Here is a 48012-nt window from a genome sequence, read left to right as displayed (position 1 = left end):
GCGCTGTTCTGCTTTTTGAAAAAGCGGTCGAAGGAATCGCTGAGATTCCGCAAAGAGGACTGCAATGCGATGCTATCCACTTCCTGCAGCCAGAGGGTATCCGCTTCCTTCTTCAGCGCTGTCAGATTGGCCGAGCATGTGCCATAGCTCAGTCCAGTTCCTGTATCCTCATAGGTTTGGTTCCATTCGGACAGAAAGTGATTGAACACGAAACGGGAGCAGCCAATGGTCTTCCCAATCAAAATTTGTTGATCCTTCGAGGGATAGAGTCGAAACTTGTACGCTTTGTGGATGATCATGGCTACTCACCTCCTTATATCATACATTATACACGAACTTATGTTCGTTATCAAAGGCGAAGTTGTAGGAAGGGCAAAGATTTTTCGACAAACAAATAGGCTGACGCCTACCGACATTCATCTCCCGCCTACTCATTGGGCTATGGCCCTATCATTTCCTTGAGGTGGGAGTCTTCTGTCGGATTGAAGATAAAAAGCTGTTAAATAAGCAAATGTTCGATAGTTCTTTACAAAAAGGGCCGTGGCATGAATCAGAGCAATTCTGATTCTGCCACGGCCCTTTTTTGCTTAGCCTACATTATTTTTTATCAATGCAACGATTTCTTCTGGTTTTGCGACTTTTCCGTAAGAGACGACTTTTTCATCGATGACAAGGCCGGGTGTTCTCATGATGCCGTAAGCTGCGATTGCCTGCATATCGGTCACCTTCGTGATGGTAGCTTCCATGCCCAAGATCTTCAAGGCTTCTTCTGCGTTTTTCGCCAAGTTCACGCAGTTTTTGCAGCCTGAACCCAAAATTTTGATTTCCATAATAAAATTCCTCCTGAATGATTTTTATATTTTTTACATAAAGAACGGTGTGAAAAAATTAAATAGGTAGCCGATCAAGATGATCCCGACGACGACGACCGTGAAGAAGAGTGCCAGCAATTTAGGCTTTACGACCTTCTGCAGCATGATAAGTGACGGTAAAGACAAGGCTGTTACGCTCATCATGAAGGCTAGAACTGTCCCTAAGCCGACGCCTTTTGCGACCAAAGCTTCCGCAATCGGTAAGGTTCCGAAGATGTCTGCGTACATTGGCACACCGACAAAGGCTGCAACCAATACGGAGTACCATTTATCTTGACCTAGGACGGCAGTGATGACCGATTCCGGTATCCAATTATGGATGGCCGCGCCGATTCCGACACCGATCAAAATATAGGGCCATACTTTCTTGACGATATCTTTTACTTGTTCCACACCAAAAGCCATTCTGTCCTTTGCGGTCAATTCGGCTTCAGGGAGGTCAACGCTGCGGGTACCGTAAACAAAAGATGCCACTTGATCTTCCAGATGTGCTTTTCCGATGATGGTTCCGCCGACTACCGCCAGAATCAATCCGACCACAACATAGGCAAAGGCAATGCGCCAATTAAAGATGCTAGCCAGCAAAATGACGGATGCCAAATCGACCAATGGGGAAGAGATCAGGAAGGAAAAAGTGACCGCAAGCGGCAACCCGGAACCGGTGAATCCGATGAACAACGGAATCGAAGAACAGGAGCAAAAAGGCGTCACCGTACCGAGCAAGGCAGCCAGTATGCTGGCCGTCACGCCGTTGAAACGACTCAAAATCTTTTTCGTCCGTTCCGGCGGGAAATAACTTTGGATGTAAGAAATAAGAAAAATCAATACCGATAAGAGAATGAAGATTTTTACGGTGTCGAAAAGGAAAAATTGCAGGCTTGCACCGACGCGGCTGGTGATGTCCAACCCAAAAACATTTTGAACCATTCTGCCCATCAAATCGTTCAACCATAGCATTTTGAATAGCTGATCATTCAGAAAATTGAATAAGTTCATTGTTTCCATCTCCTACTTTTTTAAACAAGCATTCCGCTGGCCATGTGCTTGAAAAACGCCTTCAAGTCATCCAAGGAGTCATGATTGAGGGTATATTTCACCATGCTGCCGTCTTTTCTGCTGACAACCAAGCCGCTGTCGCACAGCATTTTCATATGATAGGAAAGGGTGGGCTGCGTAATCGAAAATTCTTCCAACAACTCGCAGGCGCACAATTCCCCTTCCCCCAACAAATCCATGATTTTTAACCTTGTTTCATCCGATAAAACTTTTAAAGATTTCGCATATGCTTTGTAATTTTGTTCCATACAAAAACCTCCTCGGGGCATTGTCGTCATGATGCGCCGTGTTTACCTGCGTAAAGCAGGATTCATTCATGGTTATCGATATCGATAACTGTCTATATCAATAGTATACTCCGATATAGATGGATATCAATGTCTTTTTCGTTTTTTTTATTATTATTATTTTCCATTGGCGGTAATGCAAAAAACTCCGGATGCTGTTTCCTGATTCGCAAAAGTATCCAGAGCCATTGTAGGACGATTCATCCTTCGCAGTAAGGAAGGATGAATAAATAGAGAAAGGGTGGGCATAAACCATTTCTCATGGTTTATGCCCACCCTCTCACGCACATTTTTATTTTTTGGATGCTAGCATCTTCAGGTAGCTTTGGTAGTTTTTGTTTCCGCCGGACAGATTGTATACTTCCTTGAAGCCGTGGTTCAACAGGACATTCTGGGCCGCATTCCCGGTGACGCCTTTGTTGCAATAGGTGATAGTAGGGATGCTCTTATCCAGTTCAGCCTGACGGGTCCTCAATTCGCCGAGCGGGATATGGACGGCCCCTTTGACGTTTGATTTGTCAAAATCCTTTTTGGAGCGCGTATCGATGATCTGCAGCTTTTCGCCGTTGTTTTGTCGCTCGATCAGAGCGGCCGGCGTCAACAGAGGGTTGCCGTGCAGGGCATTGTCCAACGCCATCCCGGTGTAGAGGACAGGGTCTTTGGTCGTCGCAAACGGAGGCGCATAAGCCAGATCAAGGTGGAACAGATCCTCCGCTTTGGCCTTGAAGGTGATGGCTGTTGCAATCACATCGATGCGTTTATCGACGCCGCCGGATCCGATGATCTGGGCACCCAAAATCCGGCCGGTTTTTTTATCGGCCAGCGCTTTGATGGTTAGCTCCTTGCCGCCTAGGTACTCCGCATGATCCGGTTTGATGTTGTAAAGGATTTCCACATCGAATCCTTCCTTGCGGGCTTCCTTTTCGGTCAAGCCGGTTTGCCCGACATTCAGATCGAAAATCCGGAAAATGCCGGTGCCGAGAACGCCGCGGTGCTCCAGATCGCCGCCAGTGATGACATCGCCGGCGATACGGCCCATTTTATTGGCGGTCGAACCCAACGGACGATAAATCGGCTTGCCTGTGATGACGGAGAAGCTTTCAGCGACATCGCCGACTGCATACACATCCGGCAAGTTGGTTTGCATCTTGCTGTTGACGGCTATGGCCCGGGAATCGCCGATTGCTACGCCGATTTCTTTCGCCAACTCCGTATTGGGACGCACACCCGCCGCCAGAATGACCATATCCGTTTCGATTGTGATCCCACCGGTGGTGGTCACGCGCGCTACGGAAGAATCGCCTTCGATCGTCTTCACGGTATCGCTCAGGATCAGGTTAACCCCTTTGGCGCGCAACTGTTCCTCGACCCGGAAGGTCATATCCGCATCCATCGGCGGCATCACTTGATCCTCCATTTGGATGATGGTCACTTCCAGCCCTTTGTGGACCAGCTGCTCCGTCATTTCCAGTCCGATGAAGCCGGCCCCGATGATCAGCACTCTCTTAGGTTGTTTCTCGGCGGAAAACGCGTTGATGTCACGGGCATCCTGGATGTTGCGCACCTGGAAAACATTGTCGTATTCCTTTTGGTCGAATGGGGGCGGTGTGAAGGGAGTGGCTCCGGTCGCAAAAACCAAGATATCATAGTGATCCGTTTTGGTATCACCGATAACCAAATCCAATACTTCCAGCTGTTTCTTTTCGTTGTCGATGCTTGTCACCTTATGTTCCGTGAAAATGGAAACCTCGTATCTTTTTTTGAACCAAGCGGCATTGCGGGGCGTCAGTTGGTCGATGCTTTCCACTTCGCCGCCGATTTGATAGGGGATGCCGCAGACGGAATAGGAAATGTCCTTTCCTTGATCGTAGACGACTATTTCAGCTTCTTCGTCGTTTCTTCTTGCTTTGGCGGCGACGGATGTTCCCGCTGCGACCGACCCGATGACGATAATTTTCATTTTATGTCCTCCATAGCATTTATTTTAATTATACTTTGCCATTGTTGAAATTATGTAATGTTTTGATTAGCCGGCACAGTAGCCCGAGCTCATTTTTCAGGCTTTGTTGCCATTCCGCTGAGAGCCACACCCGTATAGCGGGTTATTTCTTCATTGGTCGGATAGCTTCCGGATTTCACGATGGCATCGTCCCATACCGTAATGGGCAGGCAAGCGGCCCCTTTTTCCTGCAGCAAGGCATTAACGGCAGTGTTTCTCACGAATGCATTCGGATTTTGGGCGAGGTTATAACGGACCATCATGATGTCAGGGTTCGTTTTCAGCTCTTGCCGGATGGCGGTGATGCGGATCAGGTTTTCATCTACGGAAGGTCCGCAAACACCCGTACTGCAGCACATCGCCGGTTCATAAAGCTCCAGTTTTTTCATTGCAATTTGCTCCTTCCTTCTGTTCTTTGGTCACACAGATGCAGTCATCCTTTGCGGATAATAAGGTAATGGTGTCCTTTATCAGTTGATTCGCAGCTGTGTCATTGATGGAATAGTAGTGCCAGGTGCCCTCTTTCTTCGTCGTCACCAAACCCGCGTTCACCAATACTTTGATGTGGTGGGAAAGGGTAGGCTGGGTGAAGTCGAAATGCTCCAGGATATCGCATGCGCACATATCGCCGCAGGAAAGCATATCCAAAATTTTGATGCGCTTCGGATCGGACAAGGCCTTCATTATTTGCGCATAAGCTTCATAGTTCATGATTGTATCTCCTTTTCCCATTACTGCAACAGTGTTTCGATCGCTTTGCCTTTCAGTTCGACGGGTGACCATTCCACGACGGCGAAGTGGTTGTCGGATAACGAGGCGACCTTTTCGATCCATTGGACCTCGCTCTGGGCGCGTGCCAGCAGAACGTCGTTTGTCGTTCCGGTCGTCAGCATGCTGTTGTTGATCACCCACCAGGTGTGGGCGATGCTGGCCCGGTCCAGATCCTCCTGCAGGCGGATGGATTCATAGATCGGCGTGTTTTCCGGCAAGGTAACCATGACAACCTCCGTCTGGGCGGGGTCCTGCAATACGGGAAGCAAATGCCGGACTGCATCCGGAACTTCTCCGGAAGTACGCGCCACTTCCTTTGCATAGCTTTGCGAAGAATCCAGCAGCAACAACGTATGTCCCGTCGGTGCCGTGTCGATGACGACAACATCGCAGTCAGCTGTATCCACGATTTCGGCGAATCTTCGGAACACCGCAATCTCTTGCGTGCAAGGGGAACGCAGATCTTCTTCGATGTAAGCCAGATCTTCCTCGGACATCGTCTCGCGGGCTTTATCCAGGACCTCTTTCTGGTAGTCAGCCAGTTCCTTCTTTTCGTCGATGTGGCTCATTTTGATGAGGGTCGTTTCCTGGATGATGAAACCTAGATGTGCAGCCGGATCGGTTGTCGCAAGATGGACTTTCTTCCCTCTTGCGGCCAAGCCGGTCGCGATGGCGGCAGCGATGGTCGTTTTGCCGACGCCGCCTTTGCCCATGGTGAAGATCACTTTCTTGCCCGTCCTATCCAAATCGGCGATGATGTCATTCAGTTTAGGGTAACGGACTGGTTCAGAACGTGTCACGGTCAATTCTTCTTGCTGCTCTTTGAAGAGGATCCGCAAATTGGCCACCCCGGTTACGTTGTAGGAACGCAGAGGAACCAGATATTCAGGGAACTGCTTCAGATTTTCGGGCATGTTGCGGAGCGTCTGCTGTTGTTCCTCATAGATTTTCTGCGAGATGACATCGGTTGGATGCTCCAAGAGTCCGTTGATGATCAATTTTTGATTCAGGATGCCCAGCTCCTTCAATTCTTCCGAGGCGCGGCTTGCCTCCGCCAAGGGGCCGTTTTGCGGACGTGTCACCAGCAGCAAGGTCGTCTTAGCGGCGTCGGCCAATGTTTCTACCGCTTGCTTGTACATTTCCTTCTTGTCGCCCAGCCCGGCCAGCTGCCCCATGCAGGAAACGCCCGTCGTATTCTCGTCGAGGAAGGAATTCCAGGCGGACGGCAGCTGCAGCATCCTTAACGTGTGCCCGGTCGGGGCGGTGTCGAAGATGATAGAATCGTAGCTTGCTTCCGCTTCCGGATTGGTCAGGAAGCCTGCGAATTCATTGAAGGACGCGATTTCCACCGTGCAGGAGCCCATCAATTGCTCCTCCATGTTGGCGATGGCGGAATCCGGCAACAGGCCGCGATAGGGACCGACCACGCTTTCCATGTATTCCTTGGCGGCCGAAATCGGGTCAAAATTCGCTACCGTCAACCCTGGCACTTCAGGGATTGGCGTACCTTTATTCGTCAAGGGCATCGCGAACACATCCTGCAGGTTGCTGGCGGGATCCGTGCTCACCAGCATGACCTTTTTTCCGCTGTCAGCCAAAGAAACCGCGGTGGCGCAGGCGGTCGACGTTTTGCCGACGCCGCCTTTCCCTGTGAAAAAAAGATACTTGGTTATATTCATGTTTTCGGGTATATATTTTTCCATTTTTTTTCTCCTGACGACAGCCTACATTTCTGATTGCGATGGAACGTACGCCGGTTATTGAATGCAGAGAGCCATTCCTGTTTATATAGACGGAATCCTATCTATTGTATAATATAGATGTTTGTCTATCTATTGTCAAGTCATAAACAAAACGATAATTGTTCCTTTTAGTTGACGAAAAGAACGCACATCCGTATCGTTTGATAAAGAAGAATGTGAATGATATGGAAAAGGGGATTTGCTTAAGCGGATTGATGGAAAAAAGGTAGTGAAGCTGGCCGAAAATCCTTTGCTTCGCTTTATTTTGGACAGCGATGAGGGAACATTTTAAAGAAGCGCGCCGATTCGACCAAAATGGAGGTGGAGTGTGCGTCTTTGTTGTATAATGGTGGTGTATGAAAGAAAGCGCTTTAATGACGGTGGGTTTTCAGCTGAAAAGATAAGGGGCGAGCAACGATGGGCATCGAAGATAAATACAGATTACCGATCGAAAAATTGAGGAATAGTTATCTGCAGGACAAAGAGTTGGAATTTTGCGAGACGTCTTTGGATGTGCCGCCGCTGCACGGCATCATCGGGCAAAACCGGGCTGTTCGCTCGATGGAATTTGGGTTGGGGATGAAGGTGCCTGGCTACAATATATTTGTTGTAGGGCCTCCCGGAACTGGGAAGAGTACCTATGTGCAGACCATGGTTTCGCAGTTGGCAGAGAAGGGTGAAAAACCGGATGATTGGTGTTACATCTATAATTTCAGCGATCGGGATAAACCGATAGCGGTATCTTTGCCGGCGGGACAAGGCCGTGTTTTCCGGGACGATATGGACGAACTGATTGATGATCTGCGCATCATCATTCCGAAAGCCTTTGAAGGGCCTGATTATGAGCAACAAAAAGAGGACATTCTTAATTCCGTTCAGGAAAAAGTAGATGGTTTTTTCCACAAAATCGAAAAGGAAGCCTTCGAAGCGGGTTTCGGGGTACTGCAATCACCGGGCAGGGTCGTCTTTGTCCCCTTGCGGAATGGGAAACAGATGATGCCGGAGGACTACGAGAAACTTTCGGATGCGGCGCGGGCAGACATCGATGAGAAGATGCACGGCCTCGAAAAAAGTTTGGCCGAAACAATCCGCGGGACGCGTAATCTGGAAAAAGAAGCGAGCAAGCAGATGCGTGATCTGGAACAACAAATCGCCCGCTTCACCACGGAACCGCTGATCATGAAACTGAAAGGGAAGTATGCGGATTCCCCCAAGATTTTGGACTATCTCGAAAAAACGGTGGCAGACATCGCTGAAAACCACCTGATATTCAAAATAGTCGAGGCTCAGCAACCAAAGAATCCTATGCAGGAATTGGAGGATGACGGCGATCCCTTCATCAAATACAAGGTGAACCTTTTCGTCAACAACGAAGCCGGCAAAGGGGCGCCCGCCATCATCGATCCGGTCGCTAACTATTATGACATATTCGGAAAAATTGAATACAAGAGCCAATTCATGTTTACGACAACAAACTTCACGATGGTGAAGCCTGGCGCCATCCACCAAGCGAACGGCGGCTATCTGGTGCTGCAGGCAAAAGATATCCTTTTCAGCCCTTTCGCGTGGGAAACATTAAAGAAAGTGCTGAAACACCAACAGGCGCTGATCGAGAACATCGGGGAACAATACCGCTATGTGCCGACGTTGACGCTCAAGCCGGAACCCATCCCGTTGGACGTGAAAATCATTTTGATCGGCAGTCCGATATTCTACCAAATACTGACGACCGACGAGGATTTCCGGAAACTGTTCAAAGTGAAGGTGGATTTCGACATCGAAATGGACAGGAATGAGGAGAACGTGCGCAAATATGCTTCTTTCATCAGCTCCGTTTGCCAAGAGGCAGGCATCCTGCAGTTTGATCGCAGCGGCTTGGGCAAGGTGGTCGAATACGGATCGCGGTTGGCCGGGAATCAACACAAGCTGTCGACGCAGTTCAATGAAATAACCGAAATCGTCTATGAAGCCATGGTCATCGCAAAAAGTGAAGGGGCGGCGCTCGTTTCCGGGGAGCATGTCATCAAAACATTGGCCGAACGCAAATACCGCGCGAACCGGATTGAAGAGAAATTTCAGGAAATGATCCTCAAGGATAAAATCATGATCGATACGCAGGATGCCGTCGTGGGGCAAGTCAATGGTTTGGCGGTCGTCCAAATGGAGGAATATGCCTTTGGATACCCTACGCGGATCACGGCCCGGACTTATATCGGATCCAATGGCGTGACCAATATCGAACGGGAGACCAAAATGAGCGGCAGCAGCCATTCGAAAGGTGTTCTCACATTGGGCGGGTATCTGGGTGGGAAATTTGCGCAGGCAAAACCGTTGCCACTGAGTGCGCAGATCACCTTTGAACAAAATTATGGCGGCATCGATGGCGACAGCGCTTCGAGTACGGAACTATATGCGCTGCTCTCCAGTTTGGCTGATGTGCCGTTGAAGCAGAATTTGTCTGTGACCGGATCCATCAATCAACTGGGCGAAATACAACCCATCGGAGGCGCGACGGAGAAAATCGAAGGGTTCTTCGACCTTTGCCAAGCGAAAGGCCTGACGGGGGAACAGGGTGTCATCATCCCTGCACAAAACGTGGATGATTTGATGCTGAAGGAAGAGATCGTTGCGGCTGTACAGGAAAATAAATTCCATATCTACAGCGTCCGCACCGTCGAGGAAGGGATAGAGTTGCTCAGCGGCATGCCTGCCGGAACGCTGAACGCAGACGGTACATTTACCGAAGGCAGCGTCTTCCGAAAGGTCCAACAAAAACTCGAAAAATACAACAAGAGCATCGCGGAGATGGCCGCCGAAGGGAAAGCAGCCGAACCGGGCAACGGTGAAAACGACGAAGATTGAATCTTTGGGATTGCAACATTTTTCATGCACCTTATGCTGGTTTCCTACCAGCGTAAGGTGCATGTTTGGTTTTAAGTGTTCATTCCACCAGAGACATTTCAGAAAATCCCAGCCTTGGTATTGATTCATCCTATGAAAATTGTTATACTTGTTATATAACAAGCAGGGTGGTCGAGCCTATTTATCGAACTATAGCCCAATAGACACGTGAAGCTATCCGCAATGGATGTATCAGATAACAAAGGGATCGACTTCGGGGAGTCCTGCTGCAGATGGCATTGGAAAATCCGGCTTTTGCAGTCTGGATGGACGAACCGGAGTACAGAAAATTGATAAAGAAAGTTGGCTGATTGATATGTCGGAGGAATTAAGGGAATATTTACCCATTCTGTTGCCTTTGGTCACATTGCAGGTGGTATTGTTGATCACCGCCTTGAACCATTTGTTCAGGCATCCGAACGTGAGGGTGGGGAGCAAAGGACTTTGGATATTCATCATTATATTCTTGAACATCGTGGGGCCTGTTTTGTATTTTCTGCTCGGGAAGGGTGAGGAATGATGGATATTCTGACCATTTCCGGTTTGAGCAAAACATTTGGTGACCAACACGTCCTGGAGCATCTTTCCTTGAGTGTCCCCCAAGGTTCCATTTTCGGTTTCATCGGTAAAAATGGGGCGGGCAAGACGACGACGATGAAAATCGTTCTGGGGTTGCTGAAGGCGGATGCCGGAACCGTAGAAGTCTGCGGAGAACCGGTAACATATGGCGACTCGAAAACGAATCGCTTCATCGGGTACTTGCCAGATGTCCCGGAATTCTATCCCTTCATGACCGCCAGGGAATATTTGAAGCTATGCGGAGAAATCACCCATGTCCCGAATAGCCTCATAAAAAAGAAGAGCGATGAGCTGCTGGCTTTGGTAGGCCTCGCCGAAACGAATAAACGGATCGGGACTTATTCCCGCGGCATGAAGCAACGGCTGGGCATCGCGCAGGCACTGTTGAATGAGCCGCAGCTGCTGATTTGCGACGAACCGACTTCCGCGTTGGATCCGATCGGCAGAAGAGAGATTTTGAATATCCTCTTGAAGGTGAAGGAAAAAACGACGGTCATTTTTTCGACCCATGTCCTATCCGATGTGGAGGCGATCTGCGACAAAATCGGCATCCTGGATCAGGGGGGAATCGTCTTGACCGGCGATGTAGAAGAAATAAGGCGAACGCATCAGCAGCACGCCTGCATCGTGGTGTTGGCAAAAGCTGAAGACGTGGAGACTTTCCTTGCCGCAGCTCCGTTAAGGAATTTGGCGGGAAGCAGCTCGGTCCAAGGGAAAACGATAAGGGTGCAGACAGCCGACCCGAAAGGAACGATGGCCTTGATTCTCAGTACCTTGGTTTCCCTGGCGATTGTGCCGGTCAAGCTGGAGATCTCAGAACCGAAAATGGAAGATATTTTCAGGGAGGCGGTGAAATGAGAGCCTATTTAGCCTTCACAAAGAAAGAAATCTTGGAATACACACGGAACTATAAGCTTTTCGTCTTGATCATCCTGTTCGCCATTCTGGGGATCATGAGTCCCCTGACGGCAAAATTCATGCCGGATATCATCGGGAATTTTATGCCGGAAGGGATAACGATAGAAATCCAGGAGCCGACCAATCTGGATTCCTGGATGCAATTCTTCAAAAACGGGACGCAAACGGGCCTCATCATCGTGGTGATCCTTTTCAGCGGCATGATGTCGAAGGAATATGAGAAGGGGACGCTCGTCAATATGGTCACCAAGGGATTGCCGCGTAAAACGATCATCCTGTCGAAATTCACCGTCGCAGTCGTGCTATGGTCGTTGAGCTATTGGCTCTGTTTCCTGATAACGTGGGCCTATACGGGCTATTACTTTCCGGACGGCAAAATGCTGAATCTGGGCTTGGCCGTCTCCAGCCTGTACTTTTTCGGCATCGTGCTGATTTCCGTGCTGTTGCTTGGTTCCGTGATCTTCAAAAATGCCTACGGGCCGCTTTTGTTCGTGGGGGGCTTCATCCTTCTGCTGTTCCTTGTGGGCCTCTTTCCCGATGCGGCGGAATGGAATCCGCTGCAATTGGCAAGCCGGAATATGGAAATGCTCCAGGGAACGACGGCGTTTGCGGACCTGGCGCGCTCCTTCTTGCTGAGCGGCGTCGGCATCCTCCTCCCTTTATTGCTGTCGATGCGGGTATTGGATAAGAAGGCCCTTTAGACAAGAGAAGGGTCATGATAAAAGGGAATAAGCGATTTTTTTCTGAAATCGCATTTGAAGGAAAGGGGGACGTGCAATGAGCGATCGAGACAGACAAAGGAAGCACGAACAGGAAAACAATATTTCCGGTTCCCTGTACGCGCGGGTGAACGTCGGTCAGGATGCGAGCCAGGATATTTTGGATGGCTCCTCCGTCACACCCATCGCGGGCAGCATGAACAATGGCGATGAACGTGTGCCCTACGACAGCCATTGCCCGTATCCTTTTTGGTACTATGTGCTGGGGGTTGGGTTTTCTGTTCTGATCGGATCTGCTATTTTCTGGCTGTTTCGCGGGTACTTCTACGGCGAAGGGATGAACCAGGTTTTGCCTTCCGCTATGTTGCTGGTTGGGGCGCTTGGCGCCGGCTTCCTGTCCGCCAAGTTCATCCTCAGAAAGAAAAAAATCCGATGAAACACAGTCCGGTCTTTACATCGGACAATAAATCGAAAAAACCTGAAGCAATCAACGGTGATTGCTTCAGGTTTTTTTATTGTTGAGGCAGTATGCGGCTGTAGCTAGGCCTTTTTCCAAACGCCCCGATATTTCCTTTGATATGTCTCATTTTCTTCGGTTTCGATCAAGGCCAACGCCTTTTGCTTGCTGTCCTCGTCTTCCTCGCCGGCTTAGCTCACTCCGCATCCAATTTCTTTAATGGATGCACGGCAGGGCCGTCCAGCACGTCTCCGTTATAGGAAAAGCGGGAGCCATGGCAAGGGCAGTCCCAGGATCGTTCCGCATCATTCCACTTTACCGTACAACCCAAGTGCGAACAGGTTGTGCTGACCAGATGGAGTTGGCCGTTCTCATCGCGGTAGGCACCCGTTTTTTCGCCGTCGATCTTAACGATCCCGCCTTCATCTGCTTCCAGCTCATCGGCCGTTTCGACTGTCCTTTTTAATTTTCCGACAATGAATGCCTTCGCGACTGCTGCGTTATCCTTGATGAAATCCTCCACATCCGCTTTTTCCATTTTTGTGCGGGTTGGGTCAAATACTTCTGCATAAGGGTTGGGCTTGCCGAGGATGCGATCCGCCAGCATCATGCCGGCTGCGGCTCCGTTTGACATCCCCCATTTGTTGAATCCGGTCGCAACCAGGATATGGTCATAGGATGCGGTCATGGTTCCCACGTAAGGCACTTTATCCAGCGTGGCCAAATCCTGGGTGGACCAGCGATAGGGGATTTCCTTGATGCCGAAGTGTTCTTCGCCGAAGTGCGCCAAGTTTTGATAATGCTCCAGTATGTTGGTTTTGCTCCGGCCGGCCGGATGCCCATCGCCGCCGATCATCAACAATGTTTCACCCTCATCGGTGGGGATGGCACGCATGGAACGCGTCGGTGAATCCGCGCTGAGGTACACGCCTGTCGGGATTTTCGCCTCCGTCCTGACGGCAATCACGTAGGAGCGATTGACGGAAAGCTTTGAAAAGTAGAGGCCATCGGAGCTGTTGATGGGATAATGGCTTGCGACGATCACTTTATTGCAGGAAATACGCATCCCGTTTTCCGTTTGGATGACCGGCCTGTCTTCCTTTTCGATCTTCATGGCGCGCGTCTGTTCATAAACGATGCCGCCAAGCCGCTCGATTTCCCGCAACAGCCCCGCAAGGAATTTTACGGGATGGAATTGGGCCTGATTGCGCATGACGATGGCCGCCGTAACGTCGAACGGCAAATCCACTTCGCTTGTCGCCAAACCGCCGTCGATGCCGAGTGTCTTGTATGCTTCTGCTTCTTTTTCTATTTTCTGCTTGCCCAGCTCGGTTTCCGAATAGACGAAAGCATTCTGGACGGTCAAATCACAAGCGATCCCCAATTCGGAAGCCGTCTCTTGAATGAACTTCAGTCCGCCGCTATTCGCTTCATAATAGAGTTTTGCCTGCTCTGCGCCGATCGTTTCGATGAATTCGCTGTAGAGCAGATTGTGCTGGGCCGTTATTTTTGCAGTGGTGTAGCCGGTGGCGCCGTCGATCAGTTTTCCGGCGTCCAGCAAGATGATTTTTTTGCCCGCCTTTGCCAGCAGATAGGCGCTGACAATGCCGGCGATGCCACCGCCGACGATAGCGATATCCGTCGTTAGGCTTTCCTGCAAACCCGTGAAGCTGGGGATTTCTTCAAATTCTCTCCAATAGGAATGCGCGAACTTCGGAATGCGACTTCCGGTTTCTTCTTGTGACATGTTGTCCCTCCTATAAGTCATTTTGGCGAATGATTTCCGCAGGGGAAATCAATCAGCTGTTGAGTCGGGAGCCGTTCCTGTTTCCAATGGGTCCCATTTCAGAAAGATCCCCGCCTACGATGAGTGTAGCACTGCGGATAGAAAGTTCAAAAAGAAAACGCTTGCAATGCGATACTTAGTAGAGGTGGTTCTTTTTTATCCTGTATTTTTCGAACCCAAAAGGCATCCCATCAGCAAATCATCGACAAAATGGCCCGAAATCAAGAATTCATCCCTCAGCCTGCCTTCGATTGCAAAGCCGTTTTTTTGATAAAAACGGACAGCGGACGGATTGGTCGCAAGAACTCGCAGTGACAGTTTATGGATGCCTTGTTCCTGCGCCGATGCTTTGAGCGCCTGCAGCAGGCGAGAACCCACACCCAGTCCTTGCGCTTCCGGCAACACGCCGATATCCAATAGCCATGTTTTTTGATGGGCGGTCAATGCTGTCGGGTTATCGAAATGCAACAGCCCCAAAACGCTCCCTTTTTCCGGTTCAATAGCAACCAAAGTGGAACCGATAGGATTAGCCGACAGAAAATCTGCCACGGTCTTGTGGATGGTGACTTGCGGCGTGTTCTTGTCATTCCAGATGCGATTTTCGATGGCCATCATTTCCGGATAATCCTCTGACCGGCTGAAACGTATCGTTATATTCATGTTTTTTGCTCTCCTTTACGGGGGGATTGTTAAAATTTGTGCTGCAAACAATCATACCACTTGTTCAAAACGCTCCAAAGCCAATTTGAAACAAAAAATACTCCCGGGCAGGGAGTATTTCTTGTTTCAAGGAAAGCCTATAGATTGTGTAAAGGCCTTCCGGTTCTTACTGCTATTTTTTTTCGCGGAGCGGTTTCAATACAGTGGACCAGGCGATCACTTGATCCAACATGGCATGGGCCGTATCGCGGTGGATGTCAGCCGGCGTGAAGACGCTCATGTTTTCGAAGTCGGTGAATAAGGACATGGCAGGGTGCGTGCGCACATCTGCAATCTGCAATTCCGCCAAGATTACGCGCAATGCTTCAGCGGCACGGACACCACCGGTCGAGCCATAGCTGACGATTCCGGCAGCTTTATTGTTCCATTCCGGATAGAGATAATCGATTGCGTTTTTCAAAGCCGATGTGACCCCGTGGTTGTATTCAGGTGTAATGAAGACATAGCCATCCATTTCCGCTATCTTTTTGGACCAGGGAATGGCTTCGGGTGTTACATAATTTTGGCTGTAGGCTGCGGAAATGGGCTCCGCATACATAGGTAAATTATATGTGGCGATGTCGATTACTTCATACTCAGCGTCTCCTCTGGGGTCCGCAAGTCTTTTTAACCCTTCGGCCACTTGCAAACTGTTCCGGTTTGGACGCGTGCTGCCCGTAATGATACCAATCTTTAACATAATTTTTCCCCCTATATCGTTCGCTGGATTTTTATGGACATCTTCTTCGATAATCCATATTTTTAGTTTAGCTTTTTTTGGTAGCGCTTTACAAATGGTAGCTACTGACAGTCAGGATTTTCACAGGGCAATAATTTTTTCTTGCAGGGCCCTCCGTAAGCGCCAAAAAAAAAGTGTTTTGCTATAATGGGAGTAAAAAGGGGGGCTTCGCATGATGTCAGAAAAAGAAAGAATGTTGTCCGGGGAATTATATCTAGCCAGCGATGGGGAATTGGCCAAAGACAATAAAAAGGCGCGAGTGTTGACCAGATTGTTCAACACCACCACCGAAGAACAGATGGGATACCGCAGCCAACTGTTGAAGGAACTTTTTGCGTCAAGCGGTGAGAACATCCATGTCGAGCCGCCTTTTCGTTGCGACTATGGCTGCCATATCACTATCGGGGATGATTTTTATGCGAACTATGACTGCATCATCATCGATGTCTGCGAAGTGAAGATCGGGAATAATGTATTTTTTGGTCCGCGGGTAAGCATCTACACGGCTGGCCATCCGCTCGACGCGGAAGTGCGCAACACGCTGCTGGAATACGGCAAGCCGGTAACCATCGGCAATGACGTCTGGATCGGAGGCAATACCGTTATCAATCCTGGCATTTCCATCGGTGACAATGTTGTCATCGGATCTGGATCGGTCGTCACGAAAGATATTCCGAGCGGTGTGATTGCAGTCGGGAATCCTTGCCGCGTGTTACGGACCATCACTGTGGAAGACAAAGAGTATTGGCAGATGAAGCATGACGCCTATATTTGGGACAAGAAAAACGATTAACCATCCGAATAAGAAAAAAGGGAGTCTGATTATGAAAGATAAATCACATCTAGACAGCGAGCAACGCTTAGCTGTTTTGCAACCCGAGCAGACATTGAGAAGAATCGGCTTAAAAGAAGGAGATGTGCTTTGCGATATCGGTGCAGGTACGGGTGTCTTTACTGTTCCGGCGGCCAAAATGACGACAAACACCATCTACGCTTTGGATGTGGATCAAGAGATGCTGGATATCATCGCTGGAAAAGCGGCGAAAGAAAAAATGACCAATATTGAGTTGCTGAAAGTTACAGAAGATGATACCGGTATAGCAAGGGGGAGTTTGGACATCGCACTGATGAGCACTGTCCTGCACCACATCGATGATCAACCGAAATATCTTCAAAAAGTAAGGGACATGTTGAAGCCCAACGGGACGGTTGCTATCATTGAATTCCATAAGCGCGAAACGGAAAAAGGACCATCCTTGGATCGTAAAATAGCCAGCGAAAACTTAGCTGAACTTTTGGGGATGATACGGTTTAACGTGACGGAGATTTTTGATTTGGGACCGGATCTCTACTGCATAGTTGCCAAAAAGAACGGATAAGATATTGTTCGAAGATGTCGGGCTAAAAATAGCGATGTATAATCGTTCCTTTTTGAAATGAAAAACTCCTGGTTAGCCTATGATTGGCTGATCGGGAGTTTTTTGGCATCCTCATGGTTAAGTCAAAAGGATTTTGGATTTTTTATGCTCATAGCTATTTTAGAGACTATCGTTGTATTCTTTCATCAGCTCTTTCGCCATATCAATCATGGCGATGTCGACAGAGGACAGGGTCTTGTCTTTGCTGTAGGCAATGAAATAACGCGTGCGGACAACGTTTGTCGGAATATAAAAAATATTATAGGAATCCATTGATTCGTTGTCATGCAGGATGCTTTTCGGCAGGAAAGTCAGGCCCATACCCTTTTTTGAAAGTGCGGCTGCAGTGGTAATGTTTTGGCTTTCCATGACAATATCCGGCTTAATATCCAAACTTTTCAGGAATTCGTTCGCTTGTCTGCGGATGCCGGACTGGGAAGGCGTGAGCACATATTTTTCATTCTTCAGCATATTCAAGGGGTAAGGGAATTTTTCGATTTTCGTTAATCCGGGCTGATAAAGCGAGCTGGTGCTGGGCACGATGACGCACCAGCGATCCTCTGCCAAAACCGTGTAGGAAAGCTGTTCGTTATGGATGGGCATCATCCCCAGATATAGATCCACCTTATTGTCCAGCAAATCCTCTTCCGTCGCTTGGGGATTTTGTTCAATGATCTTTAGGACGATGCCTGGATATTTTTGATGGAATTTCGGCAGGACCATAGGCAGTAAAAAGGATCCCATGATAGGATGTACGCCGATCCGGAGCCGCCCGTATTTCAGGTTTGTGATCATCGTCAATTCGTTCAGCATGTCTTCGTACTGACTCTGCATCTTTTTCATATGGGAAAGGAACCGTTCGCCCGCATAGGTCAACTCCATGGGGGTTCGGTTGCGCTCGACCAATTTTGTCTGGATCTCGTCTTCGAGCGTGCTGATGGCTTTGCTGAGATAAGGTTGTGAAATATATAAGGATTTCGCTGCTTGGGTAAAGGTACCTTCCGTGACGATAGCATCCAAGTAAGCGATGATAGTGGATTGCTGTAGCATGTATTTCTTCCTTTCTTGGATGAATGCCCCCCATTGGAGTCTTTAAATGTAACAAGAGAGGCGTTCAGTCTTTGTTTGATCAGATTCGTGTAAAGGCATTGCGCTGCTGTTGCGGGAATACTAGCCTTATTATAAAGGACGTTTGATTGTGAAAGATAATTTTTTCACAATTATAACAAAAAGGTTATCCGGTCGATTGTTACCTAGAACAAAAAAGCTATGCTGAATAATTATCAAAAATAGTATAGCAGAACCGATCTGAATTGTTAAGCCCCATTTTGAACAGGTTCTCTAAGTTTTCCGTGAATTTTTTACCATGAACTTATAACAAAACGGTTATAGCCGATACGGAAAGATTAGTATTTCACAAATATTCGCATCAAACATATAATACAAATATCAAAAGAAGTTATGAGCAAACTCTTCGGAAGCTGAGCGGAACTTACACTTCAAAAAAATACTTTAAATAATCATTTACAATAGATGGAAGAAGGAAAAAAAGATGACAACAATATGCGAAATGCTAGGAATCGAATACCCTATTTTTCAAGGCGCAATGGCACGGATCGCGACAGCGGATATCGCTTCAGCCGTTTCAAATGCAGGCGGATTGGGCATCATCGCTTCAGGCGGAATGACGGCAGATCAATTGCGGGCAGAAATCCAAAAATGCAAATCTTTAACGAAGAAACCATTTGCAGTTAATTTGATGTTGATGATGAAGAATTGTCCTGAATTAGTGGATGTCGTCATCGAAGAAGGCGTGAAAGTTGTCACAACCGGTGCAGGCACACCGAAGCCGTTCATGCCGAAATTTAAAGAAGCCGGCGTAAAAGTCATTCCGGTTGTAGCATCCGTGAAACATGCGCAGAAGATGGAAGCGTTAGGTGCCGATGCGATCGTTGCTGAAGGGACTGAAGCTGGCGGACACGTTGGCGAGACAACGACGATGTGCTTAGTGCCGCAAGTTGTCAGTGCTGTAAACATCCCTGTTTTGGGAGCCGGCGGAGTCGGTGACGGCCGCGGAGTCGTAGCGATGTACAGCATGGGCGCGCAAGGTATCCAAGTAGGAACGTTATTCCTATCGGCGGAAGAATGCCCGGTACCGGCCACCTTCAAACAAGCAGTCTTGGATGCGGATGACACGGCAACCGTCGTAACGGGACGCAGAAATGGAGCACCCGTACGTTCCATCAAGAACAAGATGCTTGCGAAGTTCCAGGAACTGGAAAACAACAATGCTTCACGTGATGAATTGGAAGAATTGTCACTTGGCTCTTTGAGCAAAGCGGTCTATGAAGGTGATGTCGAAAACGGTTCGGTAATGGCCGGCCAAATCACTGGTATGGTAAATGACATCCGTCCAGCAAGAGAAATCATCGAAAGCTTGTTCAAGGATGCGGAAGAAATTCTTGGATCACTGAAGATCACTTATTAAGAAGGAATGCAGAAAGCTCGGAAGCAAAGCTGAGCTTTTTCATTAAAATAGTTATGTGAAATGACGAGCAATGAGGAGGAAGAAGTTATGACAAAAGTAATTACAGCAGCGGAAGCGGCTAAATTGATAAAAGATAACAGCACGGTGGCTTTGACCGGGTTTGGGATGGCTTGCGTAAATGAGGAAATGGCGATTTCCATCGAAGATCGCTTTAAAGCAGAGGGGCATCCGAAAAACTTGACGGTCATCCATGCGAGCGCTGTAGGCGATCGCCGCACAAAAGGCATGAGCCATTTAGCGCATGAAGGATTGATCAAACGCTGGATCGGCGGCATCGTGAGCGCCTCGCCACAAATCAGTGACCTGATCGTGGAAAATAAATGCGAAGCGTACAACCTGCCGCAAGGGGTCATTACCCAATTGTATCGCGAAATCGCTGCGAAACGACCTGGCTTGTTCACAAAAGTAGGCATGCGGACGTTTGTCGATCCTCGTCTTGAAGGCGGCAAGCTGTCTCCCTGCACAACAGAAGACATCGTGAAGCTGATTGAAATCGAAGGAGAAGAATGGTTATTCTACCCAACTTTCCCGGTTAACGTTGGTCTCATCCGCGGAACAGTCGCAGATGAAAAAGGCAATTTGACGCTCGAAAAAGAAGGCTTGCATATGGAAGTCCTACCTGTGGCACAGGCCGTGAAAAATTCCGGCGGCATCGTGATTGCTCAGGTTGAAACATTGGCTGCGGCCGGAACCTTGAATCCGAAAGACGTGAAGGTTCCAGGCATCCTGATCGACTACATCGTCGTTGCTCAACCAGGAAATCAATTCCAAACCGAAAATACGGAATACAACCCAGCCTTTTCCGGCGCCACGAAAGTGCCTTTGAATGCTGTTGATGCACTTCCGTTGGATGCCCGCAAGGTCATCGCGCGCCGTGCAGCGATGGAATTGGTTCCGTCTACAGTCTTGAACCTAGGGGTAGGGATTCCTGTCAATGTCGCTACAGTCGGTGCTGAAGAAGGTATCAGCGATCAATTGATCCTGACGACCGAAGCAGGTTCGATCGGCGGCGTGCCGGCAGGTTTGAAGGATTTCGGCCATGCCTATAACAGCGAAGCCATCATGGATCACCATGCACAGTTCGACTTCTACGACGGCGGCGGCTTGGATCTTTCCGTTTTGGGATTGGCACAGACCGATTCATGCGGCAATGTGAATGTCTCCAAATTCGGCAACCGTGTGGCTGGTTGCGGCGGATTCATCAATATTTCCCAAGCCGCTAAAAAATTGGTGTTTGCAGGTACCTTTACTGCCGGCGGATTGCAGCAAGAAGTGAAGGACGGCAAATTGACGATCATCCAAGAAGGAAAAGCGAAGAAATTCGTATCGGAAGTGGAACAGGTTACCTTCAGCGGCGAATATGCATCTGAAGTGAAGCAAGAAGTGTTGTACGTAACAGAACGTGCGGTATTCGACCTGGAAAATGGAAAACTGCGCTTGATTGAGATTGCGCCAGGTGTCGATCTGGAAAAGGATGTCTTGGGTCAAATGGGCTTCAAACCATTGATTGCAGAAGATCTAAAGGTTATGAATACAGGCATGTTCGAAGAAAAATGGGGTAAATTAAAAGATATCGTTATGGCTAACGGAAAATAGGAGGAGTGTTGTTGATGAAAAAGGAGACAAATCGTTGGGCTGTTTTGGTCAGCTCTATGGGGATATTAATGTGTACGGGTGCAGTGTATGCATTCAGCGTTCTTGCGGGACCGCTGTCTGCCGCAAGGGGTTGGACGATGCCCGAGGTTATGGGGGCATTTGCCATCAATGCGGCTTTGGGTCCGATTCCGATGATCTTGGGCGGATTCTTGACCGATAAAGGTTGGTCAAAATGGAGCACGATGGCCGGTGCAGTATTGTTCGGCGTCGGTTTTGCTTTGACAGGTACGGCAACAAGCTTGACTCAATTGTACGTGTACTATGGTTTGATGGCCGGCTTCGGTCAAGGCTTCGCTTACTCAGGCTGCCTAAGCAACACGATCCGTTTCTTCCCGGATAAAAAAGGTTTGGCTTCCGGATTGATCACGGCAGGCATGGGCGGAGCGGCCATCATCGCAGCGCCGATCGCTAACCAATTGATCCAGAGTCAAGGCGTCAGCACCACATTCGTGCGGATGGGGATCGCCTATGCCATCATCAGCTTCACTTGCAGCCTCTTCATCAAGGTTGCGCCGAAAGATTATATGCCAAAAAATATGAATGCAGCAGCGGCTGCTGCAGCGGCTAAAAAACCGGTCGTGAACAAGAATTGGAAAGAGATGCTGCAGGACGGAAAATTCTATCTGATCATCTTGATGTTCGCAATGGGTGCTTTCTCAGGCTTGATGATCGCTTCAAATGCTTCTCCGATTGGGCAATCCATGTTTGGTCTGACCGCTGCAGCAGCAGCCGTTTACGTCAGCGTGTATTCTCTCAGCAATACTTTGGGCCGTGTCGTCTGGGGTGCTGTTTCGGACAAACTAGGCCAATCAACGACCATCAGCATCATGTACAGCGTCATCATCCTTACTTTCTTAGTCCTGATCTTCGTCAAATCGATGATCGGTTTTACACTGGGAATCGTTGGTCTGGGCTTATGTTTCGGCGGCGTCATGGGTGTGTTCCCGTCATTGGTCATGGATAATTTCGGTCCGAGATACCAAGGGGTCAACTACGGCATCGTCTTCATCGGCTATTCGACATCGGCTTTCGTTGCGCCGAAAGTAACGGCAGGCATCTCCGCCGCCAACAACGGCGACTTCACAAAAGCTTTCTACGTAGCAATCGCTGTTGCAACTTGCGGGTTGATATTGGATCTTGTTTACAAGAAAAAAACAACTGCCGCGAAAGCAATCACGGAAACGATTCAGTAAAAAATAGCACTAACGAGAAAATAGACACCGTTCAATTCTGGAATGAGAATTGAACGGTGTCTATTTTTATTGCCATGCAGTTTCATGAGTGATTACTGGATCAGTTAACCAATGTCCCGACAATCGGTAGACCTTCTAAAACGGAGCTGCCGTGCGGGGACTTGTTGATGGCGGTGGTCAAGTCGGTACCCGCCTGTACCCCGTAATGGTTCCCGTTCTGCCATTTCTGCGCATGGGTGACATCATAGACGATGCCGGCAACGGCGACATAGGCATCATTTCCGTTCTTTCCGTCATATTTCGCTAATTCATCAAGGGTAAAGGTTTTTGCATTCGACTGGGCACTGGAAGATGAAGCGGTGCTGGATGACGACGCAGCTTTCGAGGCTGGAACAGCTGAACTGGCAGCGGCGCTGGTGGATGCCTTGTCGGTAGTGGTTGCCTGCGTCGTTCCGCATGCCCCGAATAGTAAGCCTGCACCAAGTAAGAGGGTAATCATTTTTGCTTTGTTGTTGTTTTTCATTTTAGTTTCTCCTTTTTTTGGACTTCCGTCACTTTTTACAATCCAAATGATTCAAAATGGATTTTTTGTTTTGACACATCTTTGGAAACAAGCGTCGATTCAATGGTGTGCATGAATCCTTTGGGACCGCAAAGGACAAATTCGCTGGTGGCATAGGGAACTGCAACGGATTTGAAAATGGCTTCCGTTTTTTCCGCATCCAAGTAACCGTGCGTGGTTGAATAAAAAGGAACGAATGTGAAATTGGGCATATCTTTCTGGAAAGAAGCCAGTTCCGCTGCATAGGCAAGTTCATTCTCGTTGCGCAAACTCCAGATGAGCACCGCTTTATTTTTGGCATTTTTTTGACGCAGGCTTTCCAAGATACCCAGCATAGGTGTAACACCGACACCGCCGGCGAACAGCACTAAGCTTTTATCCGTGTTTTGGATGTCTTCCAGCGGTTGCCATAAGCCGCCATAAGGACCTTCGACGGTCACTTTCGTCCCTGGTGTGATGCGTTGGATGATGTGCGTGTAGTCGCCGGAATCTTTGATGGATACGGAAAGGGCATGTGGATTTTCCGGTGCGGAAGTCAAAGAAAAAGGGTGTTCTTCAAAAGTATAATTTTCATCCTTGACCCTTAGATAGATGAATTGGCCGGCTTTGTAATCAAAGATCCGTCCGTTTTCGGCTGCCAGCGTCAAACTGACGATCTGGTCAGTTTCATTCACCACATCGGTTATGGTATAAATATTTTTCTTCAATAGAATAGGCCGGATCAGCTTATGGTACACATAGAAGCCCAAAGAAACGATGAAATAAAGGGCGTACATCATGGTCAATGTCATATCGGCCCGGACAAAGTAGGCGATGGTGATGACATGCACAGATAGTGCGATGATGGCGACAATATTGAAATTATGGAGAACTTTCATGGTTCCGTATTTGGTGAAGGCGAACCCTCCTAATGTATCCTTCACTATTTTTATTATTTTGATTCTCCTTAGCCAGCCGGTCATGAAGATCACAGACAGGACAGTCAACAGCAGGAACAGCATGATGGCAAAATCCCCGAATACAGTCGAAAATTCGAACTCTCCCCAAGCAAAGCTGGCCCATTCTTTATGCAGCATGCCAAGCGCCAAAGCGACGATGGCCATGATGCCGTGGAAACGATGGAACTTATCCAGACTGAAGTATTTTTCGATGAACTTAGGTCTTGCGGCCGTTATCAGTTCAGACAACAACCAAGTGTAGCTGACGGTTCCGATAAAAGCGGGTGCTGCGATGCTGAAGTTTAGCCCTTTTAGCGAGATGAAGGCAATGGGTAAGGGGCTCAAAAAATAAATAGCGAGAATCATAAATTGGATTGCTTTTCTTTTCATAGGCATTTCCTCCGGTTTCTTATTTATATTCAGTATAGAGAAGAAAGTTTAGGGTTGCATGAAGTTAAGCTGAAGATTAGCTGAAGATGACATTTTCCGTTCTATTAGCCAGTGGAAGCGTGCTACAATAAGACAAAGAGGTGAACGCAATGAACGGGAAACAAACACGTGTTTTGGTGGTGGATGACGAACAGAGCATCCGCGATTTTTTAACGATGGGGTTGGAAGATGAAGGATACAGCGTCGAAACCGCAAAAGACGGCTTGACGGCATTGACGAAAATGCATCAAAATCCCTTTGACATCGTCATTTTGGATGTGATGATGCCGGGCATGGACGGCTATGAATGTTGTCGCATGCTGAAGCAGAAATATGAAGTCGTCGTCATCATGCTGACCGCGAAGGACCAAGCGGAAGATACCGTAAAAGGCTTGAAGATCGGGGCGGATGATTATCTGGCCAAGCCCTTCAGTTTTCTGGAGCTACTGACGCGGATGGAGATCCGCTTGAACAGCCGGTTCCCGCAGAAGAACACAGTCGTCCGCAAAGGGCCCTTTTCCGTCGACGATGCCCGCCATGAAATTATGTTCGAGAATGAAAAGCTTGATTTGACCCCGACTGAGTATAAATTGATGTGTCTGTTGTTCGATAATGTCAACATCGTCGTCTCAAAAGAAACCATCATGAATCAGGTCTGGGGCTATGATTATTTCAGTAGTTCGAATGTGGTGGAAGTGTACATCCGCAACTTAAGGGAAAAACTGCAGGATACGGAGCACCGTTACATCAAAACCGAACGCGGATTCGGCTACAAATTGGATGTGGAAGGATGAAAATGAAAAACCTGAACAGACAACTGTTCCAGCGCAGCATGCAGTTGTTGCTGCTGTTTCTGGTGATCATCGGTTTTTTGCAGACAACCTTGATTTATCTCTATACGGAAAATCAAAGGAAAATGGAAGTGGCCAGCTATCTGCGGGACCTGCAGCAGACCACCGATCTACTCGGTGAAGGACCGCTGTTGACTAAAAAAGCGACAGAGCTGGCTGAGAATATCCTTTCGGATGCGAACGTCATTTTTTATGCGAGTTCCGGAGAAAAGCAAATGATCCACATCAATCGCTTGTTTTTAAAGGATAAACAGATCGCAACGTACACCGAACCTATTTACTACAAAGGGAAAGCAATCGGGACGATTGAAGTCAGCTATTCCATCCACGAGTCGCTGGAGTTGATGCTTACGCAGCTGATCATTTACGTGATTGCCAGCATAGTGATTCTGTTGTTGGCCTGGCGGTTCTATCGACGCATGTTGAGGAAAACGTTGGCTCCCTTGGATCTTGTCATTGCATCGGTTTCTGAAGTTTCTGTCGCCAATTTGGATGAGCCGATTGTTATCGCCGATGCTCAAGCGGATATAGCCAAACTGGTCGATTCGACTAACGAGCTGAAAGTGAGGCTGCATGATTCTTTTCAAGCCCTTGAAGAGAATCAGCGTAAGCTGCAGCAATTCGTTTCCGATGCTTCCCACGAATTAAAGACACCGCTGACGACAATCCAGGGTTATTCGGAAATTCTGTTGCGGGGGAAACTGGATAACCCCGAGAAGATCCGTTATTCGCTGGAGAGCATGCTCAATCAGACGAAACGGTTGACGTATATTGTGAACGAACTGTTGGAATTATCAAAGTTGGATCGGAAGGTGCAGATGGGGAAAACCGACCTGAACCTGAATGAGGTTCTGCAGGACCTTTTGCCCTTGCTGAGGATGATCCAGGAAGGCCGGGAATTGAAGCTGACGCTAGGCATAGTGCCGAATGTTTTGATGAACCGCAAGAAAATAGAACAGGTCATTTTGAACATCGTCCAGAATGCCATTTTCCATTCCGACCAGAAGACGCCGATCACGATCCGCACCTACCAAGAAAATGAAAAAGTCGTCATGGCGATCACCGATTACGGGGATGGCATTGCCAAGGAGCATCTGCCGCTCATCTTCGATCGTTTCTACCGCATCGATACCGATCGCTCGCGCGAAAGCGGGGGGACGGGTTTAGGTTTGGCCATCTGCCAGGATATCATGCATGCGCATAACGGGGAAATCAAAGTGGAAAGCATTATAGGAAAGGGAACGACATTCTTTATCCGCTTCCCGATGACGAAGAGCTGACCGATTTTGTGAAGGAGGCCAGCGTGCCTTATTTCGCAGTGCGCATCAACCATAATTAAGTGAAGAACAGCGTCCCGACAACCATCTGTCAAAACGCTGTTCTTTACAGTGCTCGTTTTTTTCGGGTAGGTTTCTGCTGATCATTTGGAAAGAAATAATCCATTCCAAGGAACATTTACGGTATGATAGTGGCAAGAACGTATGAGAAAGTATTTTAAGTGCGAGCAGTAAAAAAATGTGATGGAGGAGCGTGTGCAGGGATTGGGAAAGCAGACATTTTATTCTAAATTGGACAAACAAGAGAGGTACATCTTGCTTTGTTGTTTCTTCGTATTTGCTGTGAATGGGTTGTATGCGATGATTTTGGGCTCATTCCTGCCGCTGATAAGCGATGCGTATGGATTGAGCAATACCGTAAGCGGCACGTTGCTCTCCGCCCATTCACTAGGGAACCTAGGCGCAGGCTTCCTGGCAGGGATTCTTCCTGTCTATCTGGGCAGAAAAAAAGCAATCATCTTTCTGTGCACGTTCGTCATTTTGGGCTTTTCCATCATGATGATCACCGGGAACCCTGTTTTGCTGATTTTGGCCTTCCTGTTCATCGGCATCAGCCGGGGAAGCATTTCCAATTTCAACAATAGCGTAGTCAATGAGGTATCGGACAGCAGTCCGGCCGCCTTGAGTTTTCTGCACAGCATCTTTGCCGTAGGGGCATTGTGCGCACCGTTTTTGGTTATTTTTTCATCTCGGTTATTCGGGGAGGCAGGCTGGAAGGTGGCATCGGGAGTGATCATTGTTTTGGCCTTTCTGTCCATGCTCCTTTTTTCGAGGATGAAGATTGCCGATAGAACGGTGAAAAATCCGAACGCGACTTCCTATGCTTTCCTGAAACTGAAAAGTTTTTGGATCGGTGCGGGTATTCTTTTCTTTTATCTGGGCGCAGAGGCGTGCATCAATGGCTGGATGGTCAAATATTTTGTTGATTCCAACTTGATGACGACGGAATATGCCCAAGTCCTCGCTTCGCTCCTCTGGGTGGCGATGCTAGCAGGCAGGCTGCTTTGTGCCTTCTATGGCGATTGGTTGAAGAAGGGCACCCTGTTGTTGCTTACCTGTTCCGGGACTGCGGTTTTCTATTTGCTGCTGTTGTCCACAACCAACGTCAGGTTGATCACGTTTGCTATTTTTGGGATAGGCTTTTCGATGGCGGGCGTCTATCCGACAATCATCGCTGCTGTCGGGAAAACCTTGCAGACTTATCCAATGGCTCTGGGCACTCTGTTGGTCATCGGTGGTGTAGGCTCCATTATCATGCCGATGGTCACAGGAGCGTTATCGGATGTGTTCGGCATTTTTGCGGGTATGAGCGCCGTCATCGTGGCAATCATCTTCCTGCTGGCCTTTGTCGGCACCTACATCATAGAAGAGAAACGATCGGAAAGAAGAACAGCAGAAGGCGTGGGGGAATTCGGTTTGAACCGAATTGCTGGGGATAGCAACGAATAAATAATAAGGTATTCTCCGCCAGCTTTATTGAATTGGATGCGCGGTGTAGACAGGGGTTCAGAATTTTGGGGCCCGATTAAAAAACGGTGACGTTTTATAGAAAGAGGGTGAGCCATAAATCAATTTTCATGATTTATGGCTCACCCTCGTTTGTGTATCTATTTGAGCGATCGGCATGGCGGATTATGGATGCCCGCCATCGTCCTCCCATTCCTCTTCCCAATCGTCTTCGCTATCCTCATCGGAACCGAAGGCTTCGCTGTGCAGATAGCTCAACTCCTCGTTGATGGATGCGATGATTTCTTTGGAATCTTTGTAGGCTAAGTGGATGGTCCCGTCCAAAATTTCTGCCCGGGTATGATCTTCATCGGGCGCCAGGTTTTCTGCCCCAACGCAGATGGGGTAGACGGTTTCCGGATTGGGATCCAGTATTTTCCGCAGCACGATTTCGTGTTTCCAGTCGGTGTCGAAGTTGTAAGTATAGACGACGGCATCGCCCTCTTTTTGGAAGTGGTCCTTCAGGTAGCCATCTTCGTCGATTTCGGCTTTCGATTGGGCAACAATGAAGTGGTGCGGTTCGATATCCAGCCAATTGAAGGCGCTCTGAAGCGAAAAATGGAGATCCGAGAAAGTGGCATCGCTGTCCATTTGAAGGTCGCGCCACACGGGTATCCCTACATCCAATAACGTCACCCTGAGTTCGTAAATCATAAATAAAACCTCCTTTTGCTCTCAGTATAGCGTTTTCAAAGCGTGAGTTCAACTTAGAAGGCAGGGTGGATTTATGTATGGCCGACTACGTGGGCCAAGTTCAGGGATGTAACGGCATAAAAGGAAAAATCGGCTGTGGGGTGCGTCAAAATGGGATCCCGCAGCTTTTCATGGTCCGGTGGCGTGTTTCTTCAATGAGAAAAAGTCTGCCTGTATTGTCAATCTGCAAACACGACTTCCTGCCTTGAACCGTGTTATACTGGGGTGGAAATTTAGAACCGGGAGAGAAGGATAGCAATGAACACGTTCCGCCAAGCTTCTTCCATCGAAGAAGTAAGACAATATATAAAGGATAATCGCTTCACGTTTGTGTACATTTCCAGGGATAACTGCGGTGTCTGCCACGCCGTGCAGCCGCAAGTGCAGGATATATTGGAAGAATTTCCCGGCATCAAACCGATTCAGGTGAATGCGGACAGCATTCCTGCAGTGGCCGGAGAATTCAGCGTCCTCACGGCGCCTGCACTCCTCCTGTTTGTCGAAGGCAAAGAAATGATCCGCGAAGCTCGTTTTGTCGTGATGGACGATCTGCATCGTCAATTTAAACGGATCGTCGATAATTACTGAATGCATATGGAGGGATCTGGGCACTTTGCCTAGGCTCTTCTTATTTTTTTAGCCTATTTTTTGGTTGGTGGTGTAAACTGTAAGTAAAGGTTTAAGGGGGTGGGGGGATTCACCTCCACCATCATTTCGTTGCTGCTTTCCACTCGTTATCTTTATTTGAAGAGCAAGAACTAATTCGTCACTTTTGTGCCGGCTGACCTGTTTGCGGATAATAACGAGTCACTATCCCTCATCCGTCGAGACGGATGGGGGGACGAAGAGATCGACGCCGCCGCTGAAGCGGCACTGTTTAGGCAGTGTCCTTCAGCGGCGGCGTTTTTTATGTACATAAATGCAGGAAACCCCCTTACTTTAGGGGGAATTATTGGTATGATAGAGCTGTTATTTTAAAAAAATCAATATTATTTAAGGAGAGCACATGAAGTATTTAAAGCAATTTTTCATTATCATCGCCATTTCGGCGATCAGCGAACTACTCGCTATTTTTATCCCGCTCAGCATCCCTGCCAGCATCTACGGGATGGCGATCTTGTTTCTTTCTTTGCTGACCGGAGTCTTGAAGCTGGACCAAGTGGAAAATGCCGCAGATCTATTATTGGGCATCATGCCAGCCCTGTTTGTGGTCAGTGGAGCCGGCTTTATCACTGCCTATGGGCAAATTTCAGCGGATTTGGCCAGCTGGATCGTTGTGAACATCGGATCCACACTCGTTATCCTGGCGACGACAGGCCTGTTGGCACAGTGGTTGATCAGAAGGAAGAATGGGAAAAGAGGTGAAGCGAATGGTCAATGAGTTGCTCGAAACGACAAAATATTTAGGCATCTTCATCAGTCTGGGAGCGTTTGTCATCGGTTTGGCGGCCTATAAAAGATGGCCCTATGCCTTTATGAATCCGTTGCTGATCGGAACGATTCTGGTCATTCTGTTCTTATTGTTCTTCGATGTGGATGTGCCCACTTTTCAGACCAGCGCCAAATTGTTGTCGGATTTATTGACCCCTGCCACCATCTGCATGGCCGTTCCGGTTTATCGACAGTTCAAAATACTGAAGGAGAACAGTTGGGCGATCCTCATCAGTTGTTTCGCCGGTATGACGAGCGGATTGGCGACGATCGTCAGCCTCGGTCTGTTCTTGAAGATGGATAGTGTCACGACGATCTCCACGCTGGCGCGTTCCATAACGATGGCGATCGCCTTGGATACGACCGCATTGATCGGCGGGGTAGGCGGCATCATCGTGGCGGGCGTCATTTTTGCCGGTATTTTTGGGACGGTCATATCCGGCCCGCTGTTCAAGCTATTGAAAATTGAAGAACCGATCGCCAAGGGCCTTGCAATGGGGGCCGCATCGCACGCCATCGGTACGTCAGAAGCATTGAAATCCAGTGAACTTCAAGGGGCCATGAGCAGTTTGGCCATGGTTGTTTCCGGCATCATGATGGTCGGTTTGGTTCCGCTGGCAGCCCAACTGGTCCAATGATAAGAGAATTAGTTTAGATAAAATGTCCGATAAGAGAGGCTGTATTGCCTGTTTTATTGGGCATTTTTTTGCATCGTTAGCAGCTGGTATTTTCTGAACAGTGGGATGTTCGATTTTTCCATGCGTGCTGTTTTTCGTTAGGGCTAAACGATGCCTCTCGTTTCGCTCTGTGCTATACTTTAGCTAGCTAAGGGTATCATTATTTTGATTTTTCCGGTTGTTTTCATGAGGACGTTTTTTTCTGGGAGTACAGAAGGGAAGGTGGAAAATGGACAAAACGTTGCAAGCGCATATCCAGTTGCCGGCTGATTTGGGCGTGGCGTATGCCTTGTTGCCGGGAGATCCCGCGCGGGTCGAACGGGCCAAAGCATTTTTGGAGCAACCGGTCGATCTGGTGTTTAACCGCGAATACAAAAGCGTAATGGGCAATTATCAAGGAACGAAAGTATTGGTCATCTCTTCGGGGATCGGCGGACCATCTACCGCGATTGCAATCGAGGAATTAGCGGCAATCGGCATCAAAGGGATCATCCGCATCGGCAGTTGCGGAGCGCTGCAGCCGGGAATGAAGCTGGGTGACTTGGTTATCGCCACTGCGGCAGTCCGGGATGAAGGAACGAGCAAGGCCTACGTCGAACCGGTTTATCCAGCCGTTGCGGACTTGTCGTTGTTGATGGTTATGAAAGCGATTACGGATCATAAGGAGATGCCGCACCGCTTTGGCATCGTGCGTAGCCACGACAGTTTCTATACAGCCCGCGAAGAGGCGCTCACCACCTATTGGCGCGGCAAGGGCATAGTCGGATCGGATATGGAAACGGCGGCTTTATTTGTCTTGGGCGGATTGAAGGGAATGCAGGTTGCTTCTATATTGAATGTCGTCGTTGCTCCTGAAGGTGCTCCGGAGGAAGGGGTACGCCGGTTCGTCGACGGGGAAGAATTGACACGGCAAGGCGAACAGAACCAAATCGCATTAGCTTTAGAGACGTTTCGTATGTTGGCTTTGCAAAAGGAGGAAACCTAAAATGAGTCCGGAAACGAAGAACAGATTGCGTTTTAAGTTGTCGACGGCATCCATCGTATTGATTCCGATTGCGATCGGAATCAACTATTTGGGCAAATATATCGCCGGTTTGTTGCGTTTGCCGCTTTGGCTGGACTCGATCGGGACGGTCTTGTCGGGTATGTTGGCAGGTCCGGTCATCGGGGCGGCCTCGGGTGTCATCAATAACATCATCTACGGCGTAACCGTCGATTCCATCGCAACGGTCTATGCCATCACAAGTGCGGTCATCGGTCTGATGGCCGGGTACTTTGCGGCGAAAGGCTGGCTGAAGGACATAAAATCGGTTCTGCTTGTCGGTCTGATCATCGGGTTAGTCGCAGCGATTGTCTCGACACCGTTGAATATCCTATTCTTTGGCGGCCAAACCGGTAATGTCTGGGGCGATATTCTCTATGCGATCGCCATCAATAACGGGCAACCGCAATGGCTGGCGTCCTTCTTGGATGAAATCGTGGTGGATGTGCCGGATAAAATTGTGACGGTTCTTATCAGTTACTTCATTTTCAAAGGATTGCCGAAGAAAATGACAAACACCTTCTTGAAGGATGACACGATAGAAGATATATAGGGAGGAAGCCAGATGGATGCATTGACATTATACGTCCCGCGCGATTCCCTCATTCATAGACTGGATCCTTTGACCAAAATAGTGTATGTCGCCGTCAGCATTGCCGCGGCCTATCTGTTGGACAGTCTGTTGGAGGTATTGTTGGTGGTGCTCGTGAGTATGGGGTTGCTTTTATTGGGGAAGGTTTTCCGCAATATCTTGCCCGTGATTGCTCTTAGTTTCCTGTTGATCCTCTCCATCGTCATCGTGCAGGGATTCTTTAATCCGATCAATGAGACGTTGTTGTATGAACTCGGTCCGATCAAATTTTACAAAGAGGGCTTGACTGTCGCTGTCCGTTTGGCCATGCGCGTCATCAATATGGTCTGTGCGTTCGGGGTGCTGTTGCTGACGACTTCACCCACGGAGTTGGTGGAGCGCCTGCAGCAGAAAGGCATGTCCCCAAAAATAGGCTACGTCATCTTATCGGTTCTGCAGATCATTCCGCAGTTGCGCGCCACCTACAATAAAATCCAGGACGCCCAACGTTCGCGGGGGATGGAGACGGAAGGGAATCTGGCTGTCCGGGTGAAGGCTTTCTTCCCTTTGCTGGGGCCGGTTATCCTGAATGCGCTGAATGACACCCGCGAACGATCAATTGCGTTGGATGTGCGCGGTTTTGACCGCAGTACACCCAAGACCTATCTGAATGAAGCAAAAAAGTATCCGTATAGCCTGGTGATGAACGGTGTGCTCATCGTCATTCTGATCGGGCTGATCGTTTGGAGGGTGATCGCATGAGCATCATTGAAGTGAGCCATTTAAAATACCGCTATCCCGACACGAGCAAGTTGGTGCTGGACGATATCAGCTTCAGCGTGGAAGAAGGCGAGTTCATCGGGCTGATCGGCCGCAATACAGCCGGGAAATCGACGCTTTGCTATGCCCTGACCGGACTGATTCCACATTTTTTCAAAGGCGGGTACGGCGGTACGGTGACGGTGGCCGGATTGAATGTCCGGAATACGGATGTGAGCGAAGTCACTGCAGCGGCCGGATTGGTCTTTGAAAATCCCTTTTCGCAGATCACCGGGTCGCGGTTCACGGTTTACGAAGAAATCGCCTTCGGGCTGGAAAACATGGGGTTGCCGCGCGGGGAAATGATCCGGCGCATAGAGGAGAGCCTCGATCTGCTGGATATCCGCAAAGTGAAGGACAAGAACCCTTTCGACTTATCAGGCGGCCAGATGCAGCGGGTGGCAATCGCCGGTGTGGTGGCGATGAAACCGAAAATATTGGTCTTCGATGAACCGACTTCCCAATTGGATCCGCAAGGGTCCGAAGAAGTGTTCCGGGTGGTCGAGAATCTCACCAAAGAAGGCATCACCATCATCATGGCCGAGCAGAAAATGGATAAAATCGCCAAATATGCGGACCGGGTGCTGCTGATGGATGACGGTAAAGTGATTGCCTACGATACGCCGGCAGCCATCTTTTCAAGAGATGATTTGGCCGAACACGGCATCCATCCACCGGCTGTGACGGTGATTGCGAAGCATCTGCATAAGCGCAAAGCGAACGGAACGTATCCGGTGCTGTTGACGGAACTCCAAGCGTTGATGCAGGAAGGCGGTGATCGCCATGAATGAGATCCATATCGAAAAGCTGCAGTTTGCCTACGCAAAAGATGCGCCCGTCATCAAAGGGGTCGATTTGCATCTGCAAAATCAAAAGACTGCGATCATCGGCCAAAACGGATCGGGGAAGACCACTTTCGTGAAACTGCTGAAAGGCTTGCTGCGTCCGGACGATGGTCGGATTATGGTCAACGGCGAAGGATTATCCGAGAAGACCGTAGCGCAGATTGCGAAAACGATCGGATTGGTTTTCCAAAACCCGGATGACCAAATTTTCAAAAGCACCGTGCTGGACGAGGTGATGGTCGGTCCACTGAATATCGGCCAGACGCCAACCGAGGCGAAAGAACATGCGCAGGCGGCCCTGACAAAAGTCGGCTTAAGCGCTGTGGAGAAGATAAATCCGTACGACTTGAACCTTGCCCAACGGAAGATGATTGCGATGGCTTCGATCATCGCCATGGATACACCCATCATCATTTTTGATGAGCCGACGATGGGACAGGATGTTGCGGGAAAGGCCATCATCGAAAAAATAATCGAGGAGCTGGCGGCGGAAGGGAAATTGGTGCTATGCATTTTACATGACATGGATTTCGCCGCCGCAGTCTTTGAACGCGTCATCGTCTTCAATCAAGGGAAAGTCTTGCTGGACGGGGCTGCCAGAACCGTGTTCAGCCAAAAAGAAATCTTGGATCAAGCCTATCTTGATCAGCCGCAGGCGATGAAAATCGGACATGCCTTGGGGATTCCGGGGGACTGCTTGACCGAAGGGGAAATCATCGCGGCTTTTGAGAAGCCACAATGAGAGCACAGTCTTCCTTCGGTACTGCCTTTTGGCGGTTCATGGGGAGATTTATGGAAAGTGAGGGTGTGGGATGTGTTGAAAAAGCAAGAACGGAAAGAATTGCGTGCACTATATTCGGACATGAAACAACTGCGTCGCGAAGTATTCGAAGAGGGAAATGCATTATATGCAAATTGGGAGCCGGCCGTCAGACGGACTTCCTTCAAGGTCAGCGCCAAAAATTTGGCTTATTATCTGGCGTTGCGTCGCCGGGACGTCCGTCCGCTTCAGGAGCGGTTATCCGACTGGGGTCTGTCTTCGCTTGGCCGAGCGGAGTCGAAAGTGTTGCCGCAAATGGACAACATCATCAGGAACGTGGCCTTGATGACCGGGGAGGTAAAGCAGCTCGAAAAATATCCGTTCGCCATTGAAGATTTCCCCGGCAGGAAAAAACTCACTGATGAAGCCAATCTGATTCTAGGATCCACGCCCAAGAACCGCTCTACCCGCATCATGGTGACCTTGTCGAGCCAAGCGGCGGAAGAGAAGGATTACCTTGTGCGTCTATTGGAAAGTGGGATGGGAATCGCCCGCATCAATTGCGCCCACGATGATGCGGAAACGTGGCAGCGGATGGTGGCGAACCTGCAGGAAGCCCAGAAACAGACGGGTAAAAACTGCAAAGTCTATTTCGATATAGCCGGCCCGAAAGTGCGGGTTCGAAGTGTAATCAGCACAATGGAAAAGCCGAGGCTGAAAGTGGCGGATACCTTCTTTTTGACGGCCGTAGCGGCGTTTGCCGCCGACCAGCAGCTGCCCCTCGTTTTGCGTTGCAACAATGAAGAGTTGGTGCAACAATTGAAAGTGGGGGATGCCGTCATCCTGGATGATGGGACTCTGGACGGCAAGGTCGTCGAAAGGAAGCCGGAAGGCGTGATTGTCCAGGTCGAAAAGACCGCAAAGACGAAAGGCATAAAAGTGAAGGCGGAAAAAGGCTTAAACTTTCCCGACACCGCAATCGAAATACCGCTGATTACGCAGAAAGATCGTCAGGACATCCAGACGGTGCAGGCCAATGCCGATATGCTGGGTTTTTCCTTCGTGAAAGGCCTAGGCGATATCCGCAGCATCCAGTCTGTTCTGGCGGAACTGCTGGACGCAGAAAAAGCGGAGGCGATTCCCCTTGTTTTGAAAATCGAAACAGTGAAGGCTGTCGATCATTTGCCGGAGCTGATCGTGGCTGCGGCAAGCAAAAATCCGCTGGCCATCATGATTGCGCGCGGTGATTTGGCGGCTGAAGCCGGCTTTTTGCGTCTGCCGGAACTACAGGAGGAGATTCTGTGGATCTGCGAAGCTGCGCATATTCCGGTCATCTGGAGCACACAGGTGTTGGAAAACATGGTGAAGACAGGGATACCGACGCGGGCGGAAATGACGGATGCGACCATGGCGGGGCAGGCGGAATGCGTGATGCTGAATAAAGGTGAGTTTCTGAACGAAGCGATTACGCTGTTGGACGCCATCTTGACGCAAACGCAAAATAACCAAACCAAAAAATCCGCCAAACTGCGTTCGCTCAAGATAGCGGAAAAAGCCTGGAAAAAAGCGAAGAAATAAGGAAAAATGAAGCTGTTTACGTAAAGAAACAGAAAAAGCGAACGAAACATTCCTCCCAGCAATTTGGAAGGAGCGTTTCGCTCGCTTTTCTTTTGTCTCGTTTCGATCATCAAATGTCTGGCTTGCTTTTTACGTTTGTGATGGCTTTTCTTATTTTCTTCAAAGATTCGTTGGCTTTTTCTTCATTGTTGAACATGTAGGCGACATAAAGGGAATCCAAGATGCTCAGCTGTGTTATCCGGGAAGAAAGGGCTTCGGACCGATATTGTATCTCCTCTGATGTAGAGATGAAGCAGACATCCGCATATTTGGCCAACTCGGAAAGGGAGTAACTGGTAATGACGATGATTTTTCCGCCGTTCTCCTTGACGATTTTAGCCAATTGGATGGTCTCTTTTGTCAGTCCGGAATGGGAAATGATGATAGCGCAATCATTTTCAGTCAGTTTTGACGCCATCATCAGCTGGATGTGATAGTCGAAATTAAATTCACTTTTTATCGGTGCTCTGAGGAATTTGTGGTAAGCATCATAGGCGATCACGCCTGATCCGGAAATGCCGAAGAAGTAAACCGAATGGGCGGCATTCAAGATTTTTGAAGCTTTCTTGAAGGAGTCCGCATTCAAGAGATCCTTCGTATCCTGCAGGGCCTTGATGTTCGAATCGAATACAGTCCTGGCGATGGTCAATTCATCGTCGCTGGATTGGACATGCTCATAGATGGAAGGGTTATTGTTACTTTCCCCTGGCTTCGCCAAGGCGATTTTAAATTCTTGGATGCCAGCATAGCCCAATTTTTGGATAAACCGGAAAAAAGTGGAATCGGCTATGCCCAGCGTATCGGAAATGGTGCTGATCGTTCCATGCATCACCGCATCTGGATTTTCAATAATGAAATCCGCTATTTTTTTTTGCCGGTCATTCAAATCTCGATAGATCGATTTTATTTTTATGGCTATTGTATTTCGGTTCATCGGCCTTCCTCCTTATAGCAAATTATTACCACACCCGGAAAACGGTTACATTATCGAAGCGGAATAGTTTAATAATACCATTTATTAAACAAAAAAAGAACAGGTCAGTCAAGTCTAGAATTTAAAAATAGAATAATATTCTTTTTTTTGACACAAAAATTAAAGAGGCCTCCGTTAAAGAACCTTTATTTAAAGGGTTTTTTTGTATTTTTGAATTTAGTATTCAATTAACTCAAGTGATTTTCGAAATAAAAAAAGAAAAATATTCCATTTTCCTATTGATAAAAATAGAATATTCCGTATAATAAAGGTATCAAACATATGGAGGCGCTATCATGGAGATAGGAGTTGTCGGGTTAGGCAAAATGGGTTTGAATTTGGCTTTGAATTTATTGGATCATTCGCATGATGTATTCGGTTTCGATACATATGATGCTGCAAGAGCAAATGCAGCTGCGGTGGATGTCGCGGTAAAAGGGTCATTGGACGATCTGTTGGACAGCTTTTCGGGTAAAAAGATTTGTTGGCTGATGTTGCCTGCTGGAGACATCACCGGGGCAGTAGTTGACGAATTGGTTGAAAAATTATCCGCTGATGACATCATTATTGAAGCGGGCAATTCCAATTATAAGGATTCTGTAAGGAGAGCGGAAAAAGCGCAACAAAAAGGAATTCATTACTTGGATGTCGGGACTTCCGGTGGTATGTCGGGGGCAAGAAATAACGCGTGTTTAATGATAGGAGGAAATGAAAGCGCATTTAAGGGGATGGAAGATGTGTTCGCGGAAATATCCATAACGGACGGCTACCTTTATGCAGGGGGATCTGGAAGCGGACATTACTTGAAGATGGTTCACAACGGGATTGAGTATGGCATGATGCAAGCTATCGGTGAAGGTTTCCAATTAGTAAAAGAAAGCAAGTATGATTTCAATCTGGCAGACGTCGCTAAAGTTTGGGACAACGGTTCCGTTATCCGCGGTTGGTTGATGGAATTAAGTGAATCCGCTTTCCGCAAAGATGCTGACCTCAGTTCCATCAAAGGTGTTGTGGCGGCATCCGGCGAGGCGAAATGGACAGTCGAAGAAGCTTTGGAATTGGGAGTGCCTGCGCCCATCATCACGTTGTCGTTGATGATGCGCAACTATACACAAGAGGAAGACAGTTTTTCTGCAAAAGTCGTCGCTTCATTGAGAAATGAATTCGGTGGCCATCAAGTTGTTCCGGTGGAGGAGTAAAGCACAATGACTCAAGAAAATAAGATTGCGATCGTCAATTCAAGCAGTTTCGGGAAAATATTTGATGCGCATCTGGATAGGTTGGGAAAACTTGGACAAGTCGCTCGCTTCGATTTTGATAGTTCGATCGAAGGGAAAGAGTTGGCTGAAGCACTAGAAGGCTACAATATAATCATTGCGAGTGTGACACCGTTTTTCACAAGTGAATTTTTTGAACACAAAGATGAACTGAAGTTGATTACGCGTCATGGGATCGGGTACAACAATGTAGATTTGGAAGCCGCCAAAGCGCATGGTACGGTTGTGGCAATTGTCCCACCGTTAATCGAACGCGATGCAGTTGCCGAAAATAATGTTACCAATCTACTTGCTTTGATGCGACGTACAACCGAGTCGGCGGCAGAAGTAAAAAACGATGGTTGGGAAAACCGGGCCAAATTCATAGGCAACGGGTTATGCGGGAAAACGGTGGGCGTAATCGGTGTCGGCAATACCGGAAGCCGAGTGGTTGAAATATTGCACTATGGTTTCAGATGTGAAGTGTTGGGAGTCGATCCGAATAAAACCGAGTTGGAGATCAATATTTTTGGCGGTGAAAAAGTGACATTGGACGAACTATTGGAACGCGCTGAAATCATTTGCCTGTGCGCCAGTCTGAACGATACAAACTACCATATCATTTCCAAAGATACGATTTCCAAAATGAAAGACGGCGTCTACCTATCCAACTCGGCTCGTGGGGCACTCGTGGATGAAACGGCAATCATCGAAGCAATCCAATCTGGTAAATTGTCTGGCTATGCAACCGATGTGTTGGAAGTTGAACCGGGACGCAGTGATCATCCTTTCCTGGCGTATCCGAATATCATCATGACCCCCCACACATCCGCCTATACAATGGAGTGCCTCGAAGGGATGGGAGATAAATGTGTTTCCGACTGTGAAGCAATAGTTGAAGGGAGGATGCCTCAACGGGTAATGCAATCAGTCAGTCCCTATATTACAGAATGACGGAGGTGTGTAGAGTTGGATACAGCTGTAAATGTAAAAGTTGGGCCGCAATTTTATAAGTATGGCCAAGGTGCGATGGAAATGATCCCTGACATACTGAATGAATACGGAGCGAAACGGGTGTTGATCGTTCATGGCACGATTTCGTGGCAGAAAGCAAGCCCCTATCTGAAATTTTTGGATGACGACTTCACGATCCGATACGAGCAATACAACGGTGAGTGCAGCTATAACGAAGGAGAGCGATTGGCCAAGTTGGTCGCTGACAGCAAAGCCGACTTTATTATCGGCGTAGGCGGAGGGAAACTGTGTGATTTAGTGTACTACGTCGCTTCCTTAACGAAAAAACCTTTTGGTGTCGTTCCGACACTGGCCAGCAATTGTGCGCCTTGGGCACCGTTATCCGTCATGTACAAAGACAACGGACTAGCCGAAGGGAAAACGGAACACTATAAAAGACAAACCGCTTTTTTGATTACCGATCCCACACTGGTCATCGATGCTCCGATAAATTTCTTTATCGCAGGCATTGCAGATACCTTAGCGAAGTGGTACGAATCCGATATGATATTGGAGCAGCCGCAGTTTGAAGATAATAATTTTTTGATGCTGGCGCGCCATTCGGCAAGGATTTGTAAGGATGTCATAGCTGAAGACGGTATCAAGGCCATCGAAGATATGCGCAAGGGGATTGTGTCGACAGAATTTATCAAGGTATCTGAAGTTATCTTCGGAGTTGCAGGATTGGTTGGGGGATTCGGCGACAAATATGCCCGTAATACTGCCGCTCATGCCATTCACGATGCCATTTCAGCCTATTTGCCGGGGGTCCACAACTATTTGCATGGTGAAAAAGTGGCGTATGGTATTTTTTATCAATTGGCTCTGGAAGGGAAATGGCAAGTCATTGATGAGTTGATCCCGATGTACGAAACCTTGCATTTGCCAAAATCATTGACTGAAATGGGCGAGTATCCTTTATCGGAAGATGCGCTGAATAAGATAGCAGCATTAATCGACAGAAAAGAAAAAGTGCACTTATTGCCGATTACGATCAATGAAGCAGTCTTGAAAAAAGCAATAATAGATTTAGAAAAATATATAAATACGGAGGTATAAACAATGGAAAATATTACCGCAATGCAAAGTTTGTTAATTGCACTTTGGGTAGGGGCAGTCATGTCACGTGCATTTTTAGGGGGAGCAACATTAACTTTACGTTTTTCCCCTTTGATGACGGGTTTGGTCGCAGGTATTGTAATGGGGAACGTTCCACAAGCAATGATTATCACAGCAGCGATTCAGCTGATTTATATGGGGGTTTTCTCTCCAGGGGGAACGATGCCTTCTGAACCATCAATCGCAGCAGCGATCGCGGTCCCGGTTGCTTTGATGGGGAACTTGCAGCCTGAAGCAGCAATAGCTGTAGCTGTACCAGTAGGTTTATTGGGTGCTTATCTTTACCAATTCAGATTTTTCATCAATACGTTTTTGGGTAAATATACCGATAAAGCCGTAGAAGACTTGAATGACGGTGGAATCGTAAGATCAATCATCGTTTATCCAACGATTGCTTCTTTCCTGTTATTTGTACCGTTAGTGTTCGTTGCCTTGTACTTTGGCGCGCCAGTTATTGCTGATGTCATCACCGCTCTTCAAGGTACGGTTGTGTTCCATATTCTTGAAGTTGTTGGTGGCGGTCTAGCGGCTATCGGTATTGCCACAACGATTTATGTTATCGGCCGTAAAGACTACATGGTTTTCTTCTTGTTAGCATACTTGATGAGTGTTGTATTAGCTTCCTTATCAATCACGATGGTAACCTATGCCATTGTTGGCGCTCTAATAGCAGCCATTTTCGTGTTAAGCAAGGGACAAGCTGCAAAAACATCTTCTGCTTCCGCAGGCAGTGTAGCGTATGATGACGAAGATGATGACGATTTCTAAAAAGCATGCAAATTGAAAGGAAGATGAAAAAATGATAAACGCTAATCTAGATGCTAAAGAAAAAACAATGTTAGCACCAGAAGAAATAACCGTTAAAGATGTTACGAAAACCTATTTACGCTGGCACTTGGCAAATGAAATCCCTCACTCATTCGAACGTTATTTAGCGCCTTCGCTCCTTTATGCGATGATGCCGATTCTGCGCAAACTGTACAAAGATGATGATCAATTAAGAGCCGCCTATAAACGCCAATTGCTGTTCTTCAATACGCAACTGTCATGGGGTGGTGGAGTCATCACAGGGCTGATGTCTTCGATGGAACAAGAACGCGCCAAAGAGATTGTGAATGGCGAAGAAGTTACCATGACTGACGATCTGATGTACAATACGAAAGCAGGTTTAATGGGGGCTTTGGCAGGGATTGGCGATTCGATCGACTCAGGGACTGTACAATACATTTTTATCGCTATCGCTGTTCCTTGGGCACAAATGGGTAGCCCGATTGGCGCCTTGTTCCCATTCGTCGCTTTTGCTCTTTACCAAGTATTGTTAGGCGTCTTCTTTGCACGAAGCGCATTCAAGACAGGTAAAAATGCAACGGGTGTGATGCATAGTGCTGGGATTCAGACTGTTATCGAAATGTTGTCTATTCTAGGGATGTTTATGATGGGGATTTTAGCCGGAAACTATGTTAAAGTTTCGTCAAGCTTAAAATTTGCAATCTCAGGACGGCCGTTTGTTCTTCAGGAAATACTGGATAAGATAATGCCTGGTATGTTGCCGCTGGCTGTTGTTCTGGGTGTATACTTCTTCTACGTCAAGAAAGGTCTGAAGGTAACGCGTGCATTAGTAGGGTTGACGTTGATTTTGATTGTTCTGGCTGGCATAGGTATTCTATAAAAAGGTCAATAAGAAAGGAAAGTGTAAAAAATGGGAGTTGTAAATTTAGCGCGCGTAGATGAGAGGCTGATCCATGGTCAAGTCATGTTGACATTGTCTCAAAGAAACGGGGTCAATTCGATCTTTGTAGTGGATGATGTTGTTGCCAAAGATAAATTCATGAAAGATTTATACAAGAGTGCGGGCAGCCGTACCGGGCAAAAAACAATTGTCATGACTGAAGAAAAGTGCGAATTCTATTGGGATGAGTTCAAATTTAAAGAATATAGCTGCATCTTGATCACGAAAACAGTGACGGGCATTTATAACCTGGTTAAACATGGTGTTCCGATCAAGGATCTGAACATCGGTGGAATCGCTAAAAAAGGCGATGATGATATTTTGGTCACAAAATCAGTTTATCTGAACAAAGCGGATGCACTGAAATTAAAAGAATTAAACGAAGAGTATGGTGTCGAAAACATTTATTTCCAAGCAACACCATCTGCGTCAAGTACCAGCTTAGCGGATGTATTAAAGCAATTCGGTTTATAAAATAAGTCCTGCCGGAAAAGCAGTTATTGAAAAATAGCTGCTTTTCTCCAGCGGGAAATGCAGTGACCAAAATGACAGGTGGCAAATAATATGCAGCAAAATGAAAAATTTAAAGATTGGTTATTCCGATATCAGTCCATTTATCGTGTACGTCGCACTGAGAAGAGCAAACAGCGGTTTCTCTCGGCATTGGTGACGGATCTTTCTGAGATGCGGGAAGATGTAAAAGTGATCGAGTACAATCGTCAAAAAAAATATGCTTCAAGGAACGTTTACGTTGGCGATATCGATAAAGCGGAACAGATCATTTGCACGTATTATGACACGCCGATCCAACATTTTGGTCCTTATATTTTATTTGATCGAGAAGAACAAGAAAAACGAACAACCAGATTCATTATAGTCAGCTCTATCTTGATGATTCTGGTAGGAATTGTCGGGACGCTCCTTTACATGCAACACGCAACGGGTGCGGTTGACTTGATCTCAGTTAGTACCTTGTTCATCGCTCTTGCTTACGGTGTCTATTTCTACTTGTTAGGCAAGATCGCGAAGGGATTATCCAACCGAAAGACGTTGATTCGAAATACTTCGTCTGTTCTTGCTATGTTGGCGATGATCAGCGAGGCAAAGGGAGAGAAAACGGCCTTCGCTTTTGTGGATGAAGGGAGTTTTGGTGAAAGTGGTTTGGAAGCATTGCGTACGCCTCGCAATAAGAAAGCGAAGATTTTCTTTTTGGATTGCGTAGGCGCAGATGCACCGCTGCATGTAATCGGTAATGATGTTTCTAAGGCGAAATTATCGGCATTAAGTATCGATCATCAGTCGTCAGACCAAAGGATCAATTTTATCTTCAGTGCAAAAACTTCGGAAAAAGAACAAAAAACGCGCTTTTATCTGGATAAGTCGGATTTGAACGGAAAGAATTTAAATATGGAAAACATAAAAAAAGTTGTGGAATTGTGTAAATAGGTGGTTATCAAACGGCCAGGCATATTTGCCTGAACCATAAGGATAATCTATTTTCAAACCCTGTTCTATAACGAAGGAGGATTATCAATGTTAGGAATCGTTGTTGCAACACATGGTTCGTTAAGCGACGGACTGAAAGATTCAGCGGAAGTGATTTTTGGTGCAACCAATAACCTCGCAACGGTGAATTTGAATCCAGGAGATGACGTGCAGGAATTAGGCACAAAAATTAAAACTGCCATTCATGAAGTAAACCAGGGTGAAGGGGTCATCGTATTTGTCGACCTGATCAGCGCCAGTCCATATAATCAATCGGTTCTTGTGACAAATGGTTTAGAGAAAGAACTGCAAGATTCTGTTTACGTCATCGGCGGGGTAAATCTGCCGATGTTATTGGTAGCAATCAACCATCAACTCTTAGGAACGCCAGTCGAACAAGCCGCTGAAGCAGTGGTGGAACAAGGAACGGCCAGTATAAGTATTTGGCACGCATCCATGGTGGTCGATGATGCAGAGGACGACGATACTTTTTAAAAAAAAGAAAAGGGTGATGTATAGTGAAATGGGGATTTAGATGGTACGGAGAAAAGGGCGATACGATTCCGTTGAAATATGTCCGTCAGATACCGGGAATTAACGGTGTTGTGGGCACACTTTTGACAAAAATGCCTGGTGATGTGTGGGAAGTTTCTGAAATCCAAGAATTGAAAGAGTCCGTTGAAAAAGGAAAGCTTGAATTATTGGGGATCGAAAGTGTGGCGATCCATGACGCAATCAAAGCGGGAACGCCTGAACGCGATCAATACATTGAGAACTACATCCAGACAATCAAGAACTTGTCCCAATGCGACGTTCGCATGATTTGCTACAGCTTCAAGCCGATTTTTGGTTGGGCAAAAACAGACTTGTTCTATGAAAACAAAGATGGCAGTTTCTCTCTTGTATACGATCAAGCTGTCGTGGACAAGATGGAACCGGCTGATATGTACAAACTGATCCACAGCCAATCGAAAGGCTTCAGCCTGCCTGGTTGGGAAGAAGAGCGCTTGAATAAATTCGGAAAATTGGTAGAAATGTACGAAGGCGTTACGGAAGAAATCTTATTTGAAAACTTGAGCTATTTCTTGAAAAAAATCATTCCAGTATGTGAAGAGATGGATGTCAAGATGGCGATTCACCCGGATGATCCGCCATTTGAACTATTCGGTTTCCCTCGCATCACGAAGAATTTGCACGACCTGAAAAAGATCCTCAGCATTGTGGATTCTCCATACAACGGACTCACGCTCTGCACAGGTTCCCTTGGAGCTGAACCAAACAATGATATGGTTGAAATCATCCATGAAGTCGGTGATAGAATCAATTTTGTTCACTTCCGCAATGTCGAATTTTTGGGAGAACGCAAATTCAGGGAATCAGCACATTTGAGCGCGGATGGTTCATTGGATATGTACGCCATCATGAAAGCTTTAGTGGATGTCGGGTTTGACGGCGTTATTCGTCCCGACCACGGGCGTACTGTTTTTGGCGAGGTTGCAATGCCTGGTTATGGGTTGTACGACCGCGCAATGGGCATTACGTATCTGCAAGGATTGCATGAAGCAATCACGAAGGCAAAAGGATAAATTTTCCTTGTGCCGGAAAGTGGGAGTCTAATATGTTAGCAAACATGGAACACGAAATTTATCGACAAATCGAAGAAACAAAATTGCTGCCTCTTTATACTGCAACGGATCTCTCCTGTTTAGATCGATTGGAAGAGATTCTGGTCAGAAACGAGGTACGGTTCATTGAAGTGACGTTCCGAAGCAACTTAGCCTTGGATGCCATCAAGAAATTAGCTCAGTCTGGCGAGCTGATTGTTGGCGCAGGAACGGTGAGGACATTGGCGGAAGCGAAAAGTGCTGTTGAAAATGGCGCGAAGTTCATCGTTTCGCCGGCAATCGTTCCGGACGTAATCGCGTACTGTATCGAGCGGGATATCCCCGTATTCCCTGGAACGGCTACTCCTGGCGATATTCAACGCGCTACGGAGTATGGCATCAAAGTGGTGAAATTTTTCCCTGCGGATATTTACGGCGGGCTGAAAGCGATCAATGCATTGAGTGGCCCTTTCTACGATGTCAAGTTCTTGCCGACTGGCGGGATCAATGAAGAAAACTTTATGGAATATATCCAAAATGACCACATAGTAGCGGTGGGCGGGTCCTTTATCATTTCTGAATCAGCCATCAAAAAAGATGATGGCAAAACAGCTGATAAAATACTGAAAACATTGGTGGATAAAATGAGGTCCTAGAAAGTATCGGATCAGAATTGTGAGCTTTTTCACTTTTGGCTTTCGGGTGGTTTGGAGCGCGCACATGGATGGAAAAATAAAAATGAACCTTTGCTTGGGGCAGACGTCCGCTCGTTGTTGCATCATTGTTATGAAACCAATTGCATTGTAAAAGGGCTGCTGTAAAAACGATTCTTAGCAAATCATGCTAAGTTTAGCAGCGTAATAGCACGATGGTGTTGTTGCTCTACCACCAAAAATAGCCGGGTGCTCCGCGATTCATTTCGCGAGTATTCGGCTATTTTTTCGATTTTTCGGCGCACGGCTTACTGTAAAAGGGATGCTGTGAAGAAAACCAAGCGTTATCATGGCTGCTTCGCTTTGTTATCCAACGGAAAGATGGATGCCATGACCGAATGGGAGTAATCATAGAAACAAAGATCCCATTGAGAAAGTCTTCGGTAATAGTAAAGGCTGCTTGAATCTTCGCCGCCTGCATGGTTATGTGCTGGCGGGAATTCAGGATAGATGCTCTTGAATAAGTGCTGCCGCACTCTTATGACTTCAGTCATGAGTTAGGCGGTACGGTCTTTTTCCTTGCTTTATCTTTGGTGAACGCCTGTTCTAAGGTGTATAATGGAGCCAAAGAGGTAGAGGTGAGTATCATGCTGAAAGCCTATCAGTTCCGTTTGTACCCCAATCGCGAACAGAAAATCTATTTCGTCAATTGTTTCGGCTGTGCAAGGTTCATCTTCAACCAAATGTTGGCCGACCGGAAAGAAATCTACGAAACATACAAAGACGACAAAGAACTGCTAAGAAGCATCAAGCCGAGGACCTATACGTCCTTCAAAGAGGACTTTCCGTTCCTGAAAGAGGTGGACAACTTGGCCTTGGCGAATGCCAGCCAAAACCTGAATAAGGCTTACCAGAACTTTTTCCGCGACAAATCAGTCGGTTTTCCGAAATTCAAAGCCAAGCACAAGTCAAAGGCGTCCTACACCACAAATAATCAGGGCGGAAACATCCGCATCGAAGACGGAAAAATCAAACTGCCGAAAATCGGCTTCGTCACAATCAAAAAGCACCGGGATTTTGACGGGCTGATCAAGTCCTGTACGATTTCCATGAACAAGGCAGGCAACTACTTCATTTCCATTCTGGTGGAACAGGAAACGCCCGAATGGATACCGGCGGAACACAAAATCGGCATCGATCTGGGCATTTCTGACTTCGCCATCACCACAAACGATGCCGGGGAATCCGTGAAATATGCGAACCCGAAATGTTTGTCCCGGTCTGAAAAGAGAGTCAAGAAAGCCCAAAGGGCGTTGTCACGCAAGAAAAAAGGCAGCAAGAACCGGGAAAAGGCACGCTTGGTGGTGGCAAGAAAACACGAAAAAATTGCGAACCAACGCAAGGACTTCTTGCACAAACTCTCCAACCAAATCACGGACGAAAACCAAGTCATCGTGATCGAGACGCTGCGGAGTTCGAATATGATGAAGAACCACAAACTTGCGAAAGCGATTGGGGATGTCAGTTGGTTCGAATTCAGCCGGCAATTGACATACAAAGCCGAATGGAAAGGCCGAACGCTCATCAAGGCGGACAGGTTCTACCCGTCCACCCAACTTTGTTCCGCTTGCGGACGTCGGGACGGCAAGAAAGCCCCGCATATCCGCGACTGGACGTGTCCGGATTGCGGCACATTCCATGATCGGGACATCAATGCCAGCATGAACCTTTTGGCGTTAGCCAAGTAAGAGAAAAACAATG

General features: G+C 47.6%; 48 protein-coding genes and 1 pseudogene. 33 read left to right on the top strand and 16 right to left on the bottom strand.

Features of this window, described 5'->3' with window-relative positions; all coding sequences use genetic code 11:
• The 8 genes from BM101_RS11495 to arsA form a co-directional block, all read right to left on the bottom strand.
• A partial coding sequence (locus BM101_RS11495) for a helix-turn-helix domain-containing protein (protein ID WP_143084465.1) occupies positions 1-299 on the bottom strand: 299 nt, incomplete at its 3' end.
• A gap of 288 nt (positions 300-587) precedes the next feature.
• A complete protein-coding gene (locus BM101_RS11490) occupies positions 588-830 on the bottom strand; it encodes a thioredoxin family protein (protein WP_087033750.1) in 243 nt (80 codons plus the stop codon).
• A 33-nt stretch (positions 831-863) separates the two neighbouring features.
• Positions 864-1868, bottom strand: coding sequence for a permease (locus BM101_RS11485; protein WP_087033749.1), 1005 nt, complete (start codon positions 1866-1868; stop codon positions 864-866).
• 20 nt (positions 1869-1888) lie between these two features.
• Positions 1889-2176 carry an ArsR/SmtB family transcription factor gene (locus BM101_RS11480; RefSeq protein WP_087033748.1) on the bottom strand — a complete coding sequence of 96 codons (288 nt, stop codon included), beginning with the start codon at positions 2174-2176 and terminating at the stop codon, positions 1889-1891.
• A gap of 331 nt (positions 2177-2507) precedes the next feature.
• Positions 2508-4175, bottom strand: a complete 1668-nt coding sequence (locus tag BM101_RS11475) for an FAD-dependent oxidoreductase (RefSeq protein WP_087033747.1) — start codon at positions 4173-4175, stop codon at positions 2508-2510.
• An 89-nt stretch (positions 4176-4264) separates the two neighbouring features.
• Positions 4265-4603: an arsenite efflux transporter metallochaperone ArsD gene (arsD, locus tag BM101_RS11470; RefSeq protein WP_087033746.1), complete on the bottom strand. Its 339-nt coding sequence runs from the start codon at positions 4601-4603 to the stop codon at positions 4265-4267.
• Positions 4581-4925 carry an ArsR/SmtB family transcription factor gene (locus BM101_RS11465; protein WP_087033745.1) on the bottom strand — a complete coding sequence of 115 codons (345 nt, stop codon included), beginning with the start codon at positions 4923-4925 and terminating at the stop codon, positions 4581-4583. Before BM101_RS11465 ends, arsD begins: the two co-directional genes overlap by 23 nt.
• 20 nt (positions 4926-4945) lie before the next feature.
• Positions 4946-6688 (bottom strand): arsenical pump-driving ATPase, encoded by a 1743-nt coding sequence (gene arsA, locus BM101_RS11460; protein ID WP_087033744.1) that lies wholly within the window; start codon positions 6686-6688, stop codon positions 4946-4948.
• 456 nt (positions 6689-7144) lie between these two features.
• On the opposite strand from arsA, the gene BM101_RS11455 reads away from it, so the two are divergent.
• From BM101_RS11455 to BM101_RS11435, 5 genes are all read left to right on the top strand, one after another.
• Positions 7145-9589, top strand: a complete 2445-nt coding sequence (locus BM101_RS11455; RefSeq protein WP_087033743.1) for an ATP-binding protein — start codon at positions 7145-7147, stop codon at positions 9587-9589.
• Positions 9590-9815: 226 nt separating this feature from the next.
• Complete coding sequence (locus tag BM101_RS14500; RefSeq protein WP_245825803.1) at positions 9816-10148, top strand: PLD nuclease N-terminal domain-containing protein; 333 nt, start codon at positions 9816-9818, stop codon at positions 10146-10148.
• Positions 10145-11065 (top strand): ABC transporter ATP-binding protein, encoded by a 921-nt coding sequence (locus BM101_RS11445; RefSeq protein ID WP_409373501.1) that lies wholly within the window; start codon positions 10145-10147, stop codon positions 11063-11065. Before BM101_RS14500 ends, BM101_RS11445 begins: the two co-directional genes overlap by 4 nt.
• The gene (locus BM101_RS11440) at positions 11062-11826 is read left to right on the top strand and encodes an ABC transporter permease (RefSeq protein WP_087033742.1); all 765 of its coding nucleotides are present in this window, start codon (positions 11062-11064) and stop codon (positions 11824-11826) included. Before BM101_RS11445 ends, BM101_RS11440 begins: the two co-directional genes overlap by 4 nt.
• A 76-nt stretch (positions 11827-11902) precedes the next feature.
• On the top strand, positions 11903-12280 hold the full coding sequence (locus tag BM101_RS11435) for a hypothetical protein (RefSeq protein ID WP_087033741.1): 378 nt from the start codon (positions 11903-11905) through the stop codon (positions 12278-12280).
• A 217-nt stretch (positions 12281-12497) separates the two neighbouring features.
• Here the strand turns inward: BM101_RS11435 and BM101_RS11430 are convergent, their stop codons facing one another.
• The 3 genes from BM101_RS11430 to BM101_RS11420 all read right to left on the bottom strand — a co-directional run bounded on the left by BM101_RS11430 (position 12498) and on the right by BM101_RS11420 (position 15486).
• Complete coding sequence (locus tag BM101_RS11430; protein ID WP_087033740.1) at positions 12498-14048, bottom strand: FAD-dependent oxidoreductase; 1551 nt, start codon at positions 14046-14048, stop codon at positions 12498-12500.
• A 195-nt stretch (positions 14049-14243) separates the two neighbouring features.
• Positions 14244-14747 (bottom strand): GNAT family N-acetyltransferase, encoded by a 504-nt coding sequence (locus tag BM101_RS11425; RefSeq protein ID WP_087033739.1) that lies wholly within the window; start codon positions 14745-14747, stop codon positions 14244-14246.
• 172 nt (positions 14748-14919) lie between these two features.
• Positions 14920-15486 (bottom strand): NADPH-dependent FMN reductase, encoded by a 567-nt coding sequence (locus tag BM101_RS11420; RefSeq protein ID WP_087033738.1) that lies wholly within the window; start codon positions 15484-15486, stop codon positions 14920-14922.
• A 211-nt stretch (positions 15487-15697) separates the two neighbouring features.
• On the opposite strand from BM101_RS11420, the gene BM101_RS11415 reads away from it, so the two are divergent.
• Together BM101_RS11415 and BM101_RS11410 are read left to right on the top strand one after the other, a co-directional pair.
• Positions 15698-16318, top strand: coding sequence for a sugar O-acetyltransferase (locus BM101_RS11415; RefSeq protein WP_087033737.1), 621 nt, complete (start codon positions 15698-15700; stop codon positions 16316-16318).
• Between the two features lie 31 nt (positions 16319-16349).
• Positions 16350-16904 (top strand): class I SAM-dependent methyltransferase, encoded by a 555-nt coding sequence (locus BM101_RS11410; RefSeq protein WP_177194497.1) that lies wholly within the window; start codon positions 16350-16352, stop codon positions 16902-16904.
• A 159-nt stretch (positions 16905-17063) separates the two neighbouring features.
• On the opposite strand, the gene BM101_RS11405 is transcribed toward BM101_RS11410, so the two are convergent.
• Positions 17064-17993, bottom strand: a complete 930-nt coding sequence (locus BM101_RS11405; protein ID WP_087033735.1) for a LysR family transcriptional regulator — start codon at positions 17991-17993, stop codon at positions 17064-17066.
• A 502-nt stretch (positions 17994-18495) separates the two neighbouring features.
• Between BM101_RS11405 and BM101_RS11400 the strand changes: the two genes are divergently transcribed.
• From BM101_RS11400 to BM101_RS11390, 3 genes are all read left to right on the top strand, one after another.
• Positions 18496-19431 carry a nitronate monooxygenase gene (locus BM101_RS11400; RefSeq protein ID WP_087033734.1) on the top strand — a complete coding sequence of 312 codons (936 nt, stop codon included), beginning with the start codon at positions 18496-18498 and terminating at the stop codon, positions 19429-19431.
• An 87-nt stretch (positions 19432-19518) separates the two neighbouring features.
• Entirely contained in the window at positions 19519-21087 is a 1569-nt protein-coding gene (locus BM101_RS11395) for an acyl CoA:acetate/3-ketoacid CoA transferase (RefSeq protein WP_087033733.1), read from the top strand.
• A gap of 14 nt (positions 21088-21101) precedes the next feature.
• Entirely contained in the window at positions 21102-22340 is a 1239-nt protein-coding gene (locus tag BM101_RS11390) for an L-lactate MFS transporter (RefSeq protein ID WP_087033732.1), read from the top strand.
• A 100-nt stretch (positions 22341-22440) separates the two neighbouring features.
• On the opposite strand, the pseudogene BM101_RS14410 reads toward BM101_RS11390, so the two are convergent.
• Both BM101_RS14410 and BM101_RS11380 read right to left on the bottom strand, forming a co-directional pair.
• A pseudogene (locus tag BM101_RS14410) lies at positions 22441-22668 on the bottom strand (cytochrome b5 domain-containing protein); the annotation flags it as partial.
• 230 nt (positions 22669-22898) lie between these two features.
• A complete protein-coding gene (locus BM101_RS11380) occupies positions 22899-24230 on the bottom strand; it encodes a ferredoxin reductase family protein (protein ID WP_177194496.1) in 1332 nt (443 codons plus the stop codon).
• Between the two features lie 149 nt (positions 24231-24379).
• Here BM101_RS11380 and BM101_RS11375 point away from each other — a divergent pair, with 149 nt between their 5' ends.
• The 3 genes from BM101_RS11375 to BM101_RS11365 all read left to right on the top strand — a co-directional run bounded on the left by BM101_RS11375 (position 24380) and on the right by BM101_RS11365 (position 27906).
• Complete coding sequence (locus BM101_RS11375) at positions 24380-25063, top strand: response regulator transcription factor (RefSeq protein ID WP_087033730.1); 684 nt, start codon at positions 24380-24382, stop codon at positions 25061-25063.
• A complete protein-coding gene (locus BM101_RS11370) occupies positions 25060-26400 on the top strand; it encodes a sensor histidine kinase (protein ID WP_087033729.1) in 1341 nt (446 codons plus the stop codon). Before BM101_RS11375 ends, BM101_RS11370 begins: the two co-directional genes overlap by 4 nt.
• A 240-nt stretch (positions 26401-26640) precedes the next feature.
• Entirely contained in the window at positions 26641-27906 is a 1266-nt protein-coding gene (locus BM101_RS11365) for an MFS transporter (RefSeq protein ID WP_087033728.1), read from the top strand.
• Between the two features lie 183 nt (positions 27907-28089).
• Here the strand turns inward: BM101_RS11365 and BM101_RS11360 are convergent, their stop codons facing one another.
• Entirely contained in the window at positions 28090-28617 is a 528-nt protein-coding gene (locus BM101_RS11360; protein WP_087033727.1) for a plasmid pRiA4b ORF-3 family protein, read from the bottom strand.
• 297 nt (positions 28618-28914) lie between these two features.
• Here BM101_RS11360 and BM101_RS11355 point away from each other — a divergent pair, with 297 nt between their 5' ends.
• The 9 genes from BM101_RS11355 to BM101_RS11310 all read left to right on the top strand — a co-directional run bounded on the left by BM101_RS11355 (position 28915) and on the right by BM101_RS11310 (position 36379).
• The gene (locus BM101_RS11355; protein ID WP_087033726.1) at positions 28915-29244 is read left to right on the top strand and encodes a thioredoxin family protein; all 330 of its coding nucleotides are present in this window, start codon (positions 28915-28917) and stop codon (positions 29242-29244) included.
• Between the two features lie 418 nt (positions 29245-29662).
• The gene (locus BM101_RS11345; protein WP_087033724.1) at positions 29663-30037 is read left to right on the top strand and encodes a CidA/LrgA family protein; all 375 of its coding nucleotides are present in this window, start codon (positions 29663-29665) and stop codon (positions 30035-30037) included.
• Entirely contained in the window at positions 30027-30725 is a 699-nt protein-coding gene (locus BM101_RS11340) for an LrgB family protein (RefSeq protein WP_177194495.1), read from the top strand. Before BM101_RS11345 ends, BM101_RS11340 begins: the two co-directional genes overlap by 11 nt.
• Before the next feature lie 268 nt (positions 30726-30993).
• Positions 30994-31749, top strand: a complete 756-nt coding sequence (locus tag BM101_RS11335; RefSeq protein ID WP_087033722.1) for a nucleoside phosphorylase — start codon at positions 30994-30996, stop codon at positions 31747-31749.
• 1 nt (position 31750) lies between these two features.
• A complete protein-coding gene (locus BM101_RS11330; protein ID WP_087033721.1) occupies positions 31751-32359 on the top strand; it encodes an ECF transporter S component in 609 nt (202 codons plus the stop codon).
• A gap of 12 nt (positions 32360-32371) precedes the next feature.
• Complete coding sequence (locus tag BM101_RS11325) at positions 32372-33139, top strand: energy-coupling factor transporter transmembrane component T family protein (RefSeq protein WP_087033720.1); 768 nt, start codon at positions 32372-32374, stop codon at positions 33137-33139.
• On the top strand, positions 33136-33987 hold the full coding sequence (locus tag BM101_RS11320; RefSeq protein WP_087033719.1) for an energy-coupling factor ABC transporter ATP-binding protein: 852 nt from the start codon (positions 33136-33138) through the stop codon (positions 33985-33987). The genes BM101_RS11325 and BM101_RS11320 overlap by 4 nt, the downstream gene beginning before the upstream one ends.
• Entirely contained in the window at positions 33980-34783 is an 804-nt protein-coding gene (locus BM101_RS11315; protein ID WP_087033718.1) for an energy-coupling factor ABC transporter ATP-binding protein, read from the top strand. Before BM101_RS11320 ends, BM101_RS11315 begins: the two co-directional genes overlap by 8 nt.
• A gap of 72 nt (positions 34784-34855) precedes the next feature.
• Entirely contained in the window at positions 34856-36379 is a 1524-nt protein-coding gene (locus tag BM101_RS11310; RefSeq protein ID WP_087033717.1) for a pyruvate kinase, read from the top strand.
• A gap of 109 nt (positions 36380-36488) precedes the next feature.
• On the opposite strand, the gene BM101_RS11305 is transcribed toward BM101_RS11310, so the two are convergent.
• Complete coding sequence (locus tag BM101_RS11305) at positions 36489-37352, bottom strand: MurR/RpiR family transcriptional regulator (protein WP_087033716.1); 864 nt, start codon at positions 37350-37352, stop codon at positions 36489-36491.
• A 335-nt stretch (positions 37353-37687) separates the two neighbouring features.
• Here BM101_RS11305 and gnd point away from each other — a divergent pair, with 335 nt between their 5' ends.
• The 11 genes from gnd (at position 37688) to tnpB (ending at position 47999) form a co-directional block, all read left to right on the top strand.
• Positions 37688-38590 (top strand): phosphogluconate dehydrogenase (NAD(+)-dependent, decarboxylating), encoded by a 903-nt coding sequence (gnd, locus tag BM101_RS11300; RefSeq protein WP_087033715.1) that lies wholly within the window; start codon positions 37688-37690, stop codon positions 38588-38590.
• A gap of 6 nt (positions 38591-38596) precedes the next feature.
• Positions 38597-39601 (top strand): D-isomer specific 2-hydroxyacid dehydrogenase family protein, encoded by a 1005-nt coding sequence (locus BM101_RS11295; protein WP_087033714.1) that lies wholly within the window; start codon positions 38597-38599, stop codon positions 39599-39601.
• A 15-nt stretch (positions 39602-39616) separates the two neighbouring features.
• Positions 39617-40720 (top strand): iron-containing alcohol dehydrogenase family protein, encoded by a 1104-nt coding sequence (locus BM101_RS11290; RefSeq protein WP_087033713.1) that lies wholly within the window; start codon positions 39617-39619, stop codon positions 40718-40720.
• A 3-nt stretch (positions 40721-40723) separates the two neighbouring features.
• Positions 40724-41548, top strand: coding sequence for a PTS mannose/fructose/sorbose/N-acetylgalactosamine transporter subunit IIC (locus BM101_RS11285; protein WP_087033712.1), 825 nt, complete (start codon positions 40724-40726; stop codon positions 41546-41548).
• A 31-nt stretch (positions 41549-41579) separates the two neighbouring features.
• Positions 41580-42449, top strand: coding sequence for a PTS system mannose/fructose/sorbose family transporter subunit IID (locus BM101_RS11280; protein WP_087033711.1), 870 nt, complete (start codon positions 41580-41582; stop codon positions 42447-42449).
• Between the two features lie 30 nt (positions 42450-42479).
• Positions 42480-42983 carry a PTS system mannose/fructose/N-acetylgalactosamine-transporter subunit IIB gene (locus BM101_RS11275; RefSeq protein WP_087033710.1) on the top strand — a complete coding sequence of 168 codons (504 nt, stop codon included), beginning with the start codon at positions 42480-42482 and terminating at the stop codon, positions 42981-42983.
• A gap of 90 nt (positions 42984-43073) precedes the next feature.
• A complete protein-coding gene (locus BM101_RS11270; protein WP_087033709.1) occupies positions 43074-43955 on the top strand; it encodes a hypothetical protein in 882 nt (293 codons plus the stop codon).
• An 87-nt stretch (positions 43956-44042) separates the two neighbouring features.
• Entirely contained in the window at positions 44043-44489 is a 447-nt protein-coding gene (locus tag BM101_RS11265; protein WP_087033708.1) for a PTS sugar transporter subunit IIA, read from the top strand.
• A 23-nt stretch (positions 44490-44512) separates the two neighbouring features.
• On the top strand, positions 44513-45580 hold the full coding sequence (gene uxuA, locus BM101_RS11260) for a mannonate dehydratase (protein WP_087033707.1): 1068 nt from the start codon (positions 44513-44515) through the stop codon (positions 45578-45580).
• 32 nt (positions 45581-45612) lie between these two features.
• Positions 45613-46254, top strand: a complete 642-nt coding sequence (locus tag BM101_RS11255; RefSeq protein ID WP_087033706.1) for a bifunctional 4-hydroxy-2-oxoglutarate aldolase/2-dehydro-3-deoxy-phosphogluconate aldolase — start codon at positions 45613-45615, stop codon at positions 46252-46254.
• A 644-nt stretch (positions 46255-46898) separates the two neighbouring features.
• A complete protein-coding gene (gene tnpB, locus BM101_RS11250) occupies positions 46899-47999 on the top strand; it encodes an IS200/IS605 family element RNA-guided endonuclease TnpB (RefSeq protein ID WP_093399866.1) in 1101 nt (366 codons plus the stop codon).
• Positions 48000-48012: the final 13 nt, after the last annotated feature.

Source organism: Trichococcus palustris (assembly GCF_900114465.1).
GTDB classification, from domain to species: Bacteria; Bacillota; Bacilli; order Lactobacillales; family Aerococcaceae; genus Trichococcus; species Trichococcus palustris.
This window is presented reverse-complemented; position numbering and strand designations above follow the sequence as displayed.

Bases quoted from the DNA above. Each gene is read 5' to 3' on its own strand.
- BM101_RS11490 (WP_087033750.1), bottom strand. From the start codon at position 830: ATGGAAATCAAAATTTTGGGTTCAGGCTGCAAAAACTGCGTGAACTTG.
- BM101_RS11485 (WP_087033749.1), bottom strand. From the start codon at position 1,868: ATGAACTTATTCAATTTTCTGAATGATCAGCTATTCAAAATGCTATGG.
- BM101_RS11480 (WP_087033748.1), bottom strand. From the start codon at position 2,176: ATGGAACAAAATTACAAAGCATATGCGAAATCTTTAAAAGTTTTATCG.
- BM101_RS11475 (WP_087033747.1), bottom strand. From the start codon at position 4,175: ATGAAAATTATCGTCATCGGGTCGGTCGCAGCGGGAACATCCGTCGCC.
- arsD (WP_087033746.1), bottom strand. From the start codon at position 4,603: ATGAAAAAACTGGAGCTTTATGAACCGGCGATGTGCTGCAGTACGGGT.
- BM101_RS11465 (WP_087033745.1), bottom strand. From the start codon at position 4,925: ATGAACTATGAAGCTTATGCGCAAATAATGAAGGCCTTGTCCGATCCG.
- arsA (WP_087033744.1), bottom strand. From the start codon at position 6,688: ATGGAAAAATATATACCCGAAAACATGAATATAACCAAGTATCTTTTT.
- BM101_RS11455 (WP_087033743.1), top strand. From the start codon at position 7,145: ATGGGCATCGAAGATAAATACAGATTACCGATCGAAAAATTGAGGAAT.
- BM101_RS14500 (WP_245825803.1), top strand. From the start codon at position 9,816: ATGTATCAGATAACAAAGGGATCGACTTCGGGGAGTCCTGCTGCAGAT.
- BM101_RS11445 (WP_409373501.1), top strand. From the start codon at position 10,145: ATGATGGATATTCTGACCATTTCCGGTTTGAGCAAAACATTTGGTGAC.
- BM101_RS11440 (WP_087033742.1), top strand. From the start codon at position 11,062: ATGAGAGCCTATTTAGCCTTCACAAAGAAAGAAATCTTGGAATACACA.
- BM101_RS11435 (WP_087033741.1), top strand. From the start codon at position 11,903: ATGAGCGATCGAGACAGACAAAGGAAGCACGAACAGGAAAACAATATT.
- BM101_RS11430 (WP_087033740.1), bottom strand. From the start codon at position 14,048: ATGTCACAAGAAGAAACCGGAAGTCGCATTCCGAAGTTCGCGCATTCC.
- BM101_RS11425 (WP_087033739.1), bottom strand. From the start codon at position 14,747: ATGAATATAACGATACGTTTCAGCCGGTCAGAGGATTATCCGGAAATG.
- BM101_RS11420 (WP_087033738.1), bottom strand. From the start codon at position 15,486: ATGTTAAAGATTGGTATCATTACGGGCAGCACGCGTCCAAACCGGAAC.
- BM101_RS11415 (WP_087033737.1), top strand. From the start codon at position 15,698: ATGATGTCAGAAAAAGAAAGAATGTTGTCCGGGGAATTATATCTAGCC.
- BM101_RS11410 (WP_177194497.1), top strand. From the start codon at position 16,350: ATGAAAGATAAATCACATCTAGACAGCGAGCAACGCTTAGCTGTTTTG.
- BM101_RS11405 (WP_087033735.1), bottom strand. From the start codon at position 17,993: ATGCTACAGCAATCCACTATCATCGCTTACTTGGATGCTATCGTCACG.
- BM101_RS11400 (WP_087033734.1), top strand. From the start codon at position 18,496: ATGACAACAATATGCGAAATGCTAGGAATCGAATACCCTATTTTTCAA.
- BM101_RS11395 (WP_087033733.1), top strand. From the start codon at position 19,519: ATGACAAAAGTAATTACAGCAGCGGAAGCGGCTAAATTGATAAAAGAT.
- BM101_RS11390 (WP_087033732.1), top strand. From the start codon at position 21,102: ATGAAAAAGGAGACAAATCGTTGGGCTGTTTTGGTCAGCTCTATGGGG.
- BM101_RS11380 (WP_177194496.1), bottom strand. From the start codon at position 24,230: ATGAAAAGAAAAGCAATCCAATTTATGATTCTCGCTATTTATTTTTTG.
- BM101_RS11375 (WP_087033730.1), top strand. From the start codon at position 24,380: ATGAACGGGAAACAAACACGTGTTTTGGTGGTGGATGACGAACAGAGC.
- BM101_RS11370 (WP_087033729.1), top strand. From the start codon at position 25,060: ATGAAAATGAAAAACCTGAACAGACAACTGTTCCAGCGCAGCATGCAG.
- BM101_RS11365 (WP_087033728.1), top strand. From the start codon at position 26,641: ATGGAGGAGCGTGTGCAGGGATTGGGAAAGCAGACATTTTATTCTAAA.
- BM101_RS11360 (WP_087033727.1), bottom strand. From the start codon at position 28,617: ATGATTTACGAACTCAGGGTGACGTTATTGGATGTAGGGATACCCGTG.
- BM101_RS11355 (WP_087033726.1), top strand. From the start codon at position 28,915: ATGAACACGTTCCGCCAAGCTTCTTCCATCGAAGAAGTAAGACAATAT.
- BM101_RS11345 (WP_087033724.1), top strand. From the start codon at position 29,663: ATGAAGTATTTAAAGCAATTTTTCATTATCATCGCCATTTCGGCGATC.
- BM101_RS11340 (WP_177194495.1), top strand. From the start codon at position 30,027: ATGGTCAATGAGTTGCTCGAAACGACAAAATATTTAGGCATCTTCATC.
- BM101_RS11335 (WP_087033722.1), top strand. From the start codon at position 30,994: ATGGACAAAACGTTGCAAGCGCATATCCAGTTGCCGGCTGATTTGGGC.
- BM101_RS11330 (WP_087033721.1), top strand. From the start codon at position 31,751: ATGAGTCCGGAAACGAAGAACAGATTGCGTTTTAAGTTGTCGACGGCA.
- BM101_RS11325 (WP_087033720.1), top strand. From the start codon at position 32,372: ATGGATGCATTGACATTATACGTCCCGCGCGATTCCCTCATTCATAGA.
- BM101_RS11320 (WP_087033719.1), top strand. From the start codon at position 33,136: ATGAGCATCATTGAAGTGAGCCATTTAAAATACCGCTATCCCGACACG.
- BM101_RS11315 (WP_087033718.1), top strand. From the start codon at position 33,980: ATGAATGAGATCCATATCGAAAAGCTGCAGTTTGCCTACGCAAAAGAT.
- BM101_RS11305 (WP_087033716.1), bottom strand. From the start codon at position 37,352: ATGAACCGAAATACAATAGCCATAAAAATAAAATCGATCTATCGAGAT.
- gnd (WP_087033715.1), top strand. From the start codon at position 37,688: ATGGAGATAGGAGTTGTCGGGTTAGGCAAAATGGGTTTGAATTTGGCT.
- BM101_RS11295 (WP_087033714.1), top strand. From the start codon at position 38,597: ATGACTCAAGAAAATAAGATTGCGATCGTCAATTCAAGCAGTTTCGGG.
- BM101_RS11285 (WP_087033712.1), top strand. From the start codon at position 40,724: ATGGAAAATATTACCGCAATGCAAAGTTTGTTAATTGCACTTTGGGTA.
- BM101_RS11280 (WP_087033711.1), top strand. From the start codon at position 41,580: ATGATAAACGCTAATCTAGATGCTAAAGAAAAAACAATGTTAGCACCA.
- BM101_RS11275 (WP_087033710.1), top strand. From the start codon at position 42,480: ATGGGAGTTGTAAATTTAGCGCGCGTAGATGAGAGGCTGATCCATGGT.
- BM101_RS11270 (WP_087033709.1), top strand. From the start codon at position 43,074: ATGCAGCAAAATGAAAAATTTAAAGATTGGTTATTCCGATATCAGTCC.
- BM101_RS11265 (WP_087033708.1), top strand. From the start codon at position 44,043: ATGTTAGGAATCGTTGTTGCAACACATGGTTCGTTAAGCGACGGACTG.
- BM101_RS11255 (WP_087033706.1), top strand. From the start codon at position 45,613: ATGTTAGCAAACATGGAACACGAAATTTATCGACAAATCGAAGAAACA.
- tnpB (WP_093399866.1), top strand. From the start codon at position 46,899: ATGCTGAAAGCCTATCAGTTCCGTTTGTACCCCAATCGCGAACAGAAA.